The organism is Pelagibaculum spongiae (assembly GCF_003097315.1).
Lineage (GTDB): Bacteria > Pseudomonadota > Gammaproteobacteria > Enterobacterales > Pelagibaculaceae > Pelagibaculum > Pelagibaculum spongiae.
Map to the genome: position 1 here is coordinate 1 of NZ_QDDL01000015.1, position 57,671 is coordinate 57,671.

A 57,671-nucleotide genomic window follows, 5' to 3' on the forward strand; every position below is an offset into this window, starting at 1 on the left:
TAAATGGCAACGGATGGACTTTATCTTTAATATTAATGCTGGAGTTGGTTTCACTATCGACAAAAGGTTTTAATCGGGCGAAATTATAATCATATCGACGTTGATTGTTCTTTTTTTGAATTTTTTTCCTGCGATAATTGCTGGCGGGCAACTCAGTTTCAACTCTGGCTTGAATTGATGTGTAATCAGAGCCTTCCGGAGTTTGCGCAATACCAGCACGCAACGGATTGAGGTCAACATAAGCCATGCAGGTGAGTAATGCTTGCTCATCAAGCAGTGCTTGCGCCTTAAAACGACCTTCCCAAAAGCGGCCCTTGCATTGATCTTCAGCGTTAGCGATTCGTGCCAAAGGTTCATTAATTGAGCGCATGAACCAGCTGATGGAATAAAGCCGCTCGCGGTAAATTGTATCGGCTGTTTCTTCGACCCATTGAAGCTGCGCCTGAGTAAGTAAACGATATTTGTTTGGATCTAAATAATCCTTCACCCAAGGATGGGCTTCAAATACCTTGCAGTATTGCAGCAGGACTTGCTTGATATTCCAGTTTTTTGCACGCTCAACATCTACATACAATACCAGATGATAGTGGTTAGACATGACTGCGTAAGCTGCAATATCGACTGCAAAAGCTTGGTTGAGGCGGTCAATTCGATCGACAATCCATTGGCGGCGGTGATCATAATTTTTGCGAAATTTTTTAAGCAGGGTAGGATCTTCTCCGCACAACCACCCACGGCGTACGCATCGATTCACTACGTGGAGAAATGGATTGGCTTTTGGATCATAGAGAATCGCTCTGGGTGCTGGCATGTTGTTAAATGGACTGCTTTTTCAAGCGCCGCTCCTGCAACTTCAACAGTTGTCAGAGATTAAAGCAAAGATACGTAGCTGTGAAATTGAAGTTTTTTTGTTTGTCATAAAGAAAATATTGGGTGGCGCATGCTTTCTCTAAAAAGCTTGCGAACAAGCACGGTTTATTCATACTCGAATAAGTTCTAACAATCGCAGGCACCGGATCGCAAATTTCGCCGCAGGCTCATTGGCTCACCGGTGTTGCTACCACGTTATATGCAGTCATGAATAGAGAAATCGAGCAAAAATACATAGATCAAATTCAATATGAAGAAGATATTGAGAAGATCTGCGAGATTGCAAAAGCATCGGATAATCCGTACTTTCTTCAGCAATATGCGATGAATTACAACTGGAATGATGGCTATGCTTTGCCCACAGTTATAGCAAACAATAAGCATTGTGATTTAGGTACTGCGGTCTCTCTGTTTTGGCTTGCTGAAGGAATGAGCTATTTCTTAAAAGAAGTAGAGCGAAATGAATACAACAATGAGTGGGCTGATTTCTGTGAATTGCTTGTCCGCAAACTAAACAATAACGATTATGCTTGTGGTCCGGTGAGTTTTAAACCAAATATAAATAAGCTCACTCTGTATAAATACAAAAAGGCAGATATTCCTTCTGTCTTGTATCAGGAAGTAAACGGAGCAAGCATATAACAAGATCGTGCAATCTGACCTCCGGCCACTGTCACCTTTTGTGCAAAAAACCGCACAAAAGGCGCCAGTAGCCTCCGGCAGTTGACGACGGCGTTATACGTGGTGAAGAATATGGAAGAATTCAACACAGATAGATTATTGAAAACTTTAGGTGCATTAATTAGTGTTTCTGATGCTGATTTGGTTGATGACCGAAAATGCTTCCCATGCAAAAGTGAACACCACGTTCATTACAAAGAAATACGAAATTGCTTTAAACAGATATTTGATGAGGTTGAGTATCCGTCAACTCGACAATTTCTTAATGAAGTTGAAGGGAAGGCTGAGAAATTCATAGTAATGAAATCAAAACTATATTCAGCCCCTAAGAAAAAGACTGAATATAAAAAAGAAGTTCTGGATATGCTTTGTTCAATGTCTACTATCCAGAAAGCTGAAAATTATGTGAATATACAGCATAAAACCTTGTACAAAAAAGCACTCGATAATATTAGAAAGTGTCATGAGGTATAACAAACGTATGTTGCATCTGAAAAATAACACGCCACCCATGATCCTAATTATATTCCAATCAAAAAATTTAATAACCGGGATAACTAAAAAACCTAGCGTTCGACGCGTTTTCAGCAACTGTTTTCTTCGTCTCGAATGCAATGGTACTAATTGATATCACGACGAAAACCAAAATTACACGCCACCCATGATCTCAATTATATTCCAATCAAAAAATTTAATAACCGGGATAACTAAAAAAATCTAGCGTTCGATGCGTTTGCAGCAACTGTTTTCTTCGCCTCGAATGCAATGGTGCTAATTGATATCACGACGAAAACCAGATTAACTCTGGTTATTTAAATTGCATCTGACTTTAAATCTTCTGACTTAAATCTACTCAATAAAATCGAGCATCAAGAAGGTGGTTGTTTTCCAAGTGGTGGTGTTTGCTGCCGCCAAGCTTCGGTTTGTTGCTTGACCCGCTCTTTAAACTGCTTGAGACTCAGCGCACTGCCCATTGCATGAGCAAACTGTCGTGCACTGGCCATCACATGACTGCGGCCACTCATGGCGCTTGCCCACCACGGAGCTTCGGTATCAATGTTTAGTCGTTCAAATATTGGTGGCAGGCTGCTATCCATGTGGTATTTTTTATCAGTGCGCGCCATGCGAGCACTGGTATCAACCAATTCCAGATAATCTTTTAATTTAAATGGCAACGGATGGACTTTATCTTTAATATTAATGCTGGAGTTGGTTTCACTATCGACAAAAGGTTTTAATCGGGCGAAATTATAATCATATCGACGTTGATTGTTCTTTTTTTGAATTTTTTTTCTGCGATAATTGCTGGCGGGCAACTCAGTTTCAACTCTGGCTTGAATTGATGTGTAATCAGAGCCTTCCGGAGTTTGCGCAATACCAGCACGCAACGGATTGAGGTTAAGGGTCGTGGAATAAAATAAACATCCTGTTTATCGAGGCACCGAACCTTATGTTGTATGTAGGTTTGATAAGCCTTCGGCGCAATCAGACACTTTTGGAACATATCGCCAGATGTCTGATTTGGTGCTCATCAAACCTACAATGTCTGGGACAATTTTAAATTTCTGAGCCCCTTAAACCACGACTGGTGCTGGCTTGTTGCCGATACCGGCAATGTTGAAATGTGCCAAATAGCGGTATGAAACGTAGCCCACTACCAGCGTTGCAATAAATAATTCAACCATGGCGCCGGTTTTTAATTGTTGCGCTAATTCAGCAGATAATGCGGTGGTTGCAATATAATCTCTGGCTTTAAATAATGCGGTTGCACTAATCACCATTGGAAAAGTAAAAGCAGCATAGCCGGGGCTAAAAGGCAGTCGGAGTAAATGCAAAAATGCCATGTAAATAACCATCGTCATTAATATCGCAATGCCAAGTAATGCGAGTACCAGCAACATGTGGGGTTGTTCAATAAAACTTAGATAGCCTGCCAAGCATAAGCTAGGTGGCGCAGCCATAATGGCAATGGTTGGCTTTGCTGTATCGGTAATGTTTTCAGCAAAAATTAACCGGTATAGCATCATTGGCAGCATGACAAAATAACAACTAATACCAAAAATCAGTAACCCATTTGCTAGGGTCGCTGCCGCAGCGTTAGGTAGGGTCAATACTGCAACAACCAATCCTACCGGCGGTACAAACCAGCTGGGCACCATGTGGATTAATTTAAATACTTTTATTCGGTTAAAGCTGAAAATACTAAGGAAAATTAGGTGTGAAGTTACCGCTAGATACCAAAGTGCAGCGCCTGCTTGTGGTGAAAATTTTACCAGAGATGCAGAAATTACCATGCTGGCCATCGCAAATGTTGGAATAACCGAGCCAATCACCGGGTGAGCTAACTCGCTCCACAGCACTTTCGGGTTGGTTACGAATTTAGCAAATATCAGCATTACGATGATGGCTGCAACGATTGCGCTAGCCAATTGCGCCATGCCATTAAGCGGTAATGCGTTCTCCCAACACCAACCAAGGCTGCCAATAGCTAAGGCTAATCCAGCAGAAGGGGTTGGGTATTTTGCGAGTTTTTCTTTCACGAGCCCTCTCACCACTATCACCAAAAAACAATAAACATATATTTTCTGGTTATGAGGTTAGCGATAGTTGGTTGTGCATGATATACAAACCTTTTGCATCAAGGGTTAAGTAAAATTGAACAGTCGTAATATCACCTTGAAACATCTAAGGGTTTTTACTGCAGTTGCCAAGCACAGTTCGCTGACCCGAGCCGCAGAGATGCTGCATATCACGAAATCAGCGGCGTCTATGGCGTTGCAAGATCTCGAGCGTCAGCTAGATCAACAGCTGTTCGAGCGATTGAAAAACCGTTTAGTCTTGAACAGCAATGGCGATCGACTTCGTCCACTGGCAGATGAATTGCTGCAGCGGTTAGAAACGATAGAATCGACGATGCAGAGTAAACAGTTAAATGGTGTGCTGCATATTGGTGCTAGTAAAACTATCGGCAATCATATTTTGCCGGCAATTTTGGGTGATTTCCTGCCGCAATATCAATGTGATCGACCCGAACTGGTTATCCACAACACAACGGTGCTGGAGAAAATGCTGCAGGCATTTGAATTGGATATGGCATTAATAGAAGGACAAGTTCAAAGTCCGATGCTAATAAGTACGCCATGGCATACTGATCGAATGTTGGTCATTGCGCCTCTAGGCCACCCATTGGCTAATCAGCAACCGCAACCTGCCAACATATTAGATGATCAAAATTGGGTGATGCGGGAAGCGAATTCAGGTACTCGGCAGCAGTTTTATCACCTATTGGAGCCAGCGCTGAGTTGTTGGCACTTGGCTTTAGAAATTAATACTAATGAAGCAGTTATTAATGCGGTGAGTAGTGGGTTAGGGCTTGGTTTTATCTCAAACCTAGCGGCCAAGGATGCGTTGAAAGCAGGTCGGATTTCGACGATTAACTTAACTTGTGCCACCGAACGACAATTTTACCTAGTGACTCATCGAGATAAGTATCAGGGTCCCTTTATGAAATGTTTCAATGAATTCTGTATTAATTGGGTGAATGATTGCTAGGTTGTTTTTAGTTAGATGGCTTTGCTCTTTGAGCATTTACTTCCCAATAAATAACGCTATTAAATTGGTCTGACAATTAAACATTTATTAAAATTGTTATTGGTCGGCTCACTCTCAAGCCATTTTATTCGGTGTGTTTTTTAGGTTGATCGGTTCAATTATTTTAATGTTTATCGGCAAGTTATTTTAGATAAGTCAAGCTAAACATGGTTTTAATTATCATTGATGCAACCTTTTGTTTGTATTAGTTTGTTGTTGGTTTTGATAGTAGGTGGCTAGAAAACTATCGAGTGTAAGTTGAAATCAGTTGATAGTTAGAATACGAATAATAAATCGCAGGTTAAGAATATTCCTATATAAGACTTATAGTTATTTTGATTTATTGGTCTTGCCATTGCCAAGTTCAGAGTTTAAGTAGAAGTTTTGTAGCTTAACAATTGTAATGTTTGATTGAGCTTGTTTAGTAAAATCAAGCCTGAATTGATTACAGTCACTTGAGTCGTTGACTGGGGTCAGCTTATCCAAAATAAGACGGCTTACCCTGTGTAAACCTAAGAAATTTGGACGTGTCTTAGCTTTTGAGTCACACAAGCTAGGGCGCAACATCAGCACAGTTACTGGGTTTTAATTATGAAAACGAATATTCTGATACTAAATTGCGGCAGCTCTTCTTTAAAGTTTGCTGTCATTGATCCTACCTCAGAGCAAGAATTTATTTCTGGCTTAGCAGAGCGTCTGGGTTCTCCAGAAGCTGTGATTGTTTCAAAATTCCAAGGCGAAAAAACGACCATTAATATTGCTGATGAAGCACATGATGGCGCGATTGCAGGCGTTTTGGATGTTCTGAAAGAAAAAGGTTTGTTCGATACTATCGCAGCCGTTGGACACCGCGTTGTTCACGGTGGTGAAGCATTTACTGCTTCTACTTTGGTTGCTGAAGATGTAAAGAAAGCCATCAGCGATTGCATTCCTTTGGCACCACTGCACAACCCTGCGAACCTGTTGGGTATCGAAGCTGCAGAAAAGCATTTCCCAGGTCTGCCTCAAGCAGCGGTATTTGATACTGCATTCCACCAGACTATGCCTGCACAAGCTTATTTGTATCCAGTGCCTTATGAGTACTACACAGACTTAGGTCTGCGTAAGTACGGCTTCCACGGCACTAGCTACCGTTTCATTACTGCTAGCGCATGTGAAATGCTGGGTCGTAAGACTGAAGAAACTGCACTGCTGATTGCTCACTTGGGTAACGGTGCATCTGCAGCAGCAGTACTGAATGGCGAAGGCGTTGATACCACTATGGGTCTGACACCTCTGGACGGCCTGATGATGGGTACTCGTTCAGGTTCTGTTGATCCAAATATCTTTACTTTCCTTCGTGACCAGAAAGGCTATAGCCTGGATGAAGTTGCGTCAGTACTGAATAAGAAGTCTGGCTTGTTAGGTCTGTCTCAAATTTCTAACGACTGCCGCGCAGTTGAAGAAGCGGCTGCTGAAGGTAGTAAGCAAGCGCTGTTGACTCTGGACGTATATTGCTACGTTCTGGCTAAGCAATTAGCTGGTTTAGCGATTGGCTTAGGTCGTATCGACGCATTGGTATTCACCGGCGGTATTGGTGAGAACTCTGAGCTGATTCGCCGTAAGGTTGTTGAGCTGATGGGTATCTTCGGCTTCAAACTAGACAACGATTTGAACCTGAAGCAGCGTTTTGGTGCTGAAGGCGTGATCACTGCTGAAAGTGGTCCGGTTGCTATGGTTGTTAGCACCAACGAAGAATTAATGATCGCTCGCGATACTGCTAGCTTGATCAAGTAATGATTTCCAGCTGACCAGATTATTCTGGTCGCTGGTTTGAATGACTATAAGCGCCCGTAGCTGAAAATCTACGGGCGTTTTTTTATGCCTTTTAAATAGATTCACTCAATTTTTGCCGCTAAAAAATGGTCAGCCTGCCGGCTCAGTTTCCAAGCTACCTGCTAGCCTTTGTTGTGCTCACTATAAAACGCTACAAATACTTAGTGGTTCTAATCAGTATCTGAAGTGTCGAGCAAAAAAATAAGGTAAGTCCATACTATCAAGCAGCTTAAACATTTTCGGTTTGAAGGATCAGATTGTTTGTTCAATTAATCACCAGTGCTGCCAGAATTCCTGTGGCTGAAAGGTGCTAGTGATTGTGTCATCGATGATCGTTTCCAGCTCTGGAATTCATTGCTATTTAAAGAGAAGTAATTAAGACAAAGGATTGGCTTATGCGACTTTTACACCCTAAGAGAACCTACTGTATCTGGTTTACCGGCTTACCTGGTGCCGGTAAAAGCAGATTGGCTCATTTGGTTGAGCGATATCTTAAATCTGAATGGCTACCTTGCTTTCTGCTTGACGAACATAATTTACGGCAAGGTCTAAGTAGCGATTTAACCCATCAGCAATACTCTGAAGCCACGCGAAGAATCTCCGAAACCAGTCGCTTAATGAATCAATCGGGCATGATTACTTTAGTCAGTGATTTCTCTCCCTATGCTGAAGATCGCCGCCGAGCGCGGCAAATTCACCCTCCTGGACAATTCTTTGAAGTGTTTGTCGATACGCCAGCAGAAGTGTGCCAACAGCGAGCGAAGCAAGGCAAATTTTGGATGGGTGATGGTCGTAATTACCAGCCACCAGAAAATCCTGAGGTAGCTGTTTTAACGGGGAAATGGAGCGAACAGGAATCGTTGGATTACTTATTAAAAAAATTACCGATTAGGGATGCTAAGGCAGTGAGTGTTTGATGTTGTACCGTAAATAAAAAGGAGTTTTGGTTGTGAGTCATCATGTATTGAATGTTAAGCAACGCGTTGGCTTTATTCAGAGAGCGCTTGCTAGCACTGAATTAGGTCAACAAGAACCTTTCCAGTCTTTTTTTTCGATTGATTACACTGATGCTCATTGGTTAGAGTACCTAACTTACGTTGCTCTATTTGATTTGATTCTCTCCCCTCAAGCAAACGCAGCATCATTGCTTCATCAAGTTGGAAATATAAAATTATTTACAGAGAATGATATAGTTCATGAATTAAAAGAAAAATTATTAAAGTCGAATCCCTCTGAAATAGAATTAAATAAATTAAGGAAGACGTTTGCTTGTGAGCGTTATTATATTGACAGCAAACTTTTTAATAAACCTCCGCCAGTAAATAAACCAGGTGAAAAGTGCATTCACCGAATATGGTTAGGAGGTGATGTATCAGATGATATGATGACATCGATAGCAGCAGCAAATGTCAATATCATGTCACGATGGAAGGGTGTTAAGGCGACCAGGCACTATCTTTGGACAAATAATAAAAAAATGATTTCTGGTGCATTAAAAAATTCTATTTTTCAGATAAGAGATATCCAAGAATTGCTATTATTCTCTGAAAAAAAAGAAAGTCATTTATTTAAACTTTCTGTCGCATGTTTGCATCTCATTGAAAGAAAAGAGTTTGCTCATGCAGTAGACATCTTGAGGTTGTTGGCACTTTACAAGTATGGAGGGCTTTATCTGGATTTCAGCTTTCACAATAGTGCACCGATTGTTACCCGAGATATTGACCTTCAGATCGATGGACCAGACCTCTGGTGCTTCAACCCTGTCCAGAGCGATAATATGCTACTAACACAGGACTTTACATCTTCAGCATTTGAAGTTGATAGTAGAACAATTCCTACATTCAATTTAAATCAGCATGCAACCCTTAGATCCAACAACGCGGGTTTTGAAGCGCGCTATCCATATTTTGAAAATAGTGTTTTGTATGCAGGGTCAATTGGCTCGAAATTTATCGGTTCTGCTTTAAATTATGTCGGAAAAATAGTCAATGATCACTTTTTTAAGCTCAATTTCACTCATCATTTAAATAATTTGTTGAATCCGGGTTTTCATGAATACTTAGATTTAGATCCATTAGCCTATGCCTTGTTCGCCAATCACAGCTTTGAAATGTTGACGATTATGCTTGGCCAGGTGCCGACCATTGATCCTCAATCAATAAGAAACTCTTCATCTATATATTTAGATGGTAAAAATTATATTTTAGGATTAGATGTATCGTTAAAGCCTTCTGCATCCATCGAAATTGATTTTGATAAAAGTTGGAATGTTTTTAATCGTAGAGTAGGAAAACATTTTTTATGGAGAGACATGGGAGTAGTCAAATATGGGCGTGGCAGTTGGATGAAACAACACAAACGGCCATCTAATGAGTGTTAGCTCTCAAATCAAATATACGGCTATCAATGAATTGTTCGATGAAAATATTAGCAGCGTTATTGGATGCTTTTTTAGTTGAAGCGAGATCTTTTAGACACAAAAAAGCCCCGCACTAGCGAGGCTTGAATGTGGTGGCCGGAGACAGAATCGAACTGCCGACACGAGGATTTTCAATCCTCTGCTCTACCAACTGAGCTATCCGGCCCGAAGGCTGATGGTCGTACGGTCTTGCGAAAAACACGTTTTTACAAAGCGTTAAAACGAATTTCTAAAATGTGGTGGCCGGAGACAGAATCGAACTGCCGACACGAGGATTTTCAATCCTCTGCTCTACCAACTGAGCTATCCGGCCGAGGCGGGGCGTATTAAACCGATTTGTTGCGGCTTCGTCAACCCCTGAATAGGGCAATTGTTACCAGTGGTATGCCAAATCTTTGATTGATACCGCTATTCTTCTGGCGGTTTGTAACCATCAATCTTCACTTCCTTGCCTTCAAACAAATAGCCCTTCATTTGCTCAGTCAGGAACTGGCGAGCCTTGAGTTCAATCAGGCTCAGGCGATATTCGTTGATCAGCATGGTTTGCTGAGTCATCCAATCCATCCAGGCTTGCTTACTGATCTGTTCAAAGACCTTCTTACCCAGTTCTCCTGGTAGAGGAGGGCGAGCTAATCCTTCCAGCTCTTTACCAAGACGCGCGCATTGAACCATTCGAGTCATAAGCCTAATACCTTGAAAAAATCTCTCGGCAACACTTATACCAGAGCGCTGGAGGAAATTCAGCCATAACAATGATCAGGATTAAGCTGTTGCGCCAACGGCCCACTCAGTAGCGTTGGCGAACAGCCTGAGTGATCTACTGAAAAATCGGCGACTGCAGCGCCTCAATTAGCTTGCGAACTGGAGTCGGTAAGCCAGCTTGAAGCACTTTGTCGGCAGCGAGCCAATACCAATGATCTTCTGCGACAAAGTTTGCATTGGCTTTTACTTCTATTTGCACCGGAGTAATCGTCAGATCAAAGTGAGTGAACTTGTGCAGCATCGGTTGCCAAGCCAAGGGTTCACTGGAGCATTGCAGCTGCAGCTGTTTGGTAAATTCTGCCAGTGATTGTTGGTTGTCGATTTGCGGTAGACACATTAAACCGCCCCAAATACCACTGGGTGGGCGTTTTTCTAATAAAATTTTCCCTTGAGGATTTACCAAAATCAGCATGTGGCAGCTTTTGGCCGGTTTGGCTTTTTTAGGCTTAGGCGTAGGTAATTGGCTTTGTAAGTCTTCAGCCTTTGCCTGACAACTTTCTGCAATGGGGCACTCTGTACATTTCGGCTTACTACGCGTGCAGACCATGGCCCCAAGATCCATCATTGCTTGAGTGTAATCAGCGGCACAATGGCTTGGCGTTAACTGCTCTGCGTGTTGCCATAGGACTTTTTGCACCTTTGCCGATCCGGTCCAGCCTTCGACTGCGAAGTAACGGGCCAGCACCCGTTTGACATTGCCATCAAGAATGGCGGCGGGGCGGTTAAATGCCTGGCTGACAATCGCATTGGCAGTCGAGCGGCCGATGCCGGGCAGTTGTTCTAATAATTCGGCAATATCAGGGAGTGCACCCTGATATTGGCTAGCGACTTGCTGTGCGCATTTATGCAGATTTCTAGCGCGAGCGTAATAGCCCAAGCCACTCCACAACGCTAACACCTGATCAATATCGCTGTTGGCTAAATCCGCCAGCGTAGGAAAGCGAGCGATGAACTTTTCAAAGTAAGGGATCACGGTAGCGACTTGCGTCTGTTGCAGCATAATTTCTGAAAGCCAGACGTGATAACCGGTTCTTGGTTCATGCCAAGGCAGATCTTTCCGGCCGTGTTGCTGATACCAGCTTAATACTTGATCGGCGAATAATGGGGCAGGTACGCTCACGACGATTTACTCTTTTTAATATAGGGAATATCAGGCAATTAAGACTGCCTGATATTTAAATGCTGATAGTTGATAAATAGTGGCTAGGTGCTGAGGTATTACTTAGCAGTTTATTTTTTTAGTGCTTTTTAAACCAGCGGCCAATTTCTTTACTCAATTTATTTTTCGCTTTTTCCAATGCTAAATTGCCGAGCGCTTTATTGAGGGTTTTCTGATCTAACGCTACCGCTAATGCATCCGGTTTTCCGGAAACAGTAATCGGTAATGGGATTTTTGATAAATTACTGCCTGGGTCACAAGCGGCATCGCTACTGCGATTGAGTTGTGCTTGTAACTGCAGGTTAATCATCGGTTGAAGGAGATCAAATCCTCCTTTTCCAGACAATTCAACGCCAGGAATGCCAAATTGCATTTGCTGGGTGTGAGCTTGGCCATCGGCCAATGCCAGTTGTAGCTGTAATTGTTTGAAATCAGTTTGCTGGCTGTTCTGTACATCGAGTGGTTTTTTACGTACCGCAGCAATGCCCTTACATAATTGATACTGTAAATCGATACCGTTTAAGATGCCTTGTTCCATCGATAAAGCCGCGTTTCCGATAGCAGAAGCGAGTAATGCCTGATCGGTAGTGCCCTTAGCATTTATCTTGGCAGATAAATCAATTTCTCCGTTTAAATGAAAACGGTTTTCCAGACTATTTTTCTGCTGTGTATTATTGGTTTTTTCTGTTGAGCTCGCTTGCAGGTCTTTTAATAGCGCGCCAATAGCAACTTGTTTTAATTGTGCATCGAGCGCTAATTGCAACGGCTGTTGCTGGTTATTAATTTTACTGGTGAGTAATAGTTGCCCTTGATAAAAATCTGCAGAAAAAGGAGCAATTTTCCATATGTCGTTCTGATGGCTGAAATCCAGTGAAAGATTGTCAACGGTAATGCCATTGGCGATCAACTTTCCCAGTTCAACATGACCGGTTAGCTGAATCGGCAGTTTGGGCAATTGAATCGGCGTGGCTTTTTCAGTATCAGCTGACGGTTGTTCGATTGATGGTGTGGATGATTTTTGCGACACCGCTTCTAGCTGCTCCTTTTGCGAGCGGGAATCAGTCGGTGAATTGGCCAGCAGCAACTGATCCATTGTCAGCGATAACTGCAGGTTTGGTTGGTCAAAACCTTTGAGTTGGATGGTGCCTGAAAATTTACTTGGGCTGTCAGGTGCTGCTTGAAAGTCCAGCTGCCCGTTTAGGTTCGTGCTTTGAATATTCTGCTGGGCAAGATCCATTTTCCAGCTTTGATTTAAGCTGAGTTTTAGATCTGGTGTTGTCGCTTCAATAAAAGCGACAACTTCAAATGGTTGCTGAAGTGAAACTTGTTCAGCAGCCAGTTCCGGTATTTTTAATGCTAAGGCAATCGGTTGATCCATCGCTTCATACCAATTGATTTCAATATTTCGCATTTGAAATTGTTGCAGTAGCCACTGTTGGCTCCAGTCATTGGCGTTATTGCTGTCATTGCTAATATCGTCTGTTGATGAAGCAACGGTTGGTTGCTCAGCGGTCGATGACTCTTGTGTCGGTGTGGCGTGAATGTGCCAATTTAACTGGCCATCGGGCTGCGGATAAAAATTAAGTTTGGCCCCTTCGATCGTCAGCTGTTCGACTTGAAGCTGACCAGAGAATAAAGGACCAATCGCAACTTTGAGCAATAGCTTATCTAACGTTCCCATATCCACAGTGGATGGGTGTTTTGGATCGCTTATTTGCAGTTTTTCTATTTGCAGCCCAAGGCTAGGCAAAAAGTTTGGACGGATATTCCCTTGAATATCTAACTGCAAGCCGGTTGCTTTTAGTACTTGATCAGCAATGGTTTGCTTGTGCTGGTTCAAATCCAGCATCGACAAAGCAATGATCCCAGCTAAAAGGGTTAGTGCAATCAGAGAAAATAGAGTCAGCAATGTTTTACGAAGCATCTTGTTATGGTCTTTCCCGGAAAAAGGGTTGTTTAAAAAGCCAGTGTTGAAGCGGGTTCAGTGTACCAGCGAGTGATCTCTGATCACCAGTCGTCAATAGGTGTTTAATCTGTCTTCTGAAAAGAATGCCAGATAACCTATTGATAAATATGTGAATTGGTTCCGGTTGATTTAATTATCAACTGCCACACTAGCTTCAAGAAATGATTCAGTGTTGAGAACCGAAGGTAATAATGCCCTGCTTAATGGCTTGGCTGATTTCTGGGTGAATAGCCTACGCTGATACTGGCACATATTCTGAAGCGGTGATGAGAATGAAACGAGCTGAATTTAAAGCCAAGTTGACGGATCTTTTGACCCAGTCAGTAGACGGTTTAGGTAAGCGTGACAAGTTAGAGTATGTACGAGATATCTTATCGTGTGGTGAAACAGGTGGTCATCGTTTATTGCAAGCTCGTGATGAGGTTGTTGAAGGTGCCCGAGTGAAGCATGCGGAATTTTCGATGCAAGATGTTTCTAGAGCACACCCAGATTTATCTTTAGAGGCTGTAGAACCAACGGAAACTAAAGTATCCAACCAGCCAGAACTAGAAGGGCAGGAAATCTCTAAAAAGACAGAGCTTAATTTTTCATCAGATAGTCTGAGTCTGGCGCCTTTGCCAGATAATCCAAACTGGGATGGTTTAGAACGCCGTAAACATTCCGACCGTAGAGATAATACCGACCGTAGAACGCGAGTGCGTTTTGCCAGTGGTAAGCTGAGTGATCGAAGAGCTTACCGAGAACGTCGTCAGAATTGGCCTCCGGCGGATTAATATGGCGCTGTAAAATATTTGAAATGAATAAATCCGGTGATTCAATCATCGGATTTTTTTTGCTCGTAATTCTTGGCGTCGTTGTGTTGGTTATGATGCTTTTACTCATCGGCCAGTTTTTGGGCGCTACTTACAAAGATAAATACGATGTTGGCAAGCCTTACAAGTGGTGAAATTCGATAGAAATCTCAGCCGAACGAGCGATGTAAATTACTCAATGAAGGTGCTCAATCGATAAGAACTGGTTATAATCCGCCGCCTTTGATTTCTCTATTTCTGTTTGGCACACCCTTTAGGGATTGATATGCCAGACCTCAGCCAAGAAGTACCCATGAGCACTGATCAGAATAATACCGAAGAAAATACCAGCCAAGAAAATACTGTCCAAGAGAAGCGTTTGCGTAAAATCCGCAGCTTTGTTTTGCGCGAAGGCCGTATGACCCCGGGCCAACAACGTGGATTAGATACTGTTTTTCCAAAGTATGGTCGCAGTGTTGAGCAAGGGGCTGTTGAGTTGGACCAGTGGTTTGCTCGTAGCGGTAGCCAACGGGTATTGGAAATTGGTTTTGGCATGGGCGCTTCATTGTTGGAGATGGCGCAGGCTGAGCCGGATGTTGATTTTATTGGTATCGAAGTGCATAAACCGGGTGTGGGTCATTTGCTGAATGACGCGATTAAAGCAGATGTCACCAATCTGCGAGTCTATGCCGAAGATGCAGTCGAAGTGCTCAATCAATGCATTGCCGATCAATCGATTGATCGCTTGCAGTTATATTTCCCAGATCCATGGCATAAAAAGCGTCATAACAAGCGCCGCATTGTTCAGCCTGAATTTGTTCAAACCATTCGTAACAAATTGAAAATTGGTGGTCAGTTCCATTTGGCAACCGATTGGGAAAACTATGCCGAGCATATGATGGAAGTAATGGAAGTGGCTGAAGGTTATGTGAATAACCAGGGTGAAAAGCAATATACCCCTCGTCCAGATTGGCGTCCATTAACCAAATTTGAAAACCGTGGCCATCGTTTGGGGCATGGCGTTTGGGATTTAATTTACCGTCGTGAAAGTTAGTAAGTGATTATCTGATGGATTGGAAAGTATTTATTAGTGTTTTTGGTGCGGTATTTATTGCTGAGCTGGGTGATAAAACTCAACTAGCCACCATGTTATTTGCTGCAGACAAAGATGTAAGTAAGTGGACTGTGTTTGCCGGTGCTTCTGCTGCATTAATTGTTGCATCGGCCATTGGCGTATTGGCGGGCAGTTTTCTTAGCGAATATATTAATGAACGCTATTTAAATTATGCAGCAGGCGTAGGTTTTATTGCGATCGGTTTATGGACGTTGTTACGATCATAATTGCTAATGTATAAAATTAAAAAACCGGAAGTTATTTAATTTCCGGTTTTTTTTATGTTTTTAAAAACTGCCCAGATTCCTGCTTTTTAGCTCAATAACCCTTGCTAATACAGGCGATATACTTTTACTGGCAGAATAAGCCAAACCGATTCTTCTAAACATTCTTGGGCCATCAATGCGGCGTATTTCCAAATCAGGTGTATTTTCCAACATACCGTCCGGTAAAAAAGAAATACCGAGGCCAGCTTGTACTAAATTCTTCACCTGAGCTTTATGTTCGGCTTTAGCGACCATATTTAAACGTAAGCCACTGCAAGCTAACAGGCTGACCGTTTGCTGATGGGCTTCGCAAGGCGGACACTCGATAAAATCAAATTCATGCAACTGTTCTGGTTTCACTGTTTCTTGTTGTGCTAACGGGTGATCTGGCGGGCAGCACAACAAATAATCTTCTTCCCATAATGGCAAAAAAATCTCATCTTCTTTTTTTAAAATATCCAGCGTCAAAGTGGCATCGGCACTTTGTGTATGATCCAGCAACTCCAGCGCTAAATAATCAATATCTTGATAGACCGACGCTAACAATTGTGCCAATCGAGATGGGCTAAGATCAGGAAAGACACCAAGCGATAGCGGCTGGTTCTGCGACCTTTCTTTAAACAATTCTGGCAATCGAGTCGCATCGTTGATCAATCGTCGCGCCATTGGATAGAGGTAGTGAGCTTCTTCGGTGAGAGCAACGCCTTTTTTGTGCCGAATAAAGAGTTGCGAACTCAATTCTTGCTCTAACTGTTTAAGGCCGGCTGACAATGAAGGCTGTGAGATAAAGCAGCGATTGGCTGCCCGAGTGATGTTCTTTTCTTCATAGGTCGCGATGAAAAATTTCAGTAATCGAAGATCCATAGGTACAGCCTTTGATAAACCCCGGAAATAAATATTTTAACTGTTTTTGGCAGTCAGGTACTGTGTGTTTGGTCTGATTAACTATTAGGAAAAATTATTATGAGTAAGCCACTGGTTGTTATTACTGGCGCAAGTTCCGGTATCGGTGAAGCTATTGCCCGTCAAATGAGCGCAGCGGGTCATCCATTATTATTAGTTGCACGCCGTCTGGAAAAGCTAGAAGCACTGGGTTTGCCAAATACTATATGTCGTAAAGTCGATGTGACCGACAGACATGCTCTGGTTGCTGCAGTGACGGAAGCTGAAGCAGCATACGGCCCAGTAGATTGCTTAGTAAATAATGCCGGTTTGATGCAGTTGGGTACAGCAGATACTCAAGATCCTGCCGAGTGGGACAACATGATCGACATCAACCTGAAAGGTATGTTGTACGGTATTCATGCGGTTCTGTCAGGAATGAAGGCACGTAAGACCGGTACTATTTTTAACGTTAGCTCGGTTGCGGGTATTAAAGGCTTCCCAGCTCATGTTGCTTATTGCGGCACCAAGTTTGGCGTCCATGGTTTAACGGAAACCCTGCGTGAAGAAGTGTCTGCAGATGGTATTCGGGTGATTGTTGTTGCACCAGGTGCAGTTGAAACTGAACTGTTAGGCCATACCACTTCTGATGAAATCATTTCTGGCTATGAAGACTGGAAAACCAGCATTGGTGGTGCGATTTCAACCAAAGATATCGCGGACTGCGTCACGTTTGCTTATCAAATGCCACAAAACGTTTGTGTGCGTGAATTGGTGGTTGCTGCAACAGGCCAGACTGCTTAATAGTTTTTTAAAACCATTAAAGTGCTGTCAGAAAACCCAACCAGATCATTGTTAATTCAATGATCTGGTTTTGTTTTTTCAGAGGTGACTGAAACGGTTGTTTTGACGCAGTTTAGTAACAATAATCGACTAAACCAGCGCCAACTAATTGATAACCTCTGTTCTAAATTGGAAAAATACCAGAAATGGCCGTGATGCGTATCATGTTTTTCGGGTGGTTTTCGGCGCTAAAATGGCAGCACTTGATTGATTGTGGAAAAGTGCTGCAATTCACCGCTGATCCATGATTGTGCTTTGGCCTGTTTTGAATTGAATCGGTCAGTTAGCATGATGGCTAATAGCTTGGGCTATTGGCTATTAAGAGTGTCGTATTGGGGCGGCTGAAGACTGTTATAGGTTGAGATTTCGGGCCGATTGAGGCGCTATATTAGTTTCTTGTCCAATCTATAGAGAAAGTGAAGTCTGGTTGATGATGATCAGATGAGTGCTACCTAGTTATTTATATTTTTTCAGCTTTTATGCTGAACCTCGGAGATATTTTAATGAACGATATTAAAACTGCGGCGCGTAAAGCGCTGTCGTTAATGGATTTAACTTCCCTGAACGATGACGATACAGACGCCAAGATTATTGAGCTGTGCACCAAAGCCAAGAGCGAAGGTGGTCAAACTGCAGCTGTCTGCGTATACCCACGTTTTATCCCGATTGCTCGTAAAACCCTGCGCCAAGTAGGTGCAGATCAAGTGAAGATCGCCACCGTAACTAACTTCCCCCACGGTAATGACGATATTGAAATTGCTGTTGCTGAGACATGTGCTGCCGTTGCTTACGGTGCAGACGAAGTGGATGTGGTTTTCCCATACCGTGCATTGATGGCCGGTAATGAGGAAGTGGGTTTTGAACTGGTTAAGGCTGCTAAAGCGGCTTGTGGTGACAAGGCTCAGTTGAAGGTGATCATCGAAAGTGGTGAGTTGAAAACTGAAGCGCTGATTCGTCAAGCATCTGATATTTGCATTAAAGCCGGTGCTGATTTCATCAAAACCTCTACCGGTAAGGTTCCAGTTAACGCAACTCCAGAATCTGCTGGAATCATGCTGACTGCTATTAAAGAAAGTGGTAGTGAGTGTGGCTTTAAGGCGGCTGGCGGTGTTCGTACTGCTGAAGATGCAAAACTGTATCTAGATCAAGCGGCAGGTATTTTGAGTGAAGAGTGGATCACGGCTGATAAATTCCGCTTCGGCGCTTCGGGTCTGTTAAATGCCTTGTTGCACACCTTGGAAGTCGGCGAAAAACCGAAAGATTCTACCGGTTATTAATAATTAATACATTTCGGCCAATCTTTAGATTGGCCGAAATGCTTTTGGGCGTTTGTATTAAATCCTGCCCACGATGGCTCATTGATACAAAATCTGCACGTCTATTTTTTTTATTTCTACAGATTCTGATTGATCGTTTGTGTCATCGCTATTTAAAGAATTTTTGGAGACAAATGTTATGTTTCTGCCGCAAGAAATTATCCGCAAAAAACGTGATGGCCACGTCCTGTCAAAAGAAGAAATTGATTTTTTCGTAAAAGGTATTCCTAGCGGTGAAGTGACCGAGGCCCAAGTTGCGGCATTTGCAATGGCAACCTATTTCCACGGAATGGAGATGGGTGAACGAGTTGCCTTTACTGAAGCGATGCGTGATTCCGGAGAAGTGATCTGCTGGGATGACCTGAATCTGGCTGGCCCAATCGTGGATAAACATTCTACCGGCGGTGTTGGCGATATGGTTTCGCTGATGTTAGGCCCAATGGTTGCTGCTTGTGGCGGTTATGTTCCAATGATCTCTGGTCGCGGCTTAGGCCATACCGGCGGTACGCTGGACAAGCTGGAATCCATTCCTGGCTACAACGTAACGCCAGATAATGAAGTTTTCCGCAAAGTGACTAAAGAGGTCGGCGTGGCTATTATCGGCCAGACCGGCAATTTGGCACCTGCCGATAAAATTATTTACGGCGTGCGTGATGTAACCGCAACCGTAGACTCCATCGATATGATCACTGGCTCAATTCTGTCCAAGAAACTGGCAGCAGGTTTGGGCTCACTGGTAATGGATGTTAAAACTGGTTCCGGCGCATTTATGCCGACCCACGAAGCGTCCGAAGCACTGGCGCGCTCAATTGTTGCTGTCGCTAATGGCGCAGGCACCAAGACCACCGCTTTGCTGACCGACATGAATGAAGCCTTAGGCTCTAGTGCCGGTAACGCGGTAGAAATTCGTGAAACGGTTCGTTACTTGAAAGGCGAGTACCGCAATGAACGTTTGCACGAAGTGGTGATGGCTTTGTGTATCGAAATGCTGCTAAGTGCTGAACTGGCAAGCAGTGTTGATGATGCTCGTGCCAAGCTGAATCAAGCGCTGGATAGCGGCAAGGCTGCCAAGGTATTCGGTGAAATGGTTCACGCACTGGGTGGCCCGGCTGATTTTATGGACAAGCCAGAAAGCTATTTGCCAACTGCTGAAATTGTTGCACCGGTATATGCAGAATCAGAAGGTTTTGCAGTGGCAATGGACACACGTCAAATGGGTCTGTCTGTTGTTGCATTGGGTGGTGGTCGGATTCGTCCACAGGACGATGTTGATCATGCGGTCGGCCTGGATCAAATTATCCGCCTTGGTGAAAAAGCTACCGCTGACAAACCGTTGGCAATGATTCACGCACGCAGTGAAGCAGCCTGGCAAGAAGCGGCTAAAACGGTTCGTGCAGCGATTACTCTGGGTAGTGAGAAACCTGAGCAGCGCCCAGTGGTCTACTGTACTATCCGTCCAGAAGACGTATAAACCAATTTGATTGATCGGAGCGCCCGGCGCACACCGTATTTACTCGATGAGTTTTACGGAATCCGCAGGCTGGGTTTGTTGGCTCCCAAGAGGCGATTATGAAACGCACAGTAATTTTAATGATGGATTCCTTGGGAATCGGTAGCGCACCAGACGCAGAAAAGTTTGGTGATGTGGGCGCAAATACCTTAGGTCACATTGCCAAGCAGTGTGAAAATGGCGAAGCAGGTCGTGGCTTGATGAATGTACCTAACCTGAGCAAGTTGGGTTTGGGTCATGCCAACGCAGAAGCGACCGGTATCTTCCCGGCTGGTTTCGATAAAGATGCTGAAATCATCGGCGCCTATGGCCATGCGGCTGAAATATCTTCCGGTAAAGACACCCCCTCAGGGCACTGGGAAATGGCCGGTGTACCGGTACTGTTTGAATGGGGATATTTCTCTGATTTAGAAAACAGTTTCCCGCAAGAATTGCTCGATGCCATCGTTGAAAAAGCCGGCCTGCCTGGCTATTTGGGCAATTGCCATTCTTCAGGTACCGTGATTTTAGATGCATTGGGCGAAGCGCATATGAAGACCGGTAAGCCGATCTTTTATACCTCTGCTGACTCTGTATTCCAGATTGCCTGCCATGAAGAAACCTATGGCTTGGATAATCTGCTTGAGCTGTGCAAAACGGTTCGTGAATTGTTAGCCGATTACAATATTGGCCGAGTGATTGCTCGCCCATTTGTAGGTTCTGCTAAAGGTGATTTCCAGCGTACCGGTAATCGTCACGACTACTCAATTAAGCCACCCGCAACCACCGTTTTGGAAAAGCTGGCGGATAGCGGTGGAGAAGTCGTTTCTGTGGGTAAAATTGCCGATATCTACGCACATTGCGGCATTACTAAAAAGCTTAAAGGCACTGGTTTAGAACAATTGTGGGATGTCACCTTGCAAGCGGTTAAAGATGCGGGAGACCAGACGATGGTTTTCACCAACTTTGTCGACTTTGACTCCAGCTATGGCCACCGCCGTGATGTAAAAGGTTATGCCGATGCCATCGAATATTTCGATACGCGGTTACCTGAATTATTCGAAATTTTAAACGAAGATGATCTGGTGATTATCACTGCTGACCATGGTTGCGATCCAACCTGGCCGGGTTCTGATCATACTCGTGAGTTTGTACCGGTAATTGCTTACGGCAAATCAGTTGAAGCGGGCTCTTTAGGCAAGCGAGATACTTTTGCAGATATTGGCCAATCAATCGCCGAGTATTTCTCGATAGAAAAAATGGAATATGGCACCTCGTTCCTTCGGTGCTAATTATTTCAAAAAAAGCCCGGTTATCCGGGCTTTTTTTTCCTACATAGTTTTTAAAAGCTAGCTGGGTTATTAAGAAATGTCAGTCATGAAACTGATAGTTGAATGAAGTGGAGAAAAACGATGGATCCGAGATTTAATTCTGCACTAGAAAGTCTGCCAGAAATGCTGGCTAAGGCACTTGATCCAATTTTAGATGAAACCTTTGAAGGGTATATTTCAGCCGGTGCCTTTGCCCAATTGCAACAGCAAACTGGCTTGGAAGAACGCCCTTTATTATTAGCAATGCTGCCAGTGGCTGCATGTATGGCAAAACCACCCATTTCCAATTTTTATGTCGGTGCAATTGCCCGCGGTAGCAGCGGCGATTTATACATGGGCGCTAACCATGAATTCACTGGCGAAGTATTAGGCCATTCGATTCATGCCGAGCAATCCGCAATTAGCCATGCTTGGAAAGCCGGTGAAACTGGTTTGCTGGATATTACGGTTAATTACAGCCCTTGTGGTCATTGTCGCCAGTTTATGAATGAGCTGAGCACTGCCGGTGCCTTGACGATCAATTTACCCGGTCGCGCGCCAGGCTTATTATCTAGCTATTTACCCTATGCTTTTGGCCCGATTGATTTGGATAATCACAATCCAATGATGAGCGAACAGCCTGACTGGGGCATAGAAGTTGAAACCAATGACCCGTTGGTGGAAAAAGCCGTTTCAGCCGCTTGTAACAGTTATGCGCCTTACTCAAAAAGTCCTGCAGGCGTTGCCTTGATTTTAGAGTCAGGTGAAATTGTTTCGGGCCGTTATGGTGAAAATGCCGCATTTAACCCATCGATGCAGCCAATGCAGATGGCGATTAATGCACTGGCACGGCGAGGTCGTGATATCTCGACGATTGCTCGTGCGGTATTAGTTGAGAAACAAGATGCTCAAATTAGCGAGCAAAATCATGCTGCTGCGGTGTTGGCCACAGTATGCGATGTTAAGTTAGAAGTGATTTTGGTTTAATCGATTTTGTCACCCGTTTGAGCAAAAAAGCCGAGATTGAGTCTCGGCTTTTTGTTTTTAAAATAATAATGTTTTCGGGCTGTCGTTTACGTTAGATTGAGTGATTCATTTATATCAAAACAACCTTTCAGGACAGTACTATTGCTTATTGTATAGCGCAGAATCAGCATTTTTCGAAATTGAAGGTGGCTGAATTTTTATAGCTATTTGAGCCGTATCTCGTGCCATTTCCACAACAGGTATTTCTTGGTATAAATCACCGAGAGACCATAAGGCATATCTTTGATTCAATTTTCGATAATTAACTATAGTGGTCACTGTTAGTGGGCTTTGTACCCATGAAGGAACGGTTAAATTATAACTAATGACGTCTGATTTTCCTGCTGGAATAATGTTTTTAATCCTGGTTTTTGAGTGACATCTAAAAGCTGTTTTCCTAAAACATTTTTCCATAAGCTATTGCCAGTGTGATGATTGCTCCACCAACTATTTTTGCCGTAATAACGGCGATTACCACTACTACCAATGTGGAAAATATCTTCTCAGCCGTCATTGTCAAAATCAAAACACAAATGCCACCACTATTAAGTGTCAGTTATATCGGTAATCGTCTTACTGGTTTGTGAGTGATGAGCATCAAGTCCTAGTTGAAAGGTCATATTCACAAAATTTATTTTTCCACTCGACGGTTTTTTATGGCTGTTTAATCTAGCAGATCAGCTCTGCTGGCGTTATTTCAAAATCGTTTTTAGTAAATCTTTCATAAAACAAAGTTAAAATGATAATTCCACAAAGGAATATTACGACCGATAACGCATTTATTATCACCGCCTAATCCATTTCTTTTTTAGTGTATTAAAAAACGTTACTTGTAGAAGCGGCAAAGCAAAGTAGAAAATTAATTCTATTCTTATATTTTATTAGAAGAAAACGATTTATATATAAAGACTTTCCGTTGTATCTTTTATCGGTTTTGCCTTAGAATGTGCAAACAATACGATAGTAAAAATACTTGTTCGGCAGTTTGATTCTACAAATTTAGCGGCTAGACAAGCAATAAAACTTCATAATAATGAATGTAGGTAGTTATGCTAAAAAGGTTTTTTCTGCAGCTTTGGCTGTAGTTATTGCTGTAGTTGTTGCTCCAGCGCCAGTGCTGGCAGATGGTTGCAGTGATGTTTTTCCTGGAGCACTACAAACTCACGTAGAAAATGGCTCTGTAGCGTTTAGTTTTAATTCACAGCTGTTGAATACTGGCTATCAAATTGCCACGAAAAGCATTCAACCCCTCTGGGGTGGATAACCCGCTATCTGCACCTGTTTATATGGTTAAATTGAATATTGACAATGCGGTATATGCCGGTAAGCAAGATATTAGCCTGACCTTAGATAAATACCCCGGTTTTCAGCTGGATATTGCTAAAGGCTCGGCGACTTTCCCTAATGGTGAAAAAGAAGGCTTTATTTCAGTCACTCCGGTTAATGCTTCGGCTGTGCCCATGGCACCGCCCAATGGCATGCAGCCACAGTTTATCGTCACGATTCAGCCAACCGGCACTCGGTTTGACCCACCGGCAAAACTGACATTACCCAATGTTGATGGCCACCAGCCGGGTGCACAAGTGGAAATGTATTCTTACGATCATGACCTAGAGGAATTTGTCGCCATCGGCTTAGGTTCGGTGTCAGAAGATGGTGCCACGGTACAAAGTAACCCCGGTGTTGGTGTGATAAAAGCCGGATGGCACTGTGGTAGCCAACCCGGTGGCAGTGGTTGTGCGGCGAATTGTTCTATCTGTAAAAAATGTGATGGTGAATGTAATTGCAATAATGATGACGCTGACCCAAGAGTAAAATCAGCCGATCAGGAAGGTGATTGTAAAACAAAAGTCTGCAGTGGCGGCAGTCCGAAAAACGTAGCAGATACTGCCGATAAGCCAAAAGACATTGTTGGAGATTGTAAAAAGCCCGGCTGTGATGGCATGAACCCGACATCGTTGCCAGATGAAAATGATATCAAACCTGAAGATGCAAAGTGCAAAATGTGTGGCGATGATGGTTTGGTAGCGGATAAAGAAAAAGATAAATTATCCTGCAGTAATAAAGAAGGTCAGGAATGTTACACCTGTAAAGATGGCGATTGTGGTAATCATTGCGATGAAAGTAGTAAAAAAATTAAGCATGAATTTTTCATAGATATATTTAACTATGCGAATGATTTAACCGAAGGTTTTAATCAAAGCAATCCATTTGTAAATATTTATCCGCTAAGCGGGAAGGCGAATGCTTTTAGAGAAACAGGCGAAGAATGTTGTTCAGATTGTCGAATCGCTGGCAAAGGAAAGTATGAAGAGTATGGCGGTAATATTACTTTTGATATGAAAGGGGTGGCTGTTGTTCCTGGGCTAGGGTATGCGTTGTCGGTTCGACCAAGAATTATTGCTGGTTATCAGGTTTCTGGAATTGTTGAGTATGGCCTGTATATCGAAGGGGCTATAAAAGGTGACGGAGGCTTGTCTGGGAAGGTGTCTGAGTGCGGTGAAAGCTGTGCTCGACTTAAAGCAAACTTGTCAGGAACTATTAATATAGGCGTTAAGGCGGAGCTGGCTGCAAAATTTGACAGCTGTTTGGGAGGCGTTGTTGCTAATAGATGCCTGAGTCCGAGTACTGTGTTTGGAGCGTCGGCAAAAGCTGATGCGTCATTAAATCCACAAGTTTTTTTAAAATTGGATCAGGGGATTCGAGGTGAATGCCCCGAAGGTAAAAATTGTAATGAAGGTGGTAAGGATGAAGGTGGCTTTAACTTTTCTGCTGACGTCGCATTTGAATTTGGTGGTTTTTACAAATTTACATATGGAGTCTCTAGAAAAGTAAAGCTATGGGACGCTATAAAGTTTGGAGGTTGCTCATGAATGAAATGAAATTCACATGTGGTCTGGGGGGGCACATTAAGATGGTTGCTTTCTTTCCATTTATATTTTCTTTAATTATAGGTATTGATGAAATTGGTGAAAGTACATGGTTGGTATTTTTTTGCTTTATTGTAGCTGCGCCATCATTCTTTGTTCTGGTTGTATTGTTTCTGTGTAAAAGGGAAGTGCTAATAAGAGATGGAGAGATTGCTTGCTATGTCAGTTTTCTTGATCGCTGGCACTATCGTAAATCAATGTACTCAGAAAGCGATATAAAGAATATAGAAGTTTGTGTAACCAGTCATACTGCGGCGTCTAATTCATTCCGTACTAGCGAAATTTTATTTAATTTAAATGATGGTGGTGTGCTGCATATCCCTGGTGAGGTTTTTATTTACCCTAGAAAAGTTCTGGCTTTGAAGGGGCTTTATTTACAAATTGCTAAGAAAATTAATGCACCGTCTGTGTTTTATGGTGGTGCCTGTAAAACGATTGATGAATTCTGTGAGTTTGAAAATCAGTAGTTATGTTGGTATTTAAGTTTTTTTTCAAAAAGAATAACGCAAAAAGAATAACGCCACCCAAGATAATGTTTATACCTACCAAAAAACATTTGATTTCTCATCCGGTTGCCATTGATTTAATCTTTGTAAACCGTGGATTTTTGCAGGAACGGCACTTGAAAAAGTTGTCATTTTCACATCATGCCAGCACCTAGAGCTATTCTATACGATCCGAAAGAAAATCCATTTCTCCATGTAATTTCGCGTTGTGTTAGGCGAGGGTGGCTGTGTGGTGAAGATCCAACGCTACTTAAAAAGCACCGTAAGAATTACGATCACCGTCGCCAGTGGATTGTCGATAGAATTGATCGACTGAGCCAGGCGTTTGCGGTGGATATCGCAGCTTACGCTGTGATGTCGAATCACTATCATCTAGTGGTGTATGTTGATGTCGAGCGTGCAAAAAACTGGGGTATCAAGCAGGTGCTGTTGCAATACTGCAAAGTGTTTTCGCCTCACCCTTGGGTTAAAGATTATCTCGATCCAAACAAGCACTGTTTACTTACTCAAATGCAGGTTCAGTGGGTCGAAGAAACTGCCGATACAATTTACCGTGAAAGGCTTTATTCTATCAGCTGGTTTATGCGCTCAATTAATGAGCCGCTAGCGCGAATCGCCAATGCGGAAGATTTATGCAAAGGCCGATTTTGGGAGGGGCGGTTTAAAGCACAAGCGTTGCTCGATCAACAAGCACTGCTAACCTGTATGGCTTATGTCGATCTTAACCCGCTTCGTGCAGGCATTGCACAAACCCCGGAAGACTCAAATTACACTTCAGTTCAAGCGCGAGTGGAAACGGAATTACCCGCCAGTAATCATCGTAGAAAAAAAAGCCGAAAAAGAAATCATCAACGCCGATATGATTACAATTTCGCCCGATTAAAATCGTTTGTTGATAGCGAAAGCAAACCCAGTATTAATATCAAAGATAAACCTCAGTCTCTGCCATTTAAATTAAAAGATTATTTAGAATTGGTTGACGCTAGTGCTCGCATGGTGCGCACTGACAAAAAATATCACATGGACAGCAGCTTGCCGACAATTTTTGAACGATTAAAAATCGAGACTGATGCACGCTGGTGGGCATCGGCCATGAGCGGTCGCAGCACTGTGATGGCCAGTGCAAGACAGTTTGCCCACGCAATGGGCACTGCGCTGAACCTCAAACAGTTTCGTGATCGAGTCAAGCAACAAACCGAGGCTTGGCGACAGCAAATGCAAGTGCCTGGAAAACAACCACCTTCTTAATACTTAGTTGTGCTGAGTGGGTTTAAGTCAAAAACTTTAAAATAAAATGCCATTTCAATAACCAGAGTTAATCTGGTTTTCGTCGTGACATCAATTCAGTATAATCGTATTCGAAATGAAGAAACGGTTGCCGCAATCGCGTTGAATGCCAGTTTTTTCAGTTATCCCGGTCATTAGATTTATTTATTAGGATATAGTTAAAATCGTGGGTGGCGTCTTGAAGCCGTCTTGAAGACCGGAGTCTTGGCTTTTTTGTGTCTGTATTGAGCGAAATGGTAGGGTGAATGTTGAAATAGTCGTGTATTTACTGCAGTTATGAAGTTTGTTCGCTCTTCATTGAAAAGTATTTTGCACTTGAATTTTGTTTGCTACTTTGTTTTTGTAGGATCTTCGATAAGCGCACCAGCATAGTATTCGACTACCTCGAAAGGGAACTAAACATTGCGATACTGTATTAAAATGTTATGCAATATATTGAAAGTAAAAAATAAAATTGTCGTGGGCCTAGTGCTAGCTATGGCGCTGGTTGCTTGCAGCGTACAACCAACAAAATTTCCCGAATCTAGCGTTAATCATTGCGGTAACATTACTCAGAGCACCAATGGAAGGTTGCCTGAATATCTTGCCTCTGTTGTCAGCGAAATGGCTGATAAAACCGGGGTGTACGTGTTAGAACAAGGCATTGAAGCGATGCTGTCGCGGGCATGGCTCACTGAGCATGCAGAGCAAACGATTGATGTTCAGTATTTTATTTTTTCGACTGATAATATTGGTTTGATAGCGACAGATTACCTAGTAAAGGCAGCAGAGCGAGATGTCAGGGTACGAGTGATAGTGGATGACATTATGATGCAAGCCAGTGTCAATGAATTGCAAACGCTAGCAGCACATAAAAATATTTCGATTAAAATTTATAATCCGATGGCAAATGTTGGTAAGAATATTTTTGATAAGGCAGTAAGTATAACGACATCCTTTCATCAGCTTAACCAGAGAATGCATAATAAAACTTTTATAGTCGATGGAACGGTTGCTATTACTGGTGGCCGTAATGTTGCAGATGAATATTACGGATACGACCATAAATTTAATTTTCGCGATCGTGATGTCTTACTGATAGGTGAAGTCGTTGGGGACATTGAATCGTCATTTGAGAAATTTTGGAAGAGTAAGTTAAGTGTCGATATTTCTAACTTAGTAAAAAATAAAAAACCAGTGGACTATATCCCTGACTTTGCCTCTTTGCATCAATATGCCTGTGACCCTCAGAATTTTGTATTGTCTGTAAGGCAAAAAATTTATGAGCTGCCTGAAGCAATTGCTGATATTCAACAGCAAGAACAGCTGCAATGGTTGAAAGATGTTGAGTATGTTTCAGATATACCAGGAAAAAATACTGCAGATAAATTTTTATCTGGTGGTGGCCTGTCAACCGACAAATTGCTTTCTTTGCTAAAAAGCGCTGAAAATAACGTTGTTATTCAAACACCGTATTTGATTACGACAAAGAAAATACGGAAGATACTTAAGGCGATGGTTGACCGCGGCGTAAGGATTCAAATTTTAACCAATAGCCTTGCTTCGACTGATAATTTGGAAGCTTTTAGCGGATATCAGCGAGATCGGAAAGCTTTGTTAAAAACGGGAGTTGAGATTTTTGAATTCAAACCAGATGCGAGAATACGGCAAAAAATAATGTCTGAAGTGATGCACAAGCAATTAAAGCAAGCCCCAATCTTTGGATTGCACGCTAAGTCGATGGTTATCGACGATTACACTAGCGTTATAGGCACTTATAATTTTGATCCAAGAAGCGCGAACTTGAATACTGAAAATCTGGTTATTATTCCTTCTGAAAAAATAGCCCGCGAAATCAAGCAAGGCATGCTGCAAGAAATGCAGCCAGAAAATGCATGGCGTGTATCCCATGTCTGGAATCCCGATAGTGAGGTAAAAATTTCCAAACGATTAGGAGTAAAGCTACGCCGAATTATTCCCAAAAGTGTACTCTAGAGACTGTAATTAAATGCTCGCAGGCCTGAAGATATACTCAGATTTATAACAGATGTTGTTACATTTCTGATGTGACTGGTTTGATGGCAAGACTTCGAAATAACAATTGCCATGTGATGCTTCTTGTCTTTTGGATGGGGCTGCAAGAGAAATCAGATTTACAGAGCGCTAAGCCACAAATAGAATGCTTTTAATTGTGGCTTAAGCAAAATTGGCTCAAGCTTTGGTTAGGGCACGATCTTGTGAATAGCGGATAAGCGACTTTTACCATGCAAGGAATCAAATACCTGATATTTTTCTGCTGTGGCAGCTTGCTGACTTTAATCATTGGTTTTTCTTGGTCTGCTTGGAACAGAGGTGCTGATCTTGATCCTTGGATCGAACTCCATGTAGAAAACCAAACCGATCAATCGATTGCCCGCATTCATATTGAAACCTTCGCTTCTGCGGTTGCCAGTGATTCAGAACCAAGAGTAGGCGTGACGGAATATTTCGATATTAAGCAACATAGCCATTTAGTTTTACCAGTGGCTTTCCATCGTAAGGGCAGCTATCAAATTGAATTTGAATTAGCTGATGGTACGACTTGCAGACGTAAAAATTCTTATGTCGAACCGGGTGCATTTATCTTTGAAGTGCTGGAGAAAATTGACCACGGTTGCTGATCTTTGAATCTTCTTAGGCCGTTAGATTGTGCTTCTTAGCTTCACTTCCTTCCGATGTTATTTCCCTTTGGCCGATGAAACTAGCAAGCAGCGGCTGCCCGTCGTAAAATTGCCTCAGTTTTTTAGCCAAGACCAAGTTTTATGACCCAACCTGTGCGCATTACTTTGGCCCAACTGAACCTGACTGTGGGCGATATTCAGGGCAACCTGGATAAAATTCTCGATCAATTGACGCAACTTCGCGGTAAAACTGATCTGATTCTATTGCCCGAATTGTCGCTGGTTGGTTATCCACCAGAGGACTTGTTGTATCGCGGTAGTTTGCCTGCTCGGGTAGATGCGGCGCTGGATACTTTACGCCAAGCTGCGGGTGATATTTGCGTGGTAGTGGGCCATCCGCGCTGGCAAAATGGCTTGTGTTACAACTCGGCATCGGCGTTTTATCAAGGCCAGTGTTTACTGACTTACGATAAACAAGCACTGCCTAACTATGGTGTGTTCGATGAGCGGCGTTACTTCATTCCAGGTCAGCAACCGGGCGTGTTTGAATTTAAGGGGCGGCGAGTTGGCGTTTCAATTTGCGAAGATATCTGGCAACCAGAATCTGCTGCAGATTTGAAAGCGGCCGGCGCGCAGATAATTCTTAATTTGAATGCATCGCCATTTCATCTGGGCAAGCAAAATGAACGTACTGATTGTTTGATTGCACGTGCCAAAGAAACCGGTTTACCTATTTTTTACTGCAACATGGTCGGTGGTCAGGATGAACTGGTATTTGATGGCGGTTCACAAGTGGTCAATGGCAATGGCGAATGCCTGTTGCACGGCCCAGTGTTTGAACAAGCATCGCTACAAACTACCTGGCATCCACATTCAATAGAGATTCATTGTGACTCCTATGACGAACTCTCTGAAGAGGCTATGGCTTGGAAAGCACTTGTTTTAGCAGTGAGAGATTACGTCGGCAAAAATGGTTTCCCTGGAGTTCTGATTGGCTTATCTGGTGGTATCGACTCTGCATTGACTTTGTGTATTGCGGTTGATGCGTTAGGTGCCGATAGAGTTGAAGCGGTGATGATGCCGTTTAAATACACCTCAGAGATGAGCCGAACCGATGCTGCAGAACAAGCTAATTGGTTGGGTGTCAAATACAGTTCGGTATCGATTGAGCCGATTTACGAGCAGTTTATGAATGGCTTATCATCAGCTTTTGCCGGGTTAGATGCCGATACCACAGAAGAAAATTTACAGGCACGAATTCGTGGCACGCTGCTAATGTCGTTGTCGAATAAAACCGGAAAAATGGTACTAGCAACCAGCAACAAAAGTGAAGTTGCTGTCGGTTATTCCACTCTGTATGGCGATATGGTGGGTGGTTTCACTGCGATTAAAGATATCCCTAAAACCATGGTTTATCGTCTGTCGGAGTACCGTAATTCGATCAATGCTGAGATGGGTGGAGAAGTAGGAAAAGCGATTCCACAGCGCGTAATTACCCGTCCACCATCTGCTGAATTAGCACCCGGTCAGGTAGATCAAGATAGTCTGCCAGATTATGAAATTCTCGATCAGCTGATTGATTTATATGTTGATCAAGATATGGGTGTCGAAGATATTATTGCCAAAGGCTATGATGCAGCAGTTGTGCAGCGTATTGCCCGATTAGTCGATCGTAATGAGTACAAGCGTCGTCAAGCGGCACCGGGTGCCAAGATTACTTCTCGTGCTTTTGGCCGAGAGCGCCGCTATCCAATTACTTCCGGTTATTCCAGAAGCTAATTGAACGACCACTTAACTGGGTATCAAAAGACTTTCATCGGTGAGACGGGCTGAGTTCACCGTAACCAAGCACTAACAGACGGAGAATAACCGTGAAAAAAGTAGAAGCTATTATCAAGCCGTTCAAATTGGACGATGTTCGGGAAGCTTTGTCTGAGTTAGGTATTAATGGAATGACTGTGGTCGAAGTCAAAGGCTTTGGTCGCCAAAAGGGTCATACAGAACTATATCGCGGTGCAGAATACATGGTCGATTTTCTGCCCAAGGTTAAAATTGAAGTGATCATTAATGACGATAAAGTTGAGCGCTGCATTGAGACCATTTTAGAAACCGCTCGCACCGGAAAGATTGGTGATGGCAAAATCTTTGTTACATCGGTAGAAAAGGTAGTGCGCATTCGTACTGGTGAAGAAGACGAAGAAGCTATATAGCTACCATCATTAACTTATCTATCAAAACCGGCTAAGGCCGGTTTTTTGATTTTATAGCACTAAAAATAACGTTCAAACTTATTAGCAATGCTTGCAATTAATTTTGTTTATTTGAAGGCTGATATCTTTCACTCGATACTCAATTAGCTATTTAGTTATCAGGCTCTTTTTCCTATGCAAAAAAAATATCTTAGCTCGCTATCCCTCGCTATTATCTTGGGTGCTTTCTCTTCTTCATCGCAATCGTTACAATTTGAGTACGACATTCGAGATAACAATCTTGGATTTAATGAAGCGAATGTTAATGTCCCTGCAGTAGGAGGCAATCTAGGAACTAACTGGGCAGAGCAGAGAAAAAATGTAGTTAAGCGTGCTGCGGCAATGCTAGGTGCTCATATTAAAGGTGATGTTCCGGTTAAAGTGAGAATGCTTTTTAACCATGTTGATATGCCTTGCTCGGGAGATAACCCGCTTTATTCTTTAGGAAGGCCGCTAGGCTACGCATCTGGAAGTGGAAATTATTTATTCCCACACCCAACCGCCTATCAACCTGCACCTTTGTATAACAATATTTTAGGTAGCTCGAGTTTAAATATTGACTCCAACCACATGGAAATCGTATTTAATCGGCTAGATCATAGCAATTGCCCATCCGATATTTCTTGGTACTACGGTTATGATGGTAATCCAGGTAATAACAAAGAAGATATGTTGACCCATGCCCTCCAAGCGATGGTTCAAGGATTAGGTATTGCGACGCCATATAATTCGAATAACGGATCTTTAGCAGCTGGAATTGAGCAACCCTCTTTCTTCGATTATTTGTTGGTTGACCGTATTTCTGGCAATACTTGGGCGAGCTTAACTAATGCCAGCCGAGCGAGTATTACAACAAGCTCTCAAGAAAGTAGCACTGACTTATTATTTGTTGGCCCATCAACTAGAGCACACAGTGCCTCCGGGGCTTCTTGGGCATTAAATAGTTCGCCATTCTCTGATGATCACGGTCGAATTAGAATGATTGGTGCTCAGGGCGGCGCTGGCTTAGGTAATTATGATGATATAGATGATTTTTCTGAGCCAGGTGTTTATGAAACACAAGCCTTTGGCCGCTACGGCGTTTTGCTTCATCCATCAGCTTCGCCATCTAATCTGGTCAGTCGAAAAAATGGACAGGTTTCACACAATCTAGATTTAGCCTTATCGATGCTTAAAGATATCGGCTGGCAATTATATGAAGCTGATCTGGAATTATCTTCATCAGTAGCTGATGTTAATCCGGCTTTAAATGAAAATTTTTCGGTTACTTACACGGTTCATAATCGCGGGCCAGATGCTACTAGTAATGTCACGGTAGATCTTGCAATACCTGATGCGCTGATCAATATACAAGGCACAGGAAATGGTACTTTTTCCAGCAATGTATGGTCTATAGGCGACTTAGCCGTTGGCGCAACTGCGACATTGGTTATTAGCGGTTCTTCTAATCAAGCTCAGCGATCTCAATTAGTTGCCAATATTGCATCTAGTTCACGCTTTGATCCAGATTCAGTCCCTGGAATGGATGGCTCGTGGGAAGATGATTATCTAGCAGATGATATCTTTTACGGTAATGCTGTGCCTTCAATAGTTCTTTCAACTGAAACAGCTAGTGGCGGTAGCTTAATTGTTAATGGGCAACCTAAATCATTTAGCTTAAATATTAAGCAGGCCAACCCTGATTATTCAGGAACGATTGATGCACAGTTTAGTATTTCAGCAACAGGCCCTGCAACGCTTGTTGTTACTTCAGAAAATTCTGGCTGTAGTTCAGTTTCTGTTGCTCAAAGAAGCGCTACTAATTGTACGGTAACAGTGAGTCATGACTCACCAGTAAGTCTTTCACTGCAGATAAATCCAGTGTCAGCAGGAAGAGTGCAAATATTTGCTGAGACTTTTGGTTTGTCTCAGTACTTAGGTGGAGATTCTTCTATTAACCATATTTTTGATGCTGTAGCGGCAAGAACAACTGCTTCACAATCATTTGCTTCTGCTAATGCTCAGGGTTTGTCGTTGATAGAATTAAATGCAGATAATTATCCAGAAATTCTATTTGCTAATAGTTCTGGGGCATTAAAGAAAATTAATAATACTGCTGGAGTTTTGTCACTAGAATCTGGAGATGTGGCTAGTAATGTTTCTCAATTTTCTGTTGGTGATTTAGATGGCGATCAATTAGCTGATGTAATTACTTATGGTAATAATGGGTTTAATCATTTGATTGCTGCAGTAGATGGTAATTTTTCAGTCGGAAGTTCTGTGTCAGCTGTTATCGCAGCCAGTGTAAAACAAGTCCATCTAACTGATTTAAATAATGATAATCGCGATGATTTGGTGTTAGCGACTGGTGCTGGTCAACCTACCGATGTTTATTTGCAGAATTCTGGTAGCTTCGCCGAAGCAAATAGAACGCGTTTATCCTCAACGGAAATCAGCGACGTAGTGATTGCAGATTTTAATGGTAGCGATAGCCCTGATCTGATCTTTGCTAGAGCATCTGGGGGCGTTGAATTTTGGAAACGATTTCCTGTAGCAAGCGGAATTAGCTTAGTTCCAGATGGTATTGATTTGCGACTGAATAATGCTACGCAAGCTAAATCCGCTGATCTCGATGGTGATAACGACCAAGATTTGGTAGTTTTCTATGCAAGTAGTTTTAGTGATAATTTCGCAGGTCATACAAGAGTTTATCTTAATAATGGCCGGGGCCGATTTACCCGATCTGCAGTATTTTCAAACAACAAACTTTCAGATATCGCAATTGCCGATGCCGATGGTGATTCTGATATGGACATTGCACTATTAGGCGTTGATGGAACATTGTTAGTGTATCTGCAAGCTGCTGATAATAACTGGAGCCTTGCACCGCTTGCTGCAGCCACCAATGGTGGTAATCAACTACTGGCTGTAGATATTAATAATGACCAACGTAGTGACTTGGTTGTAACGAGTAATACAGGCGTTGAGATATTTACTAATTTAGCGCAGCAAATACCACCAATAACACCTCCAGTAGAACCTCCTCAAGTTGGTACGAAGCCTGTAACTATTAGCGGCTCTGGTGGTTTCAATCTTTATTATTTGATTTTTGGGTTAATGTTTTTAGGTTTGACTAGCGCTTTTTTTAAATCTCGTAAATCGTAAGATAACTTGATAATAAAAAAACGCCCTTTTAGGGCGTTTTTTTTGCCAGTAAAATTATTGTTTACTCTGGCCAATTGGGATGGTGTGCATCAATAACATAGGGGTGGCTATGTTTTAATGGAGGATGGTCGTGGGTATGCTGGTGTGAATGATCCGGCTGCCCATCCTGATCGATAGGTTGATGCAAATGAGCGTGGTGTTGATCATCGCTGTGATGATCATGACAATGAGAATGTTGCTGGACTGGGTGCTCATGTTCAATTTCAATTGGATCAGGTTTTGGGTATAGATGAATTGCGGTAAAGGTTGCCAATAAGGCAATAGCACCCATCACAGCAAAGGTTATCGATAAGCCAGCATAACTTCCTAACCAACCCGCTAATAAATAAGCAGCCAGCCAGCATAAATGAGATAGCGAAAAGTTAGCAGCAAAATAAGCTGTTGCATCGCTACTGTGACAAGATCGACGAACCAAGGTGGCAGCAGGTGTTTGAATTAAAGATAAACCGACCCCCAATACAAACCATACAATCGCAAAGCCAGTCCAGCTCGGTGTTGTTGTGGCGAATAAAAGTGCAATGGTTAATAAAACACAGCCAGCGAGCATAAAGCTGCGTGGTGATTTATTTTGCAAAAATCGTGGCAATATAAAAGCAATTAGCATTGATCCTAAGCCGCAAAAACCGATTGCTAGAGCCGCTAAGCTTTCATCACCACCCAAAAGATCTCGAACATAAACCACAGTATTAACAATCACCATTGAACTAGCGCAGGCGACGGCAAAATACATCGCCCATAATGCTTTTAAGCGAGGTGTTTTTAAATAACCAGCCAAACCAAAGCGAATATTATAGAAAATACCAGAAGGTCTTTGTGATCTTTGTTGTTTGGGCAGTAAGCAACCAGTAACTAGCAGCGCAGAAATAATAAAACTGATGCTGTCGATAACAAATAAGCCGTCAAAAGGAATAAACAGTAATAATAGAGCGGCAGCTGATGGGCTGAGAATTTGCTCTAGGTCATAAGCCAATCGTGAATGAGCTAAGGCTTGTTGGTATTGCTGAGGATCTGTTAGTAGATCAGGAATAGTTGCTTGAAATACCGGGGTAAAACCTGCAGAACAAACATTGAGTAAAAATATTAAACTCCAGATTTGCCAAATTTCGGTAACCCATGGCAAACTTAAAACAATCAATGCGCGAATAATATCTAAGCTGATTAGCCATTTTTTTCTGGGTAATCTATCGGCAAAGGCACCGATAATTGGCGCTAGTAAAACATAAGCCACCATTTTTAATGCGAGAGCGGTGCCAAGTACTAAGCCAGCTTTATCTCCAGCAATATCCCAAGCTAACAGCGCTAATGCAATAGTGGTAATACCGGTACCCGCCAAAGAAAGAATTTGCGCACTGAACATTTTTCTCCAACTGGGATTCTGCAGTGGAGACTCTAATAAAGATCCAGTCATAGCTGTTTCCTGATTTAGAAATTTAATATAGATTTTGGTGGCTTGACGATTAAATGATCTTAATGATCAAGATTTTTTAGATCTTTCTTCTTGGGGACTTTGCTAGGTGCTTTGCGAAATTTATCTAAAAGATGTCGCAGTGTTAGCCATGGGTGGTGCCAAATCATTCTTGGCCCGGCCCAACGCATAACTTGCCGCATCGGTTGACGCATTTGTGATTTATAGCAATGCACTTGGCATTTGGCGCAAGTTGGCTTGTCTTCACCGAAAGGGCAATAAGCGAGCCTACGATTACTGAATTCCAATAACTCGCAGCAACCGGGGCAAAGCGAATCTGTTTGCTGATTGTGATGATGTTGGCAGTAGAGGCCAATCATCAACTCAGCTGTTTTTGCTTCTCTTTGCAAATGCGTCTGTTTTAACAGTCTCATGTCGCTCACTGATACCACTCTGTTATTGATCCAGTCTAACTCGTTGTGAGTCATTTAGGTTTGCCGGATATCAGCTCTGATCAAACATGTGAGGCGTAAAACTGGTTGAAGAGCATTTAGTAACCATCTTTTCATCATTTGTGCATAAATTAAGCGGCGGTTGAAATACAGTTTGAATATTGCGCTGATCGACCTTGTTCCAATAGCGATGGAGACTAAAGATTAATCGTTGATTTCCTTTCACTGATACGGGTTTAATTGATGATGCAAACGTTTGACTATTTGATTATTGGTGGTGGATCGGCCGGTTGTGTTTTAGCCAACCGACTTTCAGAAAATCCGGAAAACAAGGTTTGCTTGTTAGAAGCTGGCTCGGTCGACAGCTCTCAGGTAGTTGATACGCCGATGGGCATTGCAGCACTTATTCAATGGTCAAAGTTTAACTGGATGTTTGATACAACCGAACAGCCAGCGCAACAAGGAAGGAAAATCTACTGCCCTCGAGGTAAAGGATTAGGCGGCGGTAGTAGTATTAATGCGATGCTTTATGTACGAGGCCAGCCTAATGATTATCTGCGCTGGCAGAATATGGGGTGTGATGGCTGGGGGTGGAATGACTTATTACCTTATTTTATAAAAAGCCAGCACCAAGAAAGAGGTGCCAATCAATACCATGGTGTTAATGGCCCACTCAATGTTTCAGATATTCAAGACTTACATCCAGTCAGCGAACGATTATTAACTGCAGCGCTTCAGGTAGGCCACAAGTGGAATAATGATTTTAATGATGGAATTCAGGAAGGTGTGGGGTATTTTCAAACTACGATAAAAAAAGGTCGTAGGCATAGCGCCGCTAGAGCTTATTTAGATTCGATCAAAGATCGAGATAATTTAACGATTTTGACTGACTGCCAAGTTGAGAAAATTAATTTTTCTAAAAATAATGGTGATGAAACATCAGCAGAGTCAGTTTTAGTCAATTACCAACATAGCAAACAAACTATTAAAGCCGCTAAGGAAATTATTCTTTCTGCTGGTAGCTTTCAATCGCCACAGTTATTGATGCTTTCTGGTATTGGCGATAAACAGCATTTAGCTGAACAGAAAATTGATACAATTCAGCACTTACCTGCAGTAGGACAAAACCTTCAAGAGCATGTCGATATTGTATTGGCGCAGCGCCGCCAGAAGACTGATACACTTTCCTATTCGCCCCTAGTATTGTTCAAACAAGCGCACCAACTATTTAATTACCTGTTTCGGCAGCGTGGAATATTAAGTAGCCCAGTGACTGAAGCAGGTGGTTTTATTAAATCTGCCCCAGAGTTTAATCAGCCAGATTTACAATTATTATGCACACCATCATTGTTTGATGACCATGGGCGCAACTGGAAACTGATGGCCGGTTGGGGTTATTCGGCGCACTGTACTTTATTGCAACCGAAAAGCCGTGGTAGTGTCCGATTAAAAAATAATAATCCACAATCAGCACCGTTGATTGATTTGAATATGCTGAGTGCCGATGAAGATATTAAAAAGCTGGTAATCGGTGTTAAAAAAATTCGTGAGATATTTTCAGCACCGGCATTAAAGAAGTATCGGGGTGAAGAAGTATTTCCGGGCGCTAGGTGCCAAACCGATCAGCAAATTGAAGCATTTATTCGCAGTAAATCCAATCATACTTATCACCCTGTAGGCACTTGTCGCATGGGTTCTGATGCCGATTCGGTGGTAGATACTCAATTAAGAGTGCGAGGTATTCAAAAGTTGCGGGTAGTTGATGCATCAGTAATGCCTTGCTTGATTAGCGGCAATACCAACGCGCCGGTGATTGCAATGGCAGAAAGAGCGGCTGATTTAATCCAGCAAAAACCGTTGCGCCAACTTCATCCGACGCAACAATCTCATGCAGATTACCAGCAATCAGCTGCACGGCAAGCGCAGCTGGAAATAGCATTTAGTGCCGAAGTTTAATGCGCTGGCGGCTAATGCTTTAGGGAATACTATTCAGCAAGCTGGCGTTTTTTCTCTAGCTTGTGTTGTTCATCATCCAGCCCCAGTTGCCAGTAACTACTGATATAACGAACCGGCCTCGGTGCAGACATTTGCTGGTTTAAATGATTTCTCAGTTGCAACACCGACTTGAGTTCTCCTGCGGCCCAAATGTAAGGGCGGCCAGGCAACCAATTTAAACTGGCTACGGTACGCTGTAATAAATCACTTTGCTGACCGGGATTTGGATTAATAATCCAATGCAGTTCTATACCTTCGGGGAAATCTTGTTTTTCAATTAGCAAAGCATCGCTATCGGCAATGGTCGGCACTTCCAACACCACATGGCCTTTGGCAGTTTTTGGCATTTGCTGCAGGTTGGCTCGAATTGCCGGTAGCGCGGTTAAATCGCCTGCTAATAAAAACCAATCAGCAGTCAAATCGACCAGCTTGCAATCACCTGGGCCAGATAGCAGCACGTGCGAACCTGGCTTGGCTGAAGCAGCCCAAAGCCCAGCAGGCCCTTGCTTTTCAGGGTTGTCTCTATTGTGCAATGCAATATCTACTGTAAGCGTTTTTTGCTCAGGGTCAGATGTAACCACAGTAATGCTGCGCATTAGCGGACGATCACTATCTGGATCTGGGTTTTCAAAAACTAGCTTTACGTAGGCTGAAGCTTGGTTAGCCGGAAAATCAGCCAGAGATCCACCCTCAAGAATAAATCGGTGCATATTCGGGCTAAGAGGCTGGATAGATAGAACGGTTAGTTCTCGAGGTGCGGGTTTGGCCATGGATTCACCGTTAAATACTGCTGTGGAATGGTCTCAACACGCTCAAGATATTAGTGAGTTGCTGAATGAATGCTGAGTGAAGATAGTTGAGAACGATTATCATATGGCTATTTGCCGCAAATTCAAGTGTGACATTTACAGAGAGATTTCACTTTGCCACGGCAGTATGTCGAATGGTCAACTAACTTTTGATTAGCAGCCAACAGGTTGCTGAGTTGGACTCATAATAGCCGAGTGATATTTTCGGCAATTTCTGCTTGATACTTCTGCTTGAGGCGCTGGCAAATGGATATGCCGGAATACCATTTTATTCGACGTACTTTAATCTCTGGATTGATTAAAATTGCCTTATTTAGTGCAGTGATTAATATCCTGATGCTGGCAGCTCCGTTATATAGCTTGCAAGTTTTTGATCGGGTACTAAGCAGTCGTAGTCTTGATACCTTACTTTTTTTATCGTTGATCACCCTGTTTCTTTTACTCATTCAGGGCGCGTTAGAATGGGTGCGCAGCCGGTTGATGCACAAGCAAGCCATTGCATTGGATGCTCGGGTATCGCCAGGATTATTACAACAAACACTATTTCAGCAGGCACAAGGAAAACAGAATCAGCAAACTGCCGGGCAACCAATTAATGATTTAGCAGAAATTCGTGGGATATTTTTATCACCCGGTTTATCTGGATTATTTGACTTGCCTTTTACCCCGCTATTTTTAATTTTTATGTTTCTGTTACATCCAGTGCTTGGTTGGATCGGCCTTACCGCAGCTTTGTTACTAACCGTGTTGGCTGGGCTAACTGCTTTGGCAGCGCGACAGCCACAAGATAGAGACAGTGTTCAGCGATTGGCCGCCAGCCAAAAAGTGAATGATGCACTGTTAAATGCACAAGCAGTAACTGCCTTAGGTATTGCTGGAAATTTAGCTAAACGCTGGCAGGGCGAGAATGCAGAAATCCTCTGGTTGCAGGAAAAGATAGCTGCGAGGTTAGCTGTTTTAAATGCAATGACCCGAACCATTAGACAAATGCTACAAATCGCAATTATGGGCGCCGGTGCCTGGCTGGTATTGGAAAATTTAATGGGCGCTGGAGGCATGATTGCGGGTTCGATTATTATGGGCCGAGCATTGGCACCATTAGAGCAGGCTGCCGGTGGCTATAAAAACTGGCGGTCGGCCTGGTTGGCATGGAAAAGATTATCTGAGCAATTACCGCAAAAAAATCATCCAAAAAATCTGCAATTACCCAAGCCTGCCGGCGCATTGCAATTAGATAATATTTATTTGCATGCGCAGCATTTTTCATCTGGCTCATTTGATGCTAGCACGCAATCTGCGTTGCCCATTCTAAGCCAAATTAGTTTTCGGCTCGGCGCAGGAAAAACTCTAGCGATTACCGGTGCCAGTGGTTCAGGCAAATCATCATTAGCGCGAATTATTGCCGGTGTTACTCAACCAGATTCTGGAGAGATTCGGCTTGACGGCGCAGAGTTAAAGCAATGGGATAAAGATTATCTTGGCGAACATTTAGGTTGGCTCCCACAAGATGTTCAACTACTCAGTGGCAGTATAAAAGATAACATTTCACGGTTTGGCGATGCTGATGATCAAGCAGTGATTGAGGCGGCTCAAAAAGCAGGAGTTCACCAGTTGATTCTACAAATGCCAGCTGGTTACGATACGCCGATTAGCCAAATGCCTTCGAGTGGATCAATTGCATTATCGGGTGGGCAAAAGCAGCGAATTGGTTTAGCCAGAGCATTATATAAAAATCCAAAACTATTAATTCTTGATGAACCCGATGCCAGCCTAGATCCAGCGTCAGTTTCTCAATTAGAAAAAACCTTACGACAATGCAATAAAGATGGCTGCACTATTGTACTGATTAGTTACCGTGCATCGACCTTAGCTTTAGCACAATGGGTGATTATTTTAGATCAAGGGAAAATCCGCCAGGCAGGAACTGCCGAAGAAGTATTTATTAAAAAATCAGACAATGGTGTCAGTAGATCAGAAAACAAAACCTCAGCTAAAAATAAAACAGCTAATAATTATTCGACCAAGAGTAATGATCCAACTCATTCCAATCAATTAGCCCCCGATGCACAAGCAATAAAAAATAAAACAGATCAGCCAAAGGTTAAAGTAACCGCAAGCAAGGGTTTATAACATGCCAAACCAACAGTTTTCCCAGCAAACGATGCAACTAAATGACGGGCGAAAGCTGGTTTTATCATCTTCAAAAAATCTGCTTGTTGGCGTGATGATTCTTTTAATTGCAGCGCTAGGTATTGCTAGTTGGGTTTGGTTAACACCACTAAGTTCTGCGGCAATTGCTACCGGTGTGGTAGTAGTCGAAACACGACGCAAAACAATACAGCATTTAGAAGGCGGAATTGTTCGAGCACTTTATGTTCAGGATGGCGACAGAGTAGAAAAAAATCAGTTGTTAGTAGAGTTATCCGGCATGCGCGCCAAAACTAATCTGGCACAATTGAAAGTTCAGTATTTTAGCGAGCTGGCGCGAGTCAATCGCTTACAAGCTGAGCTTTCAGGTGAGAAAGTTATTAATTTTGATGCTGAGTTGCTTAGCCAAACTTCTGCTGAGGTTAGCACTATTATTAAAAACCAAAATCGATTTTTTATTGAACGGCGAGCATTATTGCTAGGTGAAAAACGAGTAATAAAAAGTCAGTTGCAACAAAATAAAAGTGAATGGTTTGGTATTCAACAAAGAATTAAATCTGGAAAAAACACTGATGCTTTATTACAAGAACAGCTAACCATGCAGCAATCATTGTTAAAAAAAGGTCATGCGGCACGGGCCAGAGTACTTGAATTGCAACAAGAGCAGTCAGTAATGCAAGGGACTATGGCAGAGTTGTTAGCCAACGCTGAAACAGTACAACAAAGAATTACTGAATTAGCACAGCAGTCAGAAAATTTAGATCGACGATTTATGCAGCAAGCTGGAGATGAATTACAGCGTGTGCAGCAAACATTACAAGAAGCCAAAGAAGCCATTCTTGCTGCAGATGATGTATTAAGCCGCATTTATGTGCGCAGTCCTCAAAGTGGCAAGGTAGTCGGTTTGAATGTGCATACAGTCGGCGGGGTCGTTGCCGCGGGTGAAACCTTGATGGAAATTGTGCCCGAGCAAGATCAGCTAGTGGTTGAAGCTTTAATTCGCTTGGAAGATATCGATATTGTCTCGATAGGCCAGAAAGCGTTAGTGCGATTAACCGCTTATAGTTTTCGCCGAACTCCGCCTTTAAATGGAACATTAGTTCATTTATCGGCAGATCGGGTTGATGATGAAACTAGCGGTGTATCAGCATATCTTGCAAGAATTGAATTAGATAAAACTCAATTAGAACAAATGAAAGATGTTCACCTATACCCGGGGATGCCAGCAGAAACGATGATTCTTCTTGAGCAAAGAAGACCGATAGATTTTCTACTGGATCCCTTGAGAGTATCTGCTTATCGTGCAATGCGAGAGCAGTAATTAGCGAACTGAGTATTTCAGTTGCCGAAGCACTGCTTCTTGATCTGAAGTTTCGGCAGTCGACATGGCAATTGCAGTGTCAGGATCAACGCCTTTATGCAGAATTTCCCAGGCTGTAATTTGTGTTCCTGTTCTTCCTTGACCATAGCCGCAATAAACTAAGCTGGGGTTTTTAACCATACTTTCAACACCCTCTGTGAGTTGTTGAATGGAGGGTGCAGTGAAGTCTTCAACTTTTAGATGTGTATATTCAATTCCATGGAATTTTAATAACCATTGTTCATGTTTTGATAGTTCATGGTGATTTAGACTAATAATGTTTTTTATTTTTTTAAGTCTAAGAACTTGAATTGCATCCATATCCATTTTTTGTGTTGCATCAGAATCAAATGTTGAACCATTAATTGAACTTTTCTTTGTAGCAGGAAGCATATCAAGATAACCGTCAGCATCTGGAGCAGAATGCATATCAAGATAACCGTCAGAATCTGCCTCAACAGCGTCATAGCCATCATAGATTGACTTAGGTAACCCGCTACTAGAAGAATTAAACCCCATTTCAGAAGCCAGACGGTAATTTGGAGCCGAACTTCGGGCAACTGTCCCTCGTTCTGTCCAAGCCCAGTTTTTAAAGATGGCTCTTTTAGTGAGATGAAAATATACGATAGGGGTATAGTCTATTAAAGCTGTTAATGGTCTGTGCATGTAGGCCTCCAAACAATATATTTTCAATCCAATGATTGATTGATATTTATACCGTTTTAGGCGGCTAAAGTTTTATTTTGTAGGCTGATTGGGTGAATATTAATGTTGGCCGGTTGTTTGTGATATACTGTCTTTTATTAAGTGAGTTTATTTTCCCCATAAGAAAACGCGACAATCTGACTTAATTCAGTAAGCGAACGACTACTTTCTCTGGCTAAGTTATTAAAAAATAACTGGGTTGATTTTAAGCTTTTTTGGCTGGTGGCACTTCCTTGAATAATATCTCTATCTCTTAGAAAGGCTTCTACATCGCGGGTTAACAAGAAGGTGTCTTTACCTAGCGCTCGAAGAGCGTAGGGACCAGTGTTGCCACCAAGGCGAGCACCGTGCTTTTTCAGGTATAACCAAAGACCTGTAATATCAGATTCAGGCCAATTCGCCACAAACTCTCCAAAACTACTGCTTTTTTCTTGTGCCTTTTCAATCATTGATGCATTGTCACGAATTGAAAAAACTTTTTTAAGATGACGAATAATCGAAGGATCTGTCGCTTTTTTTTCTAGCATTTCATCAGGCATTAATAGAATTTTTTCTATATCAAAACCAAAGAATGCCGTTTCAAAGTTATGCCATTTATTATCAACAACTCTCCAGACAAACCCACTTTGAAAAACTTTTCGAGTAAATTCTGCCAAGTATCGGTCATCGGACAGTTTTGCCAGATCCTGGTTTGATGCGGGATGACCTAGCAAACTTTCAAGAATGGCATCACCTCCTTTACGAGTGGATGCTAATTGATAAATGTTTGCAAAGGATGGATGTTTTTCTTGAGAAGTGGTCATCGAATTTTGTGTTCCTTACGCAAATGCAGTTTTTGCGCATTACTGAAAGCAGAGAAAATCTGAGCGATAGACAGCACCGTCACATACTATGACGGTGTCTGTTGATGTGTTCGTGGAGTTTACAACTTGATTCTGGATACCAGCTCTTTTAGAGCCAGGCCTCGGTGACTCAGCTGGTTTTTGCGTTCTTTTGATAGTTGAGCGCTGGCGCAGTTTTCACTAGCGACAAAAAACAATGGGTCATAACCGAAGCCATTTTCACCACATGCTTCCGGTAAAATTTTACCTTCCCAGGCGGCTTGGCATACCAATGGCATCGGGTCATTTTCATGGCGCATAAACACCACACAGCAATGAAAACGTGCAGTGCGCTCTGCTGCAGGTACATTTTCCATTAGTTCAAGCAGCTTGGCGTTATTGGCTGCATCGTTACCAGCTTCTCCAGCAAAGCGAGATGAATAGATTCCTGGTTGGCCTTTCAGAAAGTCGACCGCCAAACCTGAGTCGTCAGCAATTGCCGGCAAACCAGTCAATTTTGCGGCATGACGCGCCTTGATAATCGAGTTCTCAACAAAGCTCAATCCATCTTCAATCGCTTCTGGAATATCGAAATCAGATTGCGGAACGATTTCCACGTTCAGCTCGGCCAATAATTGATTCATTTCCTTGAGTTTGCCTTGGTTACCACTGGCAAGAACGATTTTCTGCATGTTTGGCCTCTGAATGCTGCAAATAGATGAAGGTTGCGGCGATGATTGAGAAATTTCCGGCATTCTATCAGTGAGCATCGCTATCTGGAAAAGCACATTGAATAAGCGGTCAGTTTTTTCATTATTGGTGCAATCAATTGAACCAGAGACGACATATAATGGCCCGATTGAAGCTGCAGACATCGCAAAGCTATCGACATGATGATGGTGTTTAAGATAGATCGATGATGTCTCAAAACTTGCCAGGTGAATAAGATGCAAGAGTTTGGCTACATTTCAGCCATGATGGTTGGGTTGCTGGGTGGTGTTCATTGCATAGGAATGTGCGGCGGACTAGTTGCCAGTATGACCTTGGGGATCGATCCGGCGTTGCGTCAAAAATTTTCTCAGCAGCTGCCGTTCTTACTGGCTTATAACTTTGGCCGGATCATCAGCTATAGCATTGCCGGTGCCATTTTTGGTGGTTTGAGCTGGCTACTGGGTAACTTAGCCTTCCAGCAACTGGGCAGTATTGAAGTTTTTCAACAAGGGTTACAGATTTTTGCTGGCATCTTTATGATGCTTTTGGCTGCTTATTTAGCTGGGTGGTGGCAGTTTTTAGTTAAGATCGAAAAACTTGGCGGCGGTATTTGGAAGAAAATTCAGCCATTTGCAGCAAGCTTGTTGCCAGTGAAAAATGTTCGCGGTGCATTGGTCGTCGGGCTGGTTTGGGGATGGCTGCCTTGCGGATTGGTATATAGTGTGTTGTTTTCTGCGCTGGCCACCGGTTCACCCGTTAAGGGCGCCTTTCTGATGTTCTGTTTTGGCGTGGGCACCTTGCCAACCTTATTAACGGCAGGAGGGTTTGCTGCATTCACTGCTAGGTTGGTGAAAAAGCCTTGGGTCAGACAGGTAGCCGGACTGACGGTTTTAGGATTTGGTATTTATAGTTTGATGCTCGGCCTTGGTTGGTCGTTCTAATAATCGTTTCTAGTGATTGATTGTTCATTCATGAGTGATGTTTTCAATTCATAACCTAATTTATCTGGATCAAAATGTTTCAAAGATATAAAGAAAGCTGGTTTTTTTACCGTGGCCATTGGCAGTCGATGGTTCGCTTAGTTTTGTTGATCAATTTTCCCCTCATTTTAGCAGTGGGATGGTTTGCACCGACTGAACAGCAGGTGATTGATCGTTTTACAATGCTCAATCAGGTTGCAGTTTCGGTGCAACAAGATTCACAACAGTCGGCGATTGAACAGCAATCCACAGATAAATTGTTATCTCAATATCAAAATTCTGAGCCGTTGTTTACGCCGGGTTTAGGGGTTTTACAGACAATTTGTTGGGCACTCTCATTAGCAGTGCTAACGCTATTCATGCAGCAAAGGATTGCCGGTCAGCCAGTCAATGAAAGCGCATTATTTCGCCAAGGTTTAAAACTGTTGGGTATGGTGGGTGTCGCAACTTTACTGATTAATATGCTGGTGGTAATGGGGCTGCAACTTTTCATTTTACCCGGAGTTTGGCTGATGATGAAAACGACTTTTGTACCGTTTTTGATTGTTGAAGATCGGTTGTCTCCACTTAAAGCATTTCGCCAAAGCCTGATAATGACCCGGGGAATTGCGTCACAAATGTTCCTTGGAATGGTACTCACTGGCATTATTGGTTTGTTAGTTTTCACATTTACTGCAGGTCTGCTGGGTTTTATTGCCTTCCCCGCTAGGCTGATGGTTGCAACCACCTTGATGTTGTTGGCGATGAGTTTCAACACCGTGTTCTTTTATCGTTATTTTTGTTTAATAAAAGAAAGTATGCCGAAACAGCCAGGTTCACATCAGCAGTACTAGCAAAGGAAGTAACTATGTTGGCAAAAACGATTCAGTACTGGCGAGATTATGGCTTTATTGCTCTGGTGGTGTTGTGTTCAACACTTATCCAAGTCATGCAGCCAGACTCTAACTTGTTATTGCGCTATCAAAATAATATGGCAGAACTGGATCAATGGTGGCGGTTACTGAGTGGTAATTTTGCTCACTTGGGTTGGGAGCATTTAATGTTAAATGCTTCGGGCCTCATTCTGATGGCGGTGCTATTTCGCAATCACTTTACCTTCATGAGCTGGTTTTTAACTTTCCTGATTTGCGGTACAGCGGTCGGCGGTGGTTTGCTGATTTTTAACCCAGAGCTAATTTGGTATGTCGGTTTAAGCGGTGTATTACACGGCATTTGGGGTGTTGGTGCTTGGTTGGATATTCGCCAAGGTATTAACAGCGGTTTTGCTTTGCTATTAGTGCTGATAGGTAAATTAGTTTGGGAACAATACTCAGGGGCCGATATTGGCTTGGCTGAAACCATCGGCGGTAATGTGGTAGTTGACGCACACTTTTATGGTGGCGTTGCTGGCTTGCTTTTGGGGGCTTTATTTTACGCCATACGTCTGACACCAGAGCAGACGCCTAAACCAGCGATTGTCGACTGATCGAGTTTGAGACAAACTGCGAAAAACAGTCAGGTATCGAAGCTGCTATTAATGAATCAAGATACGAAAAAAATTATCGACATCGACACTTGGAATCGAAAAGAGCATTTCGAGTTCTTCCGTAATTTTGCCGATCCTTATTTTGGCTATTGCGTCAATATTGATTGCAGCCAAGCGCGCCAAACCGCTAGGCAAAAGCAGCAGTCCTTTTATCTCACCTATTTGCATGCTGCTACCAAGGCGGCCAATAGCATTGAAGAGTTTCGCACTCGATATGTAGCTGGTCAGGTGGTGTGTTATGAGCAGGTAAACATTTCACCTACGGTGCTGCGTGATGATAAAACCATGGGGTTTAGTTATATCGATTATCACCCGGATTTTTCAATATTTAGCAAAAACGCTCAAATTGAAACTGCTCGAGTGAAAGCATCGACGGGCTTATGTTTAGGTGAGCAGCCGCCGAATACCTTGCATGCAACTGTCATCCCTTGGCAGAGTTTTAGCTCGATTGATCATGTACGTTTTGGTGATGAAGAGGATGTGGTGCCTAAGCTGGCGTTTGGTAAAACATTTGAACAAGACGGCAAGTTGATGATTCCGGTGTCGATGCATGCACACCACGCTTTTATGGATGGCTACCATGTTGGCTTGTTCTTTGAGCGACTAGAAGAATATCTACAGCAATAAATCTTAGTTAGTGCTGGCTGAAATGCTTTTTCAGCCAGCTGAATGACATCACTCCAGCAAATATGCCCCAAAAAATCATCATACCCACTGCATCTGCGGCAATATCCATCCATGAAAAATAACGCCATGGCAGTAATAACTGTAGTAATTCAATTAGTAAGGCAAAGCTAATCAGGCCGACAACTTGAATGGTTGCAGGTATTTTGGGTAAAGCGATTCGACAATGCGCTGCTAAAAACGTGAAGGCGATTATGTGGAGTAGCTTGTCATTATAATGACCAATTAATGGCACAGATCCTTGCCTTAAAGCTAGCCATAGCACTATAGCTAAACTGGCCAGCAAGCTGGCTACCCACAGGGTTGGAAGGCGTTTTCTATCCATATTCCGGCCAAAATTTTTACGATTGCTGAAGCCTAACGATAAAAAAACTGCTTTTCCAGAAATTTCACGATGATTAGTGATATTGAAAGCAGGCTAAAGAAAAACTTTCAATTCACATTGATTCTGGATAAAAACCTATCTCAGCAGGTTATGATTAAGTATTCATAACAAAATGAGAGATGTTAGTCACAAATTATACTCAATAAAAGAATCAGGCTGCGAGTGAGTTTTTTCTCTCAAAGTGCAATATATATTGAATATAGAAAAATTAAGCATTTACTAACAGTTTTAGTTAGTAAAGTGCCTTGCTTAAGTAAGAGCAATGGAAATAAATAACCTTCCTGTGTCTTCTCTTAGATCATCCCTGAGCCTCGGCTAAGCGTGACATTTTGTTATAAAATAGCTATTCGCTTCGCTCAGAACGACCTACATTAAAGGTGTTTATTTATTTCTATGCATCTAAGGTCTAATTGCGATCAACTGGAGAAAATAGTGACAAAACAACCTATGAAAAAACCACCACAAATGAAAAAACATATCTGGAAGCAACATCTTGATTGGATGCAGGTAATGAAGGAAGGCATGTTAACCGGTGAGCAAAGCGCTCAAAAAAGAGCGGTTCAACCGATCAGTAAAATTGAAAAATAAGTAGTTTTTATTTTATTGCTTATAAGGCTTAGGCGTTCGAGCAATGGTCCAGATATCAATTTTAATGGACGGGTGTTGCTTGAGAATGGTTTTGCACAATTCTCGGCTAGTGGCACCAGTGGTCATTACATCATCAATCAATGCAATATGACGAACCTCAGCGGCTAGTTTCTGTTTTAAAATAAACGCTTTTCTCAAATTCCTACTACGTTGCTTGGCTTCTAATCCTTGTTGCGAAGGTGTGGAGCGTATCCGTCTTAAACAATGGCAATCGAGCGGAATCGACAACCCCTTGCTTAACTCCAGCGCGACTTCTGCCGATTGATTAAAACCTCGAAACAAGCCTCTTTTCCAATGTAATGGAACCGGCAACAGTAATTGCGGTGTCGGTTGGTCAGTATATTTTTTGTTAACCGCTTGAGCGAGCATTTGCCCGAGAAAACGGCTGTGGTTAAACCGCCGATAATATTTGAACTGTCCAATCAAACTGGCAATTGGTGCACGATAAACCAATGCTGAAATTGCCCGGTTCCAGGGAGGTTTTTCTTTTATACATTGTGCGCACAAGCTACCCGCTGCGGCTGATGCCGGCATCGGTAAGTCGCACAAACCACAACCATGTTCCAGCCAGGGCAGCTTGCTCCAGCAATCATCACAGATGGATTTGCTTTGATCGCGTAAACACAGCTGACACGGATTAGTCAGCCATTGGGTTAGTTGTTGAATAATATCTGTATGAAAATTAACCATTGGTAAACTTACGGTGTCGGGCTATGTTGACAGAAATTGAGTCAGCCGGAGAACATGCGATGCGTTTGTTTTCGAGTAGTGACTCAACAGGCTGACTCGGCTTTAGTAGGCTTAGATTTAATAGGTCTAGATCTAGCAGGCTCCGGTTTAGTCGCTTTAGATTGAGTAAAGCTCTGAATCGTCGAGCTGCCGATGTAACCGGTAATCGACTGTACTGCTCTTCATTATTATTCGAGGTTAGAAAAGAATGACTGTCACTACCCAGCCTAATGCTGAACTGCTGAATCGACTGGGCGAAGTTCGCCATGACTGGACTCGAGAGCAAATTCAAAATCTGTTTGAAATGCCGTTTATGGATTTGGTATTTCAGGCACAAAGTCTGCATCGTCAGCATTTTGATCAGAACCAAGTTCAAGTCAGCACCTTGCTGAGCATTAAAACCGGTGCTTGCCCGGAAGATTGTGCCTATTGCCCGCAGAGCGCGCGCTATAACACCGGCTTGGAAAAAGAGCGTTTGTTGGCTGTGGATAAAGTGCTGGAAGAAGCTAAAGCCGCTAAAGCCAAGGGCGCGACCCGTTTTTGTATGGGCGCTGCTTGGCGCTGTCCGCGTGACCGAGATTTGCCGCATGTGGTAGATATGGTGCGTCAGGTAAAATCGATTGGCCTGGAAACTTGCATGACATTGGGCATGCTCAGTGAAGATCACAGCAAAGCGTTGGCGGATGCCGGTCTGGATTACTACAACCACAATCTAGATACCTCCCGCGAGTATTACGACGAAATCATCACCACGCGTACTTACCAAGATAGACTGGATACTTTGGCCAATGTGCGAAAGGCTGGTATGAAAGTATGTGCCGGTGGAATTGTTGGGATGGGCGAGGAGCGCAAAGATCGCGTTGGGCTGTTAATGGAGCTGGCGAATCTTGAGCAGCAGCCAGAATCGGTGCCAGTTAACCAATTAGTTGCGTGTGCCGGTACACCACTAGAAGGCACCGAAGCGATTGACCCATTTGAATTTGTCCGCTGTATTGCTGTAGCGCGTATTATGATGCCGCAATCTCATGTGCGGTTATCGGCTGGTCGTGAAAACATGAACGACCAGATGCAAGCCATGTGCTTTATGGCCGGTGCCAATTCTATTTTTTATGGCGATAAATTGTTGACGACGGCTAACCCAGAATCTAATAGCGATATGCGTTTATTTAAACGGTTAGGTATTAACCGCGAAGAGCACATTATCGATGATATGAAAAAACCAGAGCCGGTGAATAATCACCTGTTTTATGATGCCAGTGCATTAAATGCTGAACAGGCCGCTAGCCAGTAATATGGCCGACACCTTGAACAGCACAGCAACTGATTGGCAACAGCAGTTGCAACAACAGTTATCTGATCGGCGCGATGCAAATTTGTATCGCCGCCGAATCACGGTTGATGGTCCACAAGGTCGCTTATTGCACGTTGAAGGTAAGCAGTATTTATCTTTCTGCAATAATGATTACCTCGGTCTAGCAAATCATCCCAAAATAAAAGCTGCTGCTGCACAAGCCATTGAAACTGATGGTTTTGGTGGCGGTGCTTCGCATTTGGTGTGTGGCCATAATCATTGGCACCACTTAGCAGAACAAAAGCTGGCGCAATTAACCGGCCGTGATCGGGTGTTATTATTCTCCACCGGTTATATGGCCAATTTAGGTGCGATTAATGCGCTGGTTGGCCGGGGTGATTTTATTTTTCAGGATAAATTAAATCATGCCTCTTTAATTGATGGTGCACTGTTGTCCCAAGCAAAATTTCAGCGCTATCGGCACAATGATTTACCTCACCTTGAAAGACTGCTTGAGAAAACCCCAGATACTGGTCGTAAGCTGATTGTCAGCGACGGTGTATTCAGCATGGATGGTGATTTGCCTCGCTTGCCTGAGCTGGCCAAATTGGCTCAGCAGCACAATGCCATTTTAATGGTTGATGATGCGCACGGTTTCGGCACCATCGGTGCAACCGGTGGTGGGATTGCCGAGCAGTGCAATCTAAACCAGCAACAGTTGCCGGTGCTAGTCGGCACACTGGGTAAGGCTTTTGGCTGCTTTGGTGCTTTTGTTGCTGGCAGTGAAACTGTGATTGAAACGCTGATACAACAAGCGCGATCTTATATTTACACCACTTCTATGCCGCCTTCGACTGCCGCTGCGATTGCACAGTCGGTCGATTTAGTGATGGAACAAAGCTGGCGCAGGGATAAACTACAGCAGTTGATTGCACGTTTTAGAAGCGGCGCCCAGCAGTTGGGTTTGCAGCTAATGGACTCCAATACGCCGATTCAACCGATTCTTTTAGGTGATGAAGCAACCGCAATTGCAGCGAGCGAAAAGCTTAAAGCAGCTGGTTTGTGGGTGACTGCAATTCGACCACCGACTGTGCCCAAGGGCACCAGTCGATTACGGATTACGTTTAGCGCCGATCATAGCGAAGCAGATATTGATCGCTTGTTATCGGCACTAGAAAAGATTTAATTTTTAATCACAAGCTTTTGCATATAGATGGTAATGACACAATGATCCCCGATTTATTCTACGAAGTTGCGCATTCTAAAAATACCGAACATGGCCCAGAGCTGGTGCTGCTGCACGGTTGGGGAATGCATTCAGGGATATGGGAACCTTTATTACCTCAATTGTCACAACATTTCCGAGTGACATTAATCGACTTACCTGGCTTTGGCCGAAGCCCCCAGGTTAAGCCGTATAACTTACAGATGGTGACGGATGCTGTATTAAAAGTCGCACCAGAAAAAGCGATTTGGTTAGGTTGGTCGTTGGGTGGAATAATTGCATTAAATGCAGCATTAAAATCGGCTGATCGAGTTGAGAAATTAGTGCTAGCCGCATCGACCGCCAAATTCATCCAAGATGATGACTGGCGTTATGCGATCAAACCTGATGTTTTAAAGCAGTTTCATGAAATGCTTTCAGAAGATTTCGAAGCAGTACTGATTCGATTTTTGTCTTTACAAGCAATGGGTAGTGAAACCATGCGTAAAGATATTGCCTTGTTAAAAGATATTGTATTTCGTCATGGCGAACCCGCACCATTAGCCTTGCGCGGTGGTTTGGAGATTTTACGTGATGCCGATTTACGCTATCAATTAGCCGACCTTACTCAACCAGTTCTACAAATTTGTGGTAAAAAAGATGGCTTAGTGCCGGTACGTGCTGCACCGCTAATTGAAGATTTAATTAATCAGTCTTCTAGTAGTGGGCATTGCCAAACCAAGGTAATTGAAAAAGCTTCCCATGCACCGTTTTTGTCTCATCCAGAGCAATTTTTAGCTGCGCTGACTGAATTCACCTCGGCATCGTCAAAAGCCGTAGAGCAAGCGAGTGACTGAGTCTAATTTAGCTATTGATCGTTCTACATTGGCTGCTTCATTTAGTAAAGCGGCCAATGATTATGATGCCTTGGCACAAATCCAGTTTAAAACCGGCTGCGAGCTACTTGCTTGGGCAAATCAACATTCACAGTTTGCAACCACTAGTCAGCAAGCAAAGCTTTTGCTCGACTTAGGTTGCGGCACCGCCCAATTAAATCGACAATTGCAACAGCAATGGCCGCAGGCGCATATTTTAGGGTTGGATTTAGCTCAGGGTATGTTGCAGCAAGCTAAGCGCGGGCATTTAGCAGTTAGCAATAGTTGGCTTTGTGCCGATGCTGAGCTTTTGCCGCTGGCGGATCAATCAATTGATGCGATCTACTCAAACTTTGCACTGCAATGGTGTGAGTTAGACAAGGTAATGGTTGAAGCGAAACGGGTGTTAAAACCTCAGGGGCAGTTGTTGTTCACTACCTTGCTAGAAGGCACCTTAGCTGAATTACAATTTGCTTGGCAGCAAGCAGATAGCAAGCTGGCGGCTACTGTTGGTAAATCTGTATCTGCGTCTGCTTCAGTTCATGTCAATCGCTTCCTAAATCAGCAGCAAGCATTAGATACAATTGAGCAGCATTTTCCTGAGATACAATTTCAAACAGTTACCTATACCGAGTTTTTCCCCGATGTATTTTCACTGATGCGCTCGATTAAGGGCATTGGTGCTAGAAATCTCAATTCTGGTCGAGCTAACGGTCTTACCGGAAAACAGCGGCTTGCCGCCATGCAACAGGCCTATGAAACGCTGCGCACTGAACAAGGTTTGCCGCTAAGTTGGCAGGTTTTGATGATAACGAGAACTTAAAATCTAATTAGAAATATTGCTCGATTTTATGCTAATTGATCGGCACACTGAATCCAGTGCAGATATGCATAACATAATAAGAGCAAAATAAAATGATCACGCTACATCATCTAAATAACTCCCGCTCACAACGCATTATTTGGCTGCTAGAAACCTTGGCAGTTGATTATCAAATCAAGACTTATCAACGTAATAGCGAAACTTCTCTAGCGCCAGAAGCACTGTTAGAAATTCATCCGCTTGGTAAATCTCCGGTGATTACCGATGGCCAAAGAACCATTGCTGAATCGGGTTTGATCATTGAATATCTTGCTCAAAGCTATCGTCAGAATGTTGATTTGTTGCCTGAACAGGGAAGCGAAGCCCATTGGCAGTATTTATACTGGCTGCATTATGCCGAAGGATCGCTGATGCCATTTATGGTGATGACGTTAGTTTTTGAAAAAATTAAAACAGCGCCAATGCCATTTTTTATTCGTCCAGTCGCCAAGGCTATTGCTGACAAAGCCATTGCTGGTTATGCCGGGCCTAATCTCATCAAAAACCTTCAGTATGTTGATGATTACTTGGAAGGGAAAACTTGGTTTGCTGGCGATAAAATCACCGGTGCTGATATTCAGATGATCTTTCCTCTTGAAGCTGCTATTAGCAGAGGCGATGCAAGAAAGCAGTATTCCAATATTGCAGGCTATGTCGATCATATTCATCAATTAGAGAGCTATCAAAAAGCCTTAGAAAAAGGTGGGCCTTATGATTATGCATCCTAGCGAACATGAATGGCAGGCTGATTAAATATTGAAGATAATTTTTTTGTGACCTCTGCTAATTGAGGTCACTTTAAATACCTAGATATCACATAAAAATAAATTTAGAGATGCATATTTTTAAGTGAAGATAGATCGATGTCTTCTTCATAATCAATGCTGTTAAATTCAAATCCATTTAGCTGCATAAAATCTTTTTTGATAGCTGAGTAGTCGGCAATTTCTTTAAAATTATTTGAGTTAATTAACGGTAATAGCTGGGCCACTTTATTTTGTATTGCTAAGTCTAACTCCCAATCATCCATTCGAATCAAGCAGTTTTTTGAAAGTGGTTGGGCGATTTTATTGCCGAACAAACGCATCATGTGTTCAATGCAGCTCTCATGATTGCCTGCCTGCTTCATTATTTTAAATAGCGCCATCATGTATGGAGAAAAGCCAGGAATATAAATGCTTGCCTTAGTGACCAGTGCTTTGCAAACAGCAATTTTAGCTTGGCCATTAATTGATTGGTTCAATTGTTGATTCATTTGTTCGGCTGTTTGATGTAGGTGGTCTTTCGCCTTTCCCAAAGTACCTTGATGGTAAATTGGATGGGTGATTTTCGGGCCCATATAGGAATAAGCAATGGTTTGACAACCTTTGGCTAAAACACCGGCATCGGCCAGTAGTGTGAGCCAGTCTTGCCAATCTTCACCGCCCATCACCTTTACCGTATCTTGAATTTCTTGCTGGGAAGCAACCGGTAATAATGTTTGCTCTAGTGAATCCGACTCTAAATTAAGTACATAGCCTGAATAGGGTTTGTCGATGGTTTTAATCGCTGATCGAAAAACAGTACCTGTTTCAGGGTCAGGTCGAATGCCGCTGGCAAGGCTGTACACCACCAGATCAACTGAACCACCAAAATCACTTTTAATATAATCGATCACTTGTTGTCGAATATCGTCAGAAAAAGCATCGCCAATAAAGTTCTTAGCAATTAACCTTTTTTCCTCAGCATATTGCCGAAAGTAAATGTTGTTATACCAGCCAGCAGTACCGGTAAGTTGTTTGTCTTGGTTGGGGCCGCGTTCGAAGGAAACACCAATGCTGTCGGCCAAAGCACCACCAAAAGTCAGCGCGATTCGAGAAGCTAAGCCAAAACCAGACGATGCGCCCAGTACCAATACTTTTTTAAATTGGCTAGTTTGCCAATGGCTGGATTGAGCTTGTTGAATCTGCTCTAACACCGCTTGTTGGCAGCCATATGGATGCGCTGTTTTGGCGACGGCGCCTTTGATGATTGGCTGGATAATCATGGGGGAACTCAAGTGAATGACCGCAACGATTATCTATTGTAGAGGGAGAATGTTTCATTGAGCTGGGATGTATCTTTCAATAAAAATACAAAAGGCCAAACTGTGAAGTTTGGCCTTTTGAGATATTTTTTTTATTTGCAGCAGTTCGATCTTATAGATCAGCAAGAGGCACTTTGGGTCAGCTAGCTTTTTTCTCGAGTTCAGCTTTAACGAATGCATCAAACTCAGTAAATCCACCAATATGTTGCTGGCCATGAAAAATTTGAGGGACGGTTTCGACAGGCTTACCAATGGTTTTTTCTAAATCAGCCTTGCTCAAACCTTCTTTGTGAATATCGATATAGCGAAATTCTAATTCACGAATCTCACATAATTCTTTTGCTCTAACACAAAAGCCACAACCTTCACGACCAAAAATAGTGATGCGTTTCATTAAATTGCTCTCAAGCTCTAAATCTGTGTTGCATTATGAACTGATGATTATGTTTTGTGAAATTGGTTGTTTTAAAGCTTTCAATAGTTTTTTTCTATTGTGCTGCTTGGGTTCGCTGATCTGCTGGAGTGTCAAGCCGCAACTGATATTTAAAACAACAAAAAACCGCAATCAAAATGAAATATCTTCCAGTTAGTTTTCGACTGTCTTTTGCTGCCTTGACAGAGAAAAATCATAATGAAAATTCAGAATAAAATGTGGGCGTTAAGCGTGCCAGCCCTTCTGTGTGCTTCGATTCTTGGCTGCAGTGACAGCGAAAACGATCAAAGTGCTAATGATGACAAAACAGTTTCAGCTGCTGTGCTAAGCAGAGTTGCCACGGTGCCTTTAGGTGCTGAAGTCACTGGAGTGTATGTTAACGATGAAGGCGATTTGTTTTTCAATGTTCAGCACCCAGCCGATAGTAATAGCGAAGTCGATGATAACTTCAGGCCATACAATAAAGGCA

55 protein-coding genes and 2 tRNA genes (1 of these 57 running past the window's edge) are annotated in these 57,671 nt (G+C 42.8%); 37 read left to right on the forward strand and 20 right to left on the reverse strand.

Translation table 11 applies throughout. The features are described 5' to 3' along the window. A partial coding sequence (locus DC094_RS20675; protein WP_178030947.1) for a hypothetical protein occupies nt 1-811 on the reverse strand: 811 nt, incomplete at its 3' end. 266 nt (nt 812-1,077) lie between these two features. Between DC094_RS20675 and DC094_RS20680 the strand changes: the two genes are divergently transcribed. Both DC094_RS20680 and DC094_RS20685 read left to right on the forward strand, forming a co-directional pair. Continuing rightward, a complete protein-coding gene (locus DC094_RS20680; protein ID WP_116689029.1) occupies nt 1,078-1,512 on the forward strand; it encodes a DUF4274 domain-containing protein in 435 nt (144 codons plus the stop codon). A gap of 111 nt (nt 1,513-1,623) precedes the next feature. Continuing rightward, nucleotides 1,624-2,025, forward strand: a complete 402-nt coding sequence (locus tag DC094_RS20685; RefSeq protein ID WP_116689030.1) for a hypothetical protein — start codon at nt 1,624-1,626, stop codon at nt 2,023-2,025. Between the two features lie 395 nt (nt 2,026-2,420). Here the strand turns inward: DC094_RS20685 and DC094_RS20690 are convergent, their stop codons facing one another. Both DC094_RS20690 and DC094_RS20695 read right to left on the reverse strand, forming a co-directional pair. Continuing rightward, complete coding sequence (locus DC094_RS20690) at nt 2,421-2,939, reverse strand: hypothetical protein (protein ID WP_116689031.1); 519 nt, start codon at nt 2,937-2,939, stop codon at nt 2,421-2,423. A gap of 186 nt (nt 2,940-3,125) precedes the next feature. Further along, complete coding sequence (locus DC094_RS20695; protein WP_241504100.1) at nt 3,126-4,091, reverse strand: TDT family transporter; 966 nt, start codon at nt 4,089-4,091, stop codon at nt 3,126-3,128. A gap of 115 nt (nt 4,092-4,206) precedes the next feature. Here DC094_RS20695 and DC094_RS20700 point away from each other — a divergent pair, with 115 nt between their 5' ends. The 4 genes from DC094_RS20700 to DC094_RS20715 all read left to right on the forward strand — a co-directional run bounded on the left by DC094_RS20700 (nt 4,207) and on the right by DC094_RS20715 (nt 9,337). After that, nucleotides 4,207-5,103 (forward strand): LysR family transcriptional regulator, encoded by an 897-nt coding sequence (locus DC094_RS20700; protein ID WP_116689033.1) that lies wholly within the window; start codon nt 4,207-4,209, stop codon nt 5,101-5,103. A gap of 630 nt (nt 5,104-5,733) precedes the next feature. Beyond that, on the forward strand, nt 5,734-6,918 hold the full coding sequence (locus tag DC094_RS20705; RefSeq protein ID WP_116689034.1) for an acetate kinase: 1,185 nt from the start codon (nt 5,734-5,736) through the stop codon (nt 6,916-6,918). A gap of 434 nt (nt 6,919-7,352) precedes the next feature. Further along, the gene (locus DC094_RS20710) at nt 7,353-7,874 is read left to right on the forward strand and encodes an adenylyl-sulfate kinase (protein WP_116689035.1); all 522 of its coding nucleotides are present in this window, start codon (nt 7,353-7,355) and stop codon (nt 7,872-7,874) included. 32 nt (nt 7,875-7,906) lie between these two features. Continuing rightward, entirely contained in the window at nt 7,907-9,337 is a 1,431-nt protein-coding gene (locus DC094_RS20715) for a TcdA/TcdB catalytic glycosyltransferase domain-containing protein (RefSeq protein WP_116689036.1), read from the forward strand. A 129-nt stretch (nt 9,338-9,466) separates the two neighbouring features. Here the strand turns inward: DC094_RS20715 and DC094_RS20720 are convergent. From DC094_RS20720 to DC094_RS20740, 5 genes are all read right to left on the reverse strand, one after another. After that, nucleotides 9,467-9,542, reverse strand: a tRNA-Phe gene (locus DC094_RS20720). Between the two features lie 71 nt (nt 9,543-9,613). Next, nucleotides 9,614-9,689, reverse strand: a tRNA-Phe gene (locus DC094_RS20725). 95 nt (nt 9,690-9,784) lie between these two features. Then, nucleotides 9,785-10,057 (reverse strand): oxidative damage protection protein, encoded by a 273-nt coding sequence (locus DC094_RS20730; protein ID WP_116689037.1) that lies wholly within the window; start codon nt 10,055-10,057, stop codon nt 9,785-9,787. A gap of 136 nt (nt 10,058-10,193) precedes the next feature. After that, on the reverse strand, nt 10,194-11,258 hold the full coding sequence (gene mutY, locus DC094_RS20735; protein WP_116689038.1) for an A/G-specific adenine glycosylase: 1,065 nt from the start codon (nt 11,256-11,258) through the stop codon (nt 10,194-10,196). 118 nt (nt 11,259-11,376) lie between these two features. Next, the gene (locus DC094_RS20740) at nt 11,377-13,221 is read right to left on the reverse strand and encodes an AsmA family protein (RefSeq protein WP_116689039.1); all 1,845 of its coding nucleotides are present in this window, start codon (nt 13,219-13,221) and stop codon (nt 11,377-11,379) included. Between the two features lie 314 nt (nt 13,222-13,535). Between DC094_RS20740 and DC094_RS20745 the strand changes: the two genes are divergently transcribed. The 3 genes from DC094_RS20745 to DC094_RS20755 all read left to right on the forward strand — a co-directional run bounded on the left by DC094_RS20745 (nt 13,536) and on the right by DC094_RS20755 (nt 15,395). Next, nucleotides 13,536-14,036: a hypothetical protein gene (locus DC094_RS20745; RefSeq protein ID WP_116689040.1), complete on the forward strand. Its 501-nt coding sequence runs from the start codon at nt 13,536-13,538 to the stop codon at nt 14,034-14,036. Nucleotides 14,037-14,367: 331 nt separating this feature from the next. After that, entirely contained in the window at nt 14,368-15,108 is a 741-nt protein-coding gene (gene trmB / locus DC094_RS20750; RefSeq protein WP_116689095.1) for a tRNA (guanosine(46)-N7)-methyltransferase TrmB, read from the forward strand. 14 nt (nt 15,109-15,122) lie between these two features. After that, nucleotides 15,123-15,395: a TMEM165/GDT1 family protein gene (locus DC094_RS20755; protein ID WP_116689041.1), complete on the forward strand. Its 273-nt coding sequence runs from the start codon at nt 15,123-15,125 to the stop codon at nt 15,393-15,395. A 60-nt stretch (nt 15,396-15,455) separates the two neighbouring features. Here DC094_RS20755 and DC094_RS20760 read toward each other — a convergent pair whose 3' ends face one another. Continuing rightward, on the reverse strand, nt 15,456-16,298 hold the full coding sequence (locus DC094_RS20760; RefSeq protein ID WP_116689042.1) for a LysR family transcriptional regulator: 843 nt from the start codon (nt 16,296-16,298) through the stop codon (nt 15,456-15,458). A gap of 99 nt (nt 16,299-16,397) precedes the next feature. Here DC094_RS20760 and DC094_RS20765 point away from each other — a divergent pair, with 99 nt between their 5' ends. From DC094_RS20765 to cdd, 5 genes are all read left to right on the forward strand, one after another. Next, entirely contained in the window at nt 16,398-17,120 is a 723-nt protein-coding gene (locus DC094_RS20765) for an SDR family oxidoreductase (protein ID WP_116689043.1), read from the forward strand. Nucleotides 17,121-17,662: 542 nt separating this feature from the next. Beyond that, a complete protein-coding gene (gene deoC / locus DC094_RS20770) occupies nt 17,663-18,436 on the forward strand; it encodes a deoxyribose-phosphate aldolase (RefSeq protein ID WP_116689096.1) in 774 nt (257 codons plus the stop codon). A gap of 178 nt (nt 18,437-18,614) precedes the next feature. Next, on the forward strand, nt 18,615-19,946 hold the full coding sequence (deoA, locus tag DC094_RS20775) for a thymidine phosphorylase (RefSeq protein ID WP_116689044.1): 1,332 nt from the start codon (nt 18,615-18,617) through the stop codon (nt 19,944-19,946). Nucleotides 19,947-20,044: 98 nt separating this feature from the next. Next, nucleotides 20,045-21,256 carry a phosphopentomutase gene (locus DC094_RS20780; protein WP_116689045.1) on the forward strand — a complete coding sequence of 404 codons (1,212 nt, stop codon included), beginning with the start codon at nt 20,045-20,047 and terminating at the stop codon, nt 21,254-21,256. Nucleotides 21,257-21,376: 120 nt separating this feature from the next. Further along, on the forward strand, nt 21,377-22,261 hold the full coding sequence (gene cdd / locus DC094_RS20785; protein WP_116689046.1) for a cytidine deaminase: 885 nt from the start codon (nt 21,377-21,379) through the stop codon (nt 22,259-22,261). A 138-nt stretch (nt 22,262-22,399) separates the two neighbouring features. On the opposite strand, the gene DC094_RS20790 is transcribed toward cdd, so the two are convergent. After that, nucleotides 22,400-22,714 (reverse strand): hypothetical protein, encoded by a 315-nt coding sequence (locus DC094_RS20790; protein WP_116689047.1) that lies wholly within the window; start codon nt 22,712-22,714, stop codon nt 22,400-22,402. A 619-nt stretch (nt 22,715-23,333) separates the two neighbouring features. On the opposite strand from DC094_RS20790, the gene DC094_RS20795 reads away from it, so the two are divergent. The 9 genes from DC094_RS20795 to DC094_RS20840 all read left to right on the forward strand — a co-directional run bounded on the left by DC094_RS20795 (nt 23,334) and on the right by DC094_RS20840 (nt 35,055). Further along, on the forward strand, nt 23,334-23,564 hold the full coding sequence (locus DC094_RS20795; RefSeq protein ID WP_116689048.1) for a hypothetical protein: 231 nt from the start codon (nt 23,334-23,336) through the stop codon (nt 23,562-23,564). Further along, complete coding sequence (locus DC094_RS20800; RefSeq protein WP_133245651.1) at nt 23,527-25,173, forward strand: hypothetical protein; 1,647 nt, start codon at nt 23,527-23,529, stop codon at nt 25,171-25,173. Before DC094_RS20795 ends, DC094_RS20800 begins: the two co-directional genes overlap by 38 nt. Continuing rightward, a complete protein-coding gene (locus tag DC094_RS20805) occupies nt 25,170-25,697 on the forward strand; it encodes a hypothetical protein (RefSeq protein WP_116689050.1) in 528 nt (175 codons plus the stop codon). The genes DC094_RS20800 and DC094_RS20805 overlap by 4 nt, the downstream gene beginning before the upstream one ends. A gap of 180 nt (nt 25,698-25,877) precedes the next feature. Continuing rightward, on the forward strand, nt 25,878-26,984 hold the full coding sequence (locus DC094_RS20815; RefSeq protein WP_116689052.1) for a transposase: 1,107 nt from the start codon (nt 25,878-25,880) through the stop codon (nt 26,982-26,984). 516 nt (nt 26,985-27,500) lie between these two features. Next, a complete protein-coding gene (locus tag DC094_RS20820; protein ID WP_206605720.1) occupies nt 27,501-28,997 on the forward strand; it encodes a phospholipase D-like domain-containing protein in 1,497 nt (498 codons plus the stop codon). Between the two features lie 269 nt (nt 28,998-29,266). Further along, nucleotides 29,267-29,662, forward strand: a complete 396-nt coding sequence (locus DC094_RS20825) for a hypothetical protein (protein WP_116689054.1) — start codon at nt 29,267-29,269, stop codon at nt 29,660-29,662. Between the two features lie 141 nt (nt 29,663-29,803). Continuing rightward, nucleotides 29,804-31,441, forward strand: coding sequence for an NAD+ synthase (locus DC094_RS20830; protein WP_116689055.1), 1,638 nt, complete (start codon nt 29,804-29,806; stop codon nt 31,439-31,441). 92 nt (nt 31,442-31,533) lie between these two features. Next, on the forward strand, nt 31,534-31,872 hold the full coding sequence (gene glnB, locus DC094_RS20835) for a nitrogen regulatory protein P-II (protein WP_116689056.1): 339 nt from the start codon (nt 31,534-31,536) through the stop codon (nt 31,870-31,872). Nucleotides 31,873-32,046: 174 nt separating this feature from the next. Then, entirely contained in the window at nt 32,047-35,055 is a 3,009-nt protein-coding gene (locus tag DC094_RS20840; RefSeq protein WP_116689057.1) for an FG-GAP-like repeat-containing protein, read from the forward strand. Nucleotides 35,056-35,116: 61 nt separating this feature from the next. Here DC094_RS20840 and DC094_RS20845 read toward each other — a convergent pair whose 3' ends face one another. Both DC094_RS20845 and DC094_RS20850 read right to left on the reverse strand, forming a co-directional pair. Then, the gene (locus DC094_RS20845) at nt 35,117-36,523 is read right to left on the reverse strand and encodes an MFS transporter (protein ID WP_116689058.1); all 1,407 of its coding nucleotides are present in this window, start codon (nt 36,521-36,523) and stop codon (nt 35,117-35,119) included. 59 nt (nt 36,524-36,582) lie between these two features. Then, nucleotides 36,583-36,954 carry a nitrous oxide-stimulated promoter family protein gene (locus tag DC094_RS20850; RefSeq protein WP_116689097.1) on the reverse strand — a complete coding sequence of 124 codons (372 nt, stop codon included), beginning with the start codon at nt 36,952-36,954 and terminating at the stop codon, nt 36,583-36,585. A gap of 261 nt (nt 36,955-37,215) precedes the next feature. Here DC094_RS20850 and DC094_RS20855 point away from each other — a divergent pair, with 261 nt between their 5' ends. Next, nucleotides 37,216-38,928, forward strand: coding sequence for a GMC family oxidoreductase (locus DC094_RS20855; protein WP_116689059.1), 1,713 nt, complete (start codon nt 37,216-37,218; stop codon nt 38,926-38,928). A 29-nt stretch (nt 38,929-38,957) separates the two neighbouring features. Here DC094_RS20855 and DC094_RS20860 read toward each other — a convergent pair whose 3' ends face one another. Continuing rightward, the gene (locus tag DC094_RS20860; protein ID WP_116689060.1) at nt 38,958-39,737 is read right to left on the reverse strand and encodes a siderophore-interacting protein; all 780 of its coding nucleotides are present in this window, start codon (nt 39,735-39,737) and stop codon (nt 38,958-38,960) included. A 285-nt stretch (nt 39,738-40,022) separates the two neighbouring features. Between DC094_RS20860 and DC094_RS20865 the strand changes: the two genes are divergently transcribed. Together DC094_RS20865 and DC094_RS20870 are read left to right on the forward strand one after the other, a co-directional pair. Continuing rightward, a complete protein-coding gene (locus DC094_RS20865) occupies nt 40,023-41,906 on the forward strand; it encodes a type I secretion system permease/ATPase (RefSeq protein WP_116689061.1) in 1,884 nt (627 codons plus the stop codon). Between the two features lies 1 nt (nt 41,907). Then, nucleotides 41,908-43,245 carry an HlyD family type I secretion periplasmic adaptor subunit gene (locus DC094_RS20870; protein WP_116689062.1) on the forward strand — a complete coding sequence of 446 codons (1,338 nt, stop codon included), beginning with the start codon at nt 41,908-41,910 and terminating at the stop codon, nt 43,243-43,245. Here DC094_RS20870 and DC094_RS20875 read toward each other — a convergent pair whose 3' ends face one another. The 3 genes from DC094_RS20875 to rdgB form a co-directional block, all read right to left on the reverse strand. After that, on the reverse strand, nt 43,246-43,950 hold the full coding sequence (locus tag DC094_RS20875; RefSeq protein WP_116689063.1) for a phosphatase domain-containing putative toxin: 705 nt from the start codon (nt 43,948-43,950) through the stop codon (nt 43,246-43,248). Nucleotides 43,951-44,087: 137 nt separating this feature from the next. After that, complete coding sequence (locus tag DC094_RS20880) at nt 44,088-44,645, reverse strand: DNA-3-methyladenine glycosylase I (RefSeq protein ID WP_241504101.1); 558 nt, start codon at nt 44,643-44,645, stop codon at nt 44,088-44,090. A gap of 266 nt (nt 44,646-44,911) precedes the next feature. Further along, nucleotides 44,912-45,502 carry an RdgB/HAM1 family non-canonical purine NTP pyrophosphatase gene (gene rdgB, locus DC094_RS20885; protein ID WP_116689098.1) on the reverse strand — a complete coding sequence of 197 codons (591 nt, stop codon included), beginning with the start codon at nt 45,500-45,502 and terminating at the stop codon, nt 44,912-44,914. Between the two features lie 255 nt (nt 45,503-45,757). Between rdgB and DC094_RS20890 the strand changes: the two genes are divergently transcribed. The 4 genes from DC094_RS20890 (at nt 45,758) to DC094_RS20905 (ending at nt 48,653) form a co-directional block, all read left to right on the forward strand. Beyond that, nucleotides 45,758-46,462 carry a sulfite exporter TauE/SafE family protein gene (locus DC094_RS20890; RefSeq protein ID WP_116689065.1) on the forward strand — a complete coding sequence of 235 codons (705 nt, stop codon included), beginning with the start codon at nt 45,758-45,760 and terminating at the stop codon, nt 46,460-46,462. A gap of 74 nt (nt 46,463-46,536) precedes the next feature. After that, nucleotides 46,537-47,334 carry a hypothetical protein gene (locus DC094_RS20895; RefSeq protein WP_116689066.1) on the forward strand — a complete coding sequence of 266 codons (798 nt, stop codon included), beginning with the start codon at nt 46,537-46,539 and terminating at the stop codon, nt 47,332-47,334. Nucleotides 47,335-47,348: 14 nt separating this feature from the next. Further along, nucleotides 47,349-47,966, forward strand: a complete 618-nt coding sequence (rrtA, locus tag DC094_RS20900; protein WP_116689067.1) for a rhombosortase — start codon at nt 47,349-47,351, stop codon at nt 47,964-47,966. Nucleotides 47,967-48,017: 51 nt separating this feature from the next. After that, nucleotides 48,018-48,653 (forward strand): chloramphenicol acetyltransferase, encoded by a 636-nt coding sequence (locus DC094_RS20905; protein WP_116689068.1) that lies wholly within the window; start codon nt 48,018-48,020, stop codon nt 48,651-48,653. Nucleotides 48,654-48,660: 7 nt separating this feature from the next. Here DC094_RS20905 and DC094_RS20910 read toward each other — a convergent pair whose 3' ends face one another. Next, nucleotides 48,661-49,035, reverse strand: coding sequence for a VanZ family protein (locus tag DC094_RS20910; RefSeq protein ID WP_116689069.1), 375 nt, complete (start codon nt 49,033-49,035; stop codon nt 48,661-48,663). A 492-nt stretch (nt 49,036-49,527) separates the two neighbouring features. Here DC094_RS20910 and DC094_RS22240 point away from each other — a divergent pair, with 492 nt between their 5' ends. Continuing rightward, nucleotides 49,528-49,683, forward strand: a complete 156-nt coding sequence (locus DC094_RS22240; RefSeq protein ID WP_158527420.1) for a hypothetical protein — start codon at nt 49,528-49,530, stop codon at nt 49,681-49,683. Between the two features lie 12 nt (nt 49,684-49,695). Here DC094_RS22240 and DC094_RS20915 read toward each other — a convergent pair whose 3' ends face one another. Continuing rightward, nucleotides 49,696-50,433 (reverse strand): ComF family protein, encoded by a 738-nt coding sequence (locus tag DC094_RS20915; protein ID WP_116689070.1) that lies wholly within the window; start codon nt 50,431-50,433, stop codon nt 49,696-49,698. Between the two features lie 247 nt (nt 50,434-50,680). Between DC094_RS20915 and bioB the strand changes: the two genes are divergently transcribed. The 5 genes from bioB to DC094_RS20940 all read left to right on the forward strand — a co-directional run bounded on the left by bioB (nt 50,681) and on the right by DC094_RS20940 (nt 55,432). After that, complete coding sequence (gene bioB / locus DC094_RS20920) at nt 50,681-51,763, forward strand: biotin synthase BioB (protein WP_116689071.1); 1,083 nt, start codon at nt 50,681-50,683, stop codon at nt 51,761-51,763. Continuing rightward, nucleotides 51,738-52,949 (forward strand): 8-amino-7-oxononanoate synthase, encoded by a 1,212-nt coding sequence (gene bioF, locus DC094_RS20925; RefSeq protein ID WP_241504102.1) that lies wholly within the window; start codon nt 51,738-51,740, stop codon nt 52,947-52,949. The genes bioB and bioF overlap by 26 nt, the downstream gene beginning before the upstream one ends. Before the next feature lie 41 nt (nt 52,950-52,990). Further along, complete coding sequence (bioH, locus tag DC094_RS20930; RefSeq protein WP_116689073.1) at nt 52,991-53,824, forward strand: pimeloyl-ACP methyl ester esterase BioH; 834 nt, start codon at nt 52,991-52,993, stop codon at nt 53,822-53,824. Beyond that, nucleotides 53,817-54,665: a malonyl-ACP O-methyltransferase BioC gene (gene bioC / locus DC094_RS20935; RefSeq protein WP_116689074.1), complete on the forward strand. Its 849-nt coding sequence runs from the start codon at nt 53,817-53,819 to the stop codon at nt 54,663-54,665. The genes bioH and bioC overlap by 8 nt, the downstream gene beginning before the upstream one ends. Before the next feature lie 92 nt (nt 54,666-54,757). Further along, nucleotides 54,758-55,432: a glutathione S-transferase gene (locus DC094_RS20940; RefSeq protein ID WP_116689075.1), complete on the forward strand. Its 675-nt coding sequence runs from the start codon at nt 54,758-54,760 to the stop codon at nt 55,430-55,432. A 101-nt stretch (nt 55,433-55,533) separates the two neighbouring features. Here the strand turns inward: DC094_RS20940 and fabV are convergent, their stop codons facing one another. Further along, nucleotides 55,534-56,730, reverse strand: a complete 1,197-nt coding sequence (gene fabV / locus DC094_RS20945; protein WP_116689076.1) for an enoyl-ACP reductase FabV — start codon at nt 56,728-56,730, stop codon at nt 55,534-55,536. A gap of 178 nt (nt 56,731-56,908) precedes the next feature. Further along, nucleotides 56,909-57,163: a GrxA family glutaredoxin gene (locus tag DC094_RS20950; protein WP_116689077.1), complete on the reverse strand. Its 255-nt coding sequence runs from the start codon at nt 57,161-57,163 to the stop codon at nt 56,909-56,911. Between the two features lie 237 nt (nt 57,164-57,400). Between DC094_RS20950 and DC094_RS20960 the strand changes: the two genes are divergently transcribed. Beyond that, nucleotides 57,401-57,671 carry the start of an alkaline phosphatase PhoX gene (locus tag DC094_RS20960; RefSeq protein WP_116689079.1) on the forward strand. It continues 1,514 nt past the right edge of the window, so 271 of the gene's 1,785 nt are visible here — the first part of the coding sequence; the start codon lies at nt 57,401-57,403; the stop codon falls past the right edge of the window.

Coding starts and splice junctions, on each gene's coding strand:
- DC094_RS20680 (WP_116689029.1), top strand. CDS start 1,078: ATGAATAGAGAAATCGAGCAAAAATACATAGATCAAATTCAATATGAA.
- DC094_RS20685 (WP_116689030.1), top strand. CDS start 1,624: ATGGAAGAATTCAACACAGATAGATTATTGAAAACTTTAGGTGCATTA.
- DC094_RS20705 (WP_116689034.1), top strand. CDS start 5,734: ATGAAAACGAATATTCTGATACTAAATTGCGGCAGCTCTTCTTTAAAG.
- DC094_RS20710 (WP_116689035.1), top strand. CDS start 7,353: ATGCGACTTTTACACCCTAAGAGAACCTACTGTATCTGGTTTACCGGC.
- DC094_RS20730 (WP_116689037.1), bottom strand. CDS start 10,057: ATGACTCGAATGGTTCAATGCGCGCGTCTTGGTAAAGAGCTGGAAGGA.
- DC094_RS20740 (WP_116689039.1), bottom strand. CDS start 13,221: ATGCTTCGTAAAACATTGCTGACTCTATTTTCTCTGATTGCACTAACC.
- DC094_RS20745 (WP_116689040.1), top strand. CDS start 13,536: ATGAAACGAGCTGAATTTAAAGCCAAGTTGACGGATCTTTTGACCCAG.
- trmB (WP_116689095.1), top strand. CDS start 14,368: ATGAGCACTGATCAGAATAATACCGAAGAAAATACCAGCCAAGAAAAT.
- DC094_RS20755 (WP_116689041.1), top strand. CDS start 15,123: ATGGATTGGAAAGTATTTATTAGTGTTTTTGGTGCGGTATTTATTGCT.
- DC094_RS20760 (WP_116689042.1), bottom strand. CDS start 16,298: ATGGATCTTCGATTACTGAAATTTTTCATCGCGACCTATGAAGAAAAG.
- DC094_RS20765 (WP_116689043.1), top strand. CDS start 16,398: ATGAGTAAGCCACTGGTTGTTATTACTGGCGCAAGTTCCGGTATCGGT.
- deoC (WP_116689096.1), top strand. CDS start 17,663: ATGAACGATATTAAAACTGCGGCGCGTAAAGCGCTGTCGTTAATGGAT.
- deoA (WP_116689044.1), top strand. CDS start 18,615: ATGTTTCTGCCGCAAGAAATTATCCGCAAAAAACGTGATGGCCACGTC.
- DC094_RS20780 (WP_116689045.1), top strand. CDS start 20,045: ATGAAACGCACAGTAATTTTAATGATGGATTCCTTGGGAATCGGTAGC.
- cdd (WP_116689046.1), top strand. CDS start 21,377: ATGGATCCGAGATTTAATTCTGCACTAGAAAGTCTGCCAGAAATGCTG.
- DC094_RS20790 (WP_116689047.1), bottom strand. CDS start 22,714: ATGGAAAAATGTTTTAGGAAAACAGCTTTTAGATGTCACTCAAAAACC.
- DC094_RS20795 (WP_116689048.1), top strand. CDS start 23,334: ATGAATGTAGGTAGTTATGCTAAAAAGGTTTTTTCTGCAGCTTTGGCT.
- DC094_RS20805 (WP_116689050.1), top strand. CDS start 25,170: ATGAATGAAATGAAATTCACATGTGGTCTGGGGGGGCACATTAAGATG.
- DC094_RS20815 (WP_116689052.1), top strand. CDS start 25,878: ATGCCAGCACCTAGAGCTATTCTATACGATCCGAAAGAAAATCCATTT.
- DC094_RS20820 (WP_206605720.1), top strand. CDS start 27,501: ATGGCGCTGGTTGCTTGCAGCGTACAACCAACAAAATTTCCCGAATCT.
- DC094_RS20825 (WP_116689054.1), top strand. CDS start 29,267: ATGCAAGGAATCAAATACCTGATATTTTTCTGCTGTGGCAGCTTGCTG.
- DC094_RS20830 (WP_116689055.1), top strand. CDS start 29,804: ATGACCCAACCTGTGCGCATTACTTTGGCCCAACTGAACCTGACTGTG.
- DC094_RS20840 (WP_116689057.1), top strand. CDS start 32,047: ATGCAAAAAAAATATCTTAGCTCGCTATCCCTCGCTATTATCTTGGGT.
- DC094_RS20845 (WP_116689058.1), bottom strand. CDS start 36,523: ATGACTGGATCTTTATTAGAGTCTCCACTGCAGAATCCCAGTTGGAGA.
- DC094_RS20850 (WP_116689097.1), bottom strand. CDS start 36,954: ATGAGACTGTTAAAACAGACGCATTTGCAAAGAGAAGCAAAAACAGCT.
- DC094_RS20855 (WP_116689059.1), top strand. CDS start 37,216: ATGATGCAAACGTTTGACTATTTGATTATTGGTGGTGGATCGGCCGGT.
- DC094_RS20860 (WP_116689060.1), bottom strand. CDS start 39,737: ATGGCCAAACCCGCACCTCGAGAACTAACCGTTCTATCTATCCAGCCT.
- DC094_RS20865 (WP_116689061.1), top strand. CDS start 40,023: ATGGATATGCCGGAATACCATTTTATTCGACGTACTTTAATCTCTGGA.
- DC094_RS20870 (WP_116689062.1), top strand. CDS start 41,908: ATGCCAAACCAACAGTTTTCCCAGCAAACGATGCAACTAAATGACGGG.
- DC094_RS20875 (WP_116689063.1), bottom strand. CDS start 43,950: ATGCACAGACCATTAACAGCTTTAATAGACTATACCCCTATCGTATAT.
- rdgB (WP_116689098.1), bottom strand. CDS start 45,502: ATGCAGAAAATCGTTCTTGCCAGTGGTAACCAAGGCAAACTCAAGGAA.
- DC094_RS20890 (WP_116689065.1), top strand. CDS start 45,758: ATGCAAGAGTTTGGCTACATTTCAGCCATGATGGTTGGGTTGCTGGGT.
- DC094_RS20895 (WP_116689066.1), top strand. CDS start 46,537: ATGTTTCAAAGATATAAAGAAAGCTGGTTTTTTTACCGTGGCCATTGG.
- rrtA (WP_116689067.1), top strand. CDS start 47,349: ATGTTGGCAAAAACGATTCAGTACTGGCGAGATTATGGCTTTATTGCT.
- DC094_RS20905 (WP_116689068.1), top strand. CDS start 48,018: ATGAATCAAGATACGAAAAAAATTATCGACATCGACACTTGGAATCGA.
- DC094_RS20910 (WP_116689069.1), bottom strand. CDS start 49,035: ATGGATAGAAAACGCCTTCCAACCCTGTGGGTAGCCAGCTTGCTGGCC.
- DC094_RS20915 (WP_116689070.1), bottom strand. CDS start 50,433: ATGGTTAATTTTCATACAGATATTATTCAACAACTAACCCAATGGCTG.
- bioB (WP_116689071.1), top strand. CDS start 50,681: ATGACTGTCACTACCCAGCCTAATGCTGAACTGCTGAATCGACTGGGC.
- bioF (WP_241504102.1), top strand. CDS start 51,738: ATGCTGAACAGGCCGCTAGCCAGTAATATGGCCGACACCTTGAACAGC.
- bioH (WP_116689073.1), top strand. CDS start 52,991: ATGATCCCCGATTTATTCTACGAAGTTGCGCATTCTAAAAATACCGAA.
- DC094_RS20940 (WP_116689075.1), top strand. CDS start 54,758: ATGATCACGCTACATCATCTAAATAACTCCCGCTCACAACGCATTATT.
- fabV (WP_116689076.1), bottom strand. CDS start 56,730: ATGATTATCCAGCCAATCATCAAAGGCGCCGTCGCCAAAACAGCGCAT.
- DC094_RS20950 (WP_116689077.1), bottom strand. CDS start 57,163: ATGAAACGCATCACTATTTTTGGTCGTGAAGGTTGTGGCTTTTGTGTT.